General features: G+C 68.0%; 41 protein-coding genes and 1 tRNA gene (1 of these 42 running past the window's edge). 26 read left to right on the top strand and 16 right to left on the bottom strand.

Features of this window, described 5'->3' with window-relative positions:
• From A5697_RS23945 to A5697_RS23905, 9 genes are all read left to right on the top strand, one after another.
• Positions 1-77 carry the final stretch of a TlyA family RNA methyltransferase gene (locus A5697_RS23945; RefSeq protein ID WP_068012247.1) on the top strand. It extends 727 nt beyond the left edge of the window, so the window shows 77 of its 804 coding nt (coding positions 728-804); its start codon lies off the left edge, out of view; the stop codon is at positions 75-77.
• A complete protein-coding gene (locus A5697_RS23940; RefSeq protein WP_067944359.1) occupies positions 74-997 on the top strand; it encodes an NAD kinase in 924 nt (307 codons plus the stop codon). The genes A5697_RS23945 and A5697_RS23940 overlap by 4 nt, the downstream gene beginning before the upstream one ends.
• A complete protein-coding gene (gene recN, locus A5697_RS23935; RefSeq protein WP_068012246.1) occupies positions 998-2,755 on the top strand; it encodes a DNA repair protein RecN in 1,758 nt (585 codons plus the stop codon). It begins immediately after the preceding gene.
• Between the two features lie 113 nt (positions 2,756-2,868).
• Complete coding sequence (steA, locus tag A5697_RS23930) at positions 2,869-4,050, top strand: putative cytokinetic ring protein SteA (RefSeq protein ID WP_068012245.1); 1,182 nt, start codon at positions 2,869-2,871, stop codon at positions 4,048-4,050.
• 9 nt (positions 4,051-4,059) lie between these two features.
• Complete coding sequence (locus A5697_RS23925; RefSeq protein ID WP_068012244.1) at positions 4,060-5,004, top strand: copper transporter; 945 nt, start codon at positions 4,060-4,062, stop codon at positions 5,002-5,004.
• 121 nt (positions 5,005-5,125) lie between these two features.
• Complete coding sequence (locus A5697_RS23920; RefSeq protein WP_067944351.1) at positions 5,126-6,877, top strand: CTP synthase; 1,752 nt, start codon at positions 5,126-5,128, stop codon at positions 6,875-6,877.
• Positions 6,870-7,493, top strand: coding sequence for an NUDIX hydrolase (locus tag A5697_RS23915; RefSeq protein ID WP_067944349.1), 624 nt, complete (start codon positions 6,870-6,872; stop codon positions 7,491-7,493). The genes A5697_RS23920 and A5697_RS23915 overlap by 8 nt, the downstream gene beginning before the upstream one ends.
• Positions 7,490-8,431 carry a site-specific tyrosine recombinase XerD gene (xerD, locus tag A5697_RS23910; RefSeq protein WP_067944347.1) on the top strand — a complete coding sequence of 314 codons (942 nt, stop codon included), beginning with the start codon at positions 7,490-7,492 and terminating at the stop codon, positions 8,429-8,431. Before A5697_RS23915 ends, xerD begins: the two co-directional genes overlap by 4 nt.
• Before the next feature lie 37 nt (positions 8,432-8,468).
• Positions 8,469-9,263: a HugZ family protein gene (locus A5697_RS23905; RefSeq protein WP_068012243.1), complete on the top strand. Its 795-nt coding sequence runs from the start codon at positions 8,469-8,471 to the stop codon at positions 9,261-9,263.
• A gap of 8 nt (positions 9,264-9,271) precedes the next feature.
• Here the strand turns inward: A5697_RS23905 and A5697_RS23900 are convergent, their stop codons facing one another.
• Positions 9,272-10,024, bottom strand: a complete 753-nt coding sequence (locus tag A5697_RS23900; protein ID WP_068012242.1) for an O-methyltransferase — start codon at positions 10,022-10,024, stop codon at positions 9,272-9,274.
• 323 nt (positions 10,025-10,347) lie between these two features.
• On the opposite strand from A5697_RS23900, the gene A5697_RS23895 reads away from it, so the two are divergent.
• The 10 genes from A5697_RS23895 to A5697_RS23850 all read left to right on the top strand — a co-directional run bounded on the left by A5697_RS23895 (position 10,348) and on the right by A5697_RS23850 (position 18,233).
• Complete coding sequence (locus A5697_RS23895) at positions 10,348-11,211, top strand: ParA family protein (RefSeq protein ID WP_067944342.1); 864 nt, start codon at positions 10,348-10,350, stop codon at positions 11,209-11,211.
• Positions 11,208-12,023, top strand: coding sequence for a segregation/condensation protein A (locus A5697_RS23890; RefSeq protein ID WP_068012241.1), 816 nt, complete (start codon positions 11,208-11,210; stop codon positions 12,021-12,023). The genes A5697_RS23895 and A5697_RS23890 overlap by 4 nt, the downstream gene beginning before the upstream one ends.
• Positions 12,024-12,719 carry an SMC-Scp complex subunit ScpB gene (gene scpB, locus A5697_RS23885; RefSeq protein ID WP_068012240.1) on the top strand — a complete coding sequence of 232 codons (696 nt, stop codon included), beginning with the start codon at positions 12,024-12,026 and terminating at the stop codon, positions 12,717-12,719. It abuts the gene before it with no gap.
• Positions 12,719-13,462, top strand: a complete 744-nt coding sequence (locus tag A5697_RS23880; RefSeq protein WP_068012239.1) for a pseudouridine synthase — start codon at positions 12,719-12,721, stop codon at positions 13,460-13,462. Before scpB ends, A5697_RS23880 begins: the two co-directional genes overlap by 1 nt.
• Positions 13,459-14,130, top strand: a complete 672-nt coding sequence (gene cmk, locus A5697_RS23875) for a (d)CMP kinase (RefSeq protein WP_197501100.1) — start codon at positions 13,459-13,461, stop codon at positions 14,128-14,130. The genes A5697_RS23880 and cmk overlap by 4 nt, the downstream gene beginning before the upstream one ends.
• Positions 14,127-15,527 (top strand): ribosome biogenesis GTPase Der, encoded by a 1,401-nt coding sequence (der, locus tag A5697_RS23870; protein ID WP_068012238.1) that lies wholly within the window; start codon positions 14,127-14,129, stop codon positions 15,525-15,527. The genes cmk and der overlap by 4 nt, the downstream gene beginning before the upstream one ends.
• Before the next feature lie 201 nt (positions 15,528-15,728).
• Positions 15,729-16,517, top strand: a complete 789-nt coding sequence (locus A5697_RS23865) for an SDR family NAD(P)-dependent oxidoreductase (RefSeq protein WP_156673425.1) — start codon at positions 15,729-15,731, stop codon at positions 16,515-16,517.
• Between the two features lie 11 nt (positions 16,518-16,528).
• Positions 16,529-17,359, top strand: a complete 831-nt coding sequence (locus A5697_RS23860) for a cyclase family protein (protein ID WP_067948531.1) — start codon at positions 16,529-16,531, stop codon at positions 17,357-17,359.
• Positions 17,356-18,099: an IclR family transcriptional regulator gene (locus A5697_RS23855; RefSeq protein WP_068012236.1), complete on the top strand. Its 744-nt coding sequence runs from the start codon at positions 17,356-17,358 to the stop codon at positions 18,097-18,099. Before A5697_RS23860 ends, A5697_RS23855 begins: the two co-directional genes overlap by 4 nt.
• Positions 18,100-18,159: 60 nt before the next feature.
• Positions 18,160-18,233: transfer RNA gene (locus A5697_RS23850), tRNA-Pro, on the top strand.
• A 124-nt stretch (positions 18,234-18,357) separates the two neighbouring features.
• On the opposite strand, the gene A5697_RS27450 is transcribed toward A5697_RS23850, so the two are convergent.
• The 3 genes from A5697_RS27450 to A5697_RS23840 all read right to left on the bottom strand — a co-directional run bounded on the left by A5697_RS27450 (position 18,358) and on the right by A5697_RS23840 (position 21,976).
• The gene (locus A5697_RS27450) at positions 18,358-18,960 is read right to left on the bottom strand and encodes a hypothetical protein (RefSeq protein ID WP_231972165.1); all 603 of its coding nucleotides are present in this window, start codon (positions 18,958-18,960) and stop codon (positions 18,358-18,360) included.
• Positions 18,926-20,908, bottom strand: coding sequence for an alpha/beta hydrolase (locus A5697_RS23845; protein ID WP_068012235.1), 1,983 nt, complete (start codon positions 20,906-20,908; stop codon positions 18,926-18,928). Before A5697_RS23845 ends, A5697_RS27450 begins: the two co-directional genes overlap by 35 nt.
• Positions 20,909-21,157: 249 nt before the next feature.
• Positions 21,158-21,976 (bottom strand): hypothetical protein, encoded by an 819-nt coding sequence (locus A5697_RS23840; RefSeq protein ID WP_068012234.1) that lies wholly within the window; start codon positions 21,974-21,976, stop codon positions 21,158-21,160.
• 219 nt (positions 21,977-22,195) lie between these two features.
• Between A5697_RS23840 and A5697_RS23835 the strand changes: the two genes are divergently transcribed.
• Positions 22,196-23,098 carry an alpha/beta fold hydrolase gene (locus A5697_RS23835; RefSeq protein ID WP_068012261.1) on the top strand — a complete coding sequence of 301 codons (903 nt, stop codon included), beginning with the start codon at positions 22,196-22,198 and terminating at the stop codon, positions 23,096-23,098.
• Positions 23,099-23,113: 15 nt separating this feature from the next.
• Here A5697_RS23835 and A5697_RS28195 read toward each other — a convergent pair whose 3' ends face one another.
• The 3 genes from A5697_RS28195 to A5697_RS28635 form a co-directional block, all read right to left on the bottom strand.
• A complete protein-coding gene (locus tag A5697_RS28195; RefSeq protein WP_197501099.1) occupies positions 23,114-23,272 on the bottom strand; it encodes a hypothetical protein in 159 nt (52 codons plus the stop codon).
• Between the two features lie 23 nt (positions 23,273-23,295).
• Positions 23,296-23,973 carry a DUF2510 domain-containing protein gene (locus A5697_RS23830; RefSeq protein WP_068012233.1) on the bottom strand — a complete coding sequence of 226 codons (678 nt, stop codon included), beginning with the start codon at positions 23,971-23,973 and terminating at the stop codon, positions 23,296-23,298.
• 85 nt (positions 23,974-24,058) lie between these two features.
• Positions 24,059-24,190, bottom strand: coding sequence for a hypothetical protein (locus tag A5697_RS28635; RefSeq protein ID WP_255396012.1), 132 nt, complete (start codon positions 24,188-24,190; stop codon positions 24,059-24,061).
• A 134-nt stretch (positions 24,191-24,324) separates the two neighbouring features.
• On the opposite strand from A5697_RS28635, the gene A5697_RS23825 reads away from it, so the two are divergent.
• From A5697_RS23825 to A5697_RS23810, 4 genes are all read left to right on the top strand, one after another.
• Positions 24,325-24,612 carry a hypothetical protein gene (locus A5697_RS23825; protein ID WP_068012260.1) on the top strand — a complete coding sequence of 96 codons (288 nt, stop codon included), beginning with the start codon at positions 24,325-24,327 and terminating at the stop codon, positions 24,610-24,612.
• Between the two features lie 31 nt (positions 24,613-24,643).
• On the top strand, positions 24,644-25,129 hold the full coding sequence (locus tag A5697_RS23820; RefSeq protein ID WP_068012232.1) for a pyridoxamine 5'-phosphate oxidase family protein: 486 nt from the start codon (positions 24,644-24,646) through the stop codon (positions 25,127-25,129).
• 82 nt (positions 25,130-25,211) lie between these two features.
• Positions 25,212-25,976, top strand: a complete 765-nt coding sequence (locus tag A5697_RS23815) for a cutinase family protein (protein WP_067948502.1) — start codon at positions 25,212-25,214, stop codon at positions 25,974-25,976.
• A 107-nt stretch (positions 25,977-26,083) separates the two neighbouring features.
• Entirely contained in the window at positions 26,084-26,911 is an 828-nt protein-coding gene (locus A5697_RS23810) for an isocitrate lyase/phosphoenolpyruvate mutase family protein (protein WP_068012231.1), read from the top strand.
• A gap of 15 nt (positions 26,912-26,926) precedes the next feature.
• On the opposite strand, the gene A5697_RS23805 is transcribed toward A5697_RS23810, so the two are convergent.
• From A5697_RS23805 to A5697_RS23765, 9 genes are all read right to left on the bottom strand, one after another.
• The gene (locus A5697_RS23805) at positions 26,927-27,361 is read right to left on the bottom strand and encodes a DUF4383 domain-containing protein (protein ID WP_067948498.1); all 435 of its coding nucleotides are present in this window, start codon (positions 27,359-27,361) and stop codon (positions 26,927-26,929) included.
• Positions 27,362-27,487: 126 nt separating this feature from the next.
• Positions 27,488-28,066: a cyclic nucleotide-binding domain-containing protein gene (locus A5697_RS23800; RefSeq protein ID WP_067948496.1), complete on the bottom strand. Its 579-nt coding sequence runs from the start codon at positions 28,064-28,066 to the stop codon at positions 27,488-27,490.
• A gap of 128 nt (positions 28,067-28,194) precedes the next feature.
• A complete protein-coding gene (locus A5697_RS23795; RefSeq protein WP_068012230.1) occupies positions 28,195-29,751 on the bottom strand; it encodes a succinic semialdehyde dehydrogenase in 1,557 nt (518 codons plus the stop codon).
• Between the two features lie 133 nt (positions 29,752-29,884).
• The gene (locus A5697_RS23790; RefSeq protein ID WP_197501098.1) at positions 29,885-30,598 is read right to left on the bottom strand and encodes an alpha/beta fold hydrolase; all 714 of its coding nucleotides are present in this window, start codon (positions 30,596-30,598) and stop codon (positions 29,885-29,887) included.
• Positions 30,599-30,935: 337 nt separating this feature from the next.
• Positions 30,936-31,451 carry a GreA/GreB family elongation factor gene (locus tag A5697_RS23785; protein ID WP_068012228.1) on the bottom strand — a complete coding sequence of 172 codons (516 nt, stop codon included), beginning with the start codon at positions 31,449-31,451 and terminating at the stop codon, positions 30,936-30,938.
• On the bottom strand, positions 31,444-32,007 hold the full coding sequence (locus A5697_RS23780) for a GreA/GreB family elongation factor (protein ID WP_082953563.1): 564 nt from the start codon (positions 32,005-32,007) through the stop codon (positions 31,444-31,446). Before A5697_RS23780 ends, A5697_RS23785 begins: the two co-directional genes overlap by 8 nt.
• A 271-nt stretch (positions 32,008-32,278) precedes the next feature.
• Positions 32,279-32,908, bottom strand: coding sequence for a hypothetical protein (locus A5697_RS23775; protein ID WP_068012227.1), 630 nt, complete (start codon positions 32,906-32,908; stop codon positions 32,279-32,281).
• Positions 32,909-33,040: 132 nt separating this feature from the next.
• Positions 33,041-34,558: a CdaR family transcriptional regulator gene (locus tag A5697_RS23770; RefSeq protein ID WP_068012226.1), complete on the bottom strand. Its 1,518-nt coding sequence runs from the start codon at positions 34,556-34,558 to the stop codon at positions 33,041-33,043.
• 155 nt (positions 34,559-34,713) lie between these two features.
• Positions 34,714-35,490, bottom strand: a complete 777-nt coding sequence (locus A5697_RS23765) for a GAP family protein (protein ID WP_068012225.1) — start codon at positions 35,488-35,490, stop codon at positions 34,714-34,716.
• Positions 35,491-36,251: 761 nt separating this feature from the next.
• Here A5697_RS23765 and A5697_RS23760 point away from each other — a divergent pair.
• On the top strand, positions 36,252-36,473 hold the full coding sequence (locus tag A5697_RS23760) for an MbtH family protein (RefSeq protein WP_067948094.1): 222 nt from the start codon (positions 36,252-36,254) through the stop codon (positions 36,471-36,473).
• A gap of 52 nt (positions 36,474-36,525) precedes the next feature.
• The coding region (locus A5697_RS23755) for a non-ribosomal peptide synthetase (RefSeq protein ID WP_082953562.1) at positions 36,526-57,671 on the top strand (21,146 nt) is incomplete at its 3' end.

The following is a 57,671-nucleotide window of genomic DNA, read 5'->3' as shown; positions in this document are numbered from 1 at the left end:
TGCGCGGCCAGACCGGATTGACGGACGACGAGCTGGTGGCAGCGGTGCGGCGCGCCGTAGACGAGGGGCCGCAATGAGCGAGCATCGCACCGTGCTGCTGGTGGTCCACACCGGTCGCGAAGAAGCCACCGACACAGCGGCGCGCGTACAGAAAGTGTTGGGGGACAACGATATCGGGCTCCGCGTCCTATCCGCCGAGGCGGTCGACCGCGGGTCGCTGCAGGTGGCCCCCGACGACATCCGGGCGATGGGCGTGGAAATCCAGGTGGTCGACGCGGACCCGCAGGCCGCCGAAGGCTGCGAACTGGTGCTGGTGCTCGGTGGTGACGGCACGTTCCTGCGCGCGGCCGAACTGGCCCGCAACGCCGGGATCCCCGTGCTGGGCGTCAACCTGGGGCGAATCGGTTTTTTGGCCGAGGCCGAGGCGGAGGCCATCGACAGGGTGCTGGATCACGTTGTCGCCAAGGACTATCGGGTGGAAGACCGTCTGACGCTGGACGTGGTCGTGCGCGCGGGCGGTCGCGAAATCGAGCACGGATGGGCGCTCAACGAGGTCAGCCTGGAGAAGGGTCCGCGACTGGGCGTACTGGGGGTGGTCGTCGAGATCGACGGGCGGCCGGTGTCGGCGTTCGGGTGCGACGGCGTGCTGGTGTCGACGCCCACCGGGTCGACCGCCTACGCGTTCTCCGCGGGCGGCCCGGTGTTATGGCCGGACCTCGAGGCAATCCTGGTGGTGCCCAACAACGCTCATGCGCTGTTCGGCCGGCCGATGGTCACCAGCCCCAACGCGACCATCGCGATCGAGATCGAGGCGGACGGTCACGACGCCCTGGTGTTCTGCGACGGCCGCCGCGAGATGCTGATCCCGGCCGGCAGCCGGATCGAGGTAAGGCGTTGCGACACACCGGTGAAATGGGCGCGGTTGGACAGCGCGCCGTTCACCGACCGTTTGGTGCGAAAGTTCCGCTTGCCGGTCACCGGTTGGCGTGGAAAGTAGATGCTGACCGAAATCCGCATCGAGTCGCTGGGGGCCATCAGCGCGGCGGTCGGGGAGTTCGATCGCGGCCTGACCGTGCTGACCGGCGAGACCGGCACCGGCAAGACCATGGTGGTGACCGGGCTGCACCTGCTCGGGGGCGCCCGCGCCGATGCGACCCGGGTGCGATCGGGCGCCGACCGCGCCGTCGTCGAGGGCCGTTTCGTCACAACGGATCTCGAGGACGCCGCGGTCGCGCTGCTGGACGAGATGCTGGACGCGTCGGGAGCGGAGCGCGACGAGGACGGCAGCGTGATCGCGCTGCGCTCGGTCAGCCGCGACGGGCCGTCGCGGGCCTATCTCGGGGGTCGCAGCGTGCCAGCCAAGTCCCTGGGCGACTTCACCGCGGAGCTGCTCACCCTGCACGGGCAGAACGACCAGCTGCGGCTGATGCGGCCCGAGGAGCAACGCGGCGCGCTGGACCGGTTCGCGAAGGCCGGCCCCGCGCTCGAGCGCTATCGCAAACTGCGCGACGCCTGGCTCGCCGCGCGGCATGACCTCGTCGACCGCCGGAACCGCATGCGCGAGCTCGCCCTCGAATCCGACCGACTCACCTTCGCGCTCAACGAAATTGACACGGTCGACCCGCAACCGGGCGAGGACGATGCGCTGGTCGCCGACATCGTGCGGCTCTCCGAACTGGACACGCTGCGCGAGGCCGCGATCACCGCGCACGCGGCGCTCTCCGGGGCGCCCGACGACGCGGACGCCTCCGGAAATAGCGCCGCCGACAGCCTGGGGCGGGCCCGTGCCGCCCTGGAATCGACCGACGACGCGAAGCTCCGGCCGCTGGCCGGGCAGGTCGGTGAGGCGCTCACGTTGGTCACCGATGTGGCCGGCGAACTCAGTGGCTTCCTGGACGAGCTGCCGGTCGACGCCAGCGCGCTGGAAGCCAAGCTGGCCCGGCAGGCCGAACTGCGCACGCTGACCCGCAAGTACGCCGCGGATGTCGACGGGGTGCTCCGCTGGGCCGAGGAGTCGCGGCAACGGCTGGCCCAGCTGGACGTCTCCGAGGAAGGCCTGACGGCGCTGGCCGCCCGCGTCGACGAGCTCGCGCGTGAGTTGGCCCAAGCCGCAGTCGATCTCAGCGGCATCCGGCGCAAGGCCGCCAAGCGGCTCGCCAAGGAGATCACCGCCGAGCTGTCCGGGCTGGCGATGGCCGACGCGCAGTTCACCATCGACGTCAGCAACGACGCGGCCGCCGACAAGGACGACCCGGCCGCGCTCGTGCTGCCGTCGGGCGAGCTGGCCCGCGCCGGTGCCGACGGTGTCGATGAGGTGGAGTTCGGATTCGCGGCGCACCGCGGGATGGACCAGCTGCCGCTGGCCAAGAGCGCGTCCGGCGGCGAACTGTCCCGGGTGATGCTGGCGCTGGAAGTGGTGCTGGCCGCCTCCGCCGCGGGCACCACCATGGTGTTCGACGAGGTCGACGCCGGCGTCGGCGGCCGGGCCGCGGTGCAGATCGGGCGGCGGTTGGCGCGGCTGGCGCGCACCCACCAGGTCATCGTGGTCACGCACCTGCCGCAGGTCGCGGCCTACGCCGACGTGCACCTGGTGGTGCACAGCGCCGGGCCCAAGGGGACCAGCGTGGTGCGGCGGGTCGCCGGCGACGAGCGCGTCGCCGAATTGGCGCGGATGATGGCCGGGCTGGGCGAATCCGACAGCGGCCGTGCGCACGCCCGCGAACTGCTCGACGCGGCGCAGAAGGATGAGATCTAACCGTCGGGAACCCTTAATACAGATGTGACTAATGGGACTCTAGATAACTTCTGAGGCTGGTGTTACGGCGCGCCTCCACGCGTCCTCCTTGCATCACCGACAGAATCGCCCCCATGAAGATGTCAGGCCTGCTAACCCGTAACACCGCCCGGCCGGGGCTTGTCGGCACCGCCCGGGTGGACCGGAACATCGACCGATTGCTGCGCAGGGTGTGCCCCGGCGACATCGTGGTGCTCGACGTCCTGGATTTGGACCGCATCACGGCGGACGCCCTGGTGGAGGCCGATATCGCCGCGGTCGTCAACGCCTCGCCGTCGGTCTCGGGCCGCTACCCCAACATGGGCCCGGAGGTGCTGGTCAACAACGGGGTCACCCTGATCGACGAGACCGGGCCGGACATCTTCAAGAAGGTGAAGGACGGCGCCAAGATCCGGCTGCACGAGGGCGGGGTGTACTCCGGCGACCGCAGGCTGGTCCGCGGCACCGAGCGCACCGATCACGACATTGCCGACCTGATGCGGGAGGCCAAGAGCGGCCTGTCCGCGCACCTGGAGGCCTTCGCCGGCAACACGATCGAGTTCATCAAGAGCGAAAGCCCGCTGTTGATCGACGGCATCGGCATTCCCGACATCGACGTCGACCTGCGCCGCCGGCACGTGGTGATCGTCGCCGACGAGCCCAGTGCCGAGGAGGACCTGAAGTCCCTCAAGCCGTTCATCAAGGAGTATCAGCCGGTGCTCTTCGGCGTGGGCAGCGGCGCGGATGTGTTGCGCAAGGCGGGCTATCGCCCCCAGGTCATCGTCGGCGACCCCGACCAGATCAGTGCCGACGCCCTCAAGTGCGGCGCCCAGGTCGTCCTGCCCGCCGACGCCGACGGCCACGCGCCCGGTCTGGAGCGCATCCAGGACCTCGGTGTCGGGGCGATGACATTCCCGGCCGCGGGCTCGGCGATCGACCTGGCCCTGCTGCTGGCCGATCACCACGGCGCCGCGCTGCTCGTGACCGCCGGCCACACCGCCAACATCGAGACGTTCTTCGACCGGACGCGTGCGCACAGCAACCCCTCGACGTTCCTGACCAGGCTTCGGGTGGGGGAGAAGGTGGTGGACGCCAAGGCCGTGGCCACGCTGTACCGCAACCACATCTCGGCGGGCGCCATCGCGCTGCTGGCGCTGACGATGCTGATCGCCGTCATCGTCGCCCTGTGGGTGTCCCGCACCGACGGCCTGGTGCTGCACTGGGTCACCGACTACTGGAACCACTTCTCGCTCTGGGTTCAGCACTTGGTGAGCTAGGGGCCGAAGATGATCTCGCTACGCCAACACGCTTTATCGCTGGCCGCCGTGTTTCTGGCGTTGGCCGTGGGAGTCGTGCTCGGATCCGGTTTCCTGTCCGACACCCTGCTGTCCAGCCTGCGTGACGAGAAGCGGGACCTGCACACGCAGATCAACGGGCTCAACGACCAGAAGAACGTGCTGAATGAGAAGCTCAGCGCGGCAAACAATTTCGACACCCAATTGGTCGGCCGGATCGTGCACGACGCGCTCGCCGGCAAGTCGGTCGTGGTGTTTCGTACCCCGGACGCCAAAGACGACGACGTGGCCGCGGTGTCGAAGTTCATCGGTCAGGCCGGCGGCGCGGTGACCGGAACCGTGTCGTTGACGAGCGAATTCGTCGAGGCCAATTCCGCGGAGAAGCTGCAGACCGTGGTGAACTCGTCGATTCTGCCCGCCGGTCAGCAATTGAGCACCAAGCTCGTCGACCAGGGCTCGCAGGCCGGCGACCTGATGGGCATCGCGCTGCTGATCAACGCCAACCCGGCGATCCCGCCGGTCGACGAGCCGCAGCGCGACACCGTGCTGGCGGCGCTGCGCGACACGGGTTTCATCACCTATCAGCCGAGCGATCACCTGGGCGCGGCAAATGCCGCGCTGGTCGTCACCGGTGGCGCGCTTCCCCAGGACGCCGGCAATCAGGGCGTCAGCGTCGCCCGGCTCGCCGCCGCGCTGGCGCCGCACGGCTCGGGCACCCTGCTGGCCGGGCGGGACGGTTCGGCGACCGGCGGCGCCGCGGTCGCCGTGACGCGCGCCGACGCCGGAATGAACTCGGCGGTCAGCACCGTCGACGACGTCGACACCGCGCCCGGCCGCATCACCGCGGTGCTGGGCCTGCACGACCTGATGAACGGCGGCCACGCCGGTCAGTACGGCACCGGTCACGGCGCGACATCGATCACGGTGCCTCAGTAGCGGGCGTGTTCGCCGCGACACTTCGGTCGTGGATGTTAGGGTGGGTTTCCGTGGGTCGGCAGGCCCAACTAGTTATTCGCTAGAACATTCGACGCCCTGCCCGTCTTCACGGAGGCCGCCTGTGCGAAAGCACCCGCAAACCGCCACCAAGCACCTCTTCGTCAGCGGGGGCGTCGCGTCCTCTCTGGGCAAGGGTCTTACCGCTAGCAGCCTCGGTCAGCTACTGACGGCCCGCGGGTTGTACGTGACGATGCAAAAGCTCGATCCCTACCTCAACGTCGACCCGGGCACCATGAACCCGTTCCAGCACGGCGAGGTGTTCGTCACCGAGGACGGCGCCGAGACCGACCTCGATGTCGGCCACTACGAGCGGTTCCTGGATCGCGACCTGTCCGGCTCGGCGAATGTCACGACGGGCCAAGTGTATTCGACGGTCATCGCCAAGGAGCGCCGCGGCGAATACCTCGGTGACACCGTGCAGGTGATCCCGCACATCACCGACGAGATCAAGAGCCGGATCCTGGCGATGGCCCAGCCGGACGCCCAGGGCAACCGCCCGGACGTGGTCATCACCGAGATCGGCGGCACCGTCGGCGATATCGAGTCGCAGCCGTTCCTGGAGGCGGCGCGCCAGGTCCGCCACGACCTGGGCCGGGAGAACGTCTTCTTCCTGCACGTCTCGCTGGTGCCGTACCTGGCTCCGTCGGGCGAACTCAAGACCAAGCCCACCCAGCACTCCGTGGCGGCGCTGCGCAGCATCGGTATCACGCCGGACGCGCTGATCCTGCGCTGCGACCGGGACGTGCCCGAAGCGCTGAAGAACAAGATCGCGCTGATGTGTGACGTCGACATCGACGGCGTCATCTCCACCCCGGACGCGCCGTCGATCTATGACATCCCGAAGCGGCTGCACCGCGAGGAACTCGACGCGTACGTGGTGCGCCGGCTCAACCTGCCGTTCCGCGACGTCGACTGGACCGAGTGGGACGACCTGCTGCGCCGGGTGCACGAGCCGCACGAAACCGTACGGATTGCCTTGGTGGGCAAGTACGTTGAACTCTCCGACGCCTACCTGTCGGTCACCGAGGCGTTGCGCGCCGGTGGTTTCAAGCACCACGCCAAGGTGGAGATGCAATGGGTGGCCTCCGACGACTGCGAGACCGCGGCGGGCGCGACGGCGGCCCTGGGTGACGTGCACGGCGTGCTGATCCCCGGCGGCTTCGGCATCCGCGGGATCGAGGGCAAGATCGGCGCCATCCGCTACGCGCGCTCGCGCGGGCTGCCGGTGCTGGGCCTGTGCCTCGGCCTGCAGTGCATCGTGATCGAAGCCGCGCGCTCGGCGGGGCTCGACCGGGCCAACTCGGCCGAGTTCGACCCCGAGACACCGGATCCGGTCATCTCCACGATGGCCGACCAGGTCGACATCGTGGCGGGCCAGGCGGACCTGGGTGGCACCATGCGGCTGGGTGCCTATCCCGCCGTGCTGCAGCCGGATTCGATCGTCGCGCGGGCGTACGACACCACGCAGGTGTCGGAGCGGCACCGGCACCGCTACGAGGTCAACAACTCCTACCGCGACAAGATCGCCGAGAGCGGCCTGCGGTTCTCCGGAACCTCACCCGACGGGCACCTGGTGGAGTTCGTCGAATACCCGCCGGAGGTGCATCCGTTCATCGTCGGCACCCAGGCCCACCCGGAGCTGAAGAGCCGGCCCACCCGGCCGCACCCGTTGTTCGTCGCGTTCGTCGGGGCGGCCCTCGACTACCAGTCGGGCGAGCTGCTGCCGGTGGAGATTCCCGAGCACGGCTCCAACGGCAACCAGCAGCGGGACGGCGTCAGCCAGTCGTTGCCTGAGCCCGCTGCCCGTGGCTGAACACGATTTCGAGACGGCGTCATCCGAAACGCTGTACACGGGAAAGATTTTCGCGCTGCGCAGTGACCAGGTCCGAATGCCGGGCGGTACCACCGCGATTCGCGAAGTCGTCGAGCATTACGGGGCCGTCGCCATTGTGGCGTTGAGCGAAGACGACGAGATCGCGATGGTCTACCAATACCGCCACGCGTTCGGCCGGCGATTGTGGGAGCTGCCGGCCGGGTTGCTGGATGTGGTGGGGGAGCCGCCGCAGCAGACGGCGGCCCGTGAACTCCAGGAGGAGGTCGGCCTGCGGGCCGGCACATGGCAGGTGCTGGTCGACCTGAATTCCGCGCCGGGCTTCAGCGACGAATCGGTGCGGGTGTATCTGGCCACCGAGCTGACCGAAGTACAGCGCCCGGAGGCACATCACGAGGAAGCCGACATGACGATGCGCTGGGTTCCCGTCGCCGAGGCGGTCCGCCAGGTGTTCAGCGGTGAGATCGTGAATTCCATTGCGATTGCCGGGATTCTGGCCGCTCACGTGGTAACCGAGGGCGTCGCCGAGCCGCGGCCGGTGGACAGCCCGTGGGCCGACAAGCCGACGGCGTTCGTCGCACGGAAGGCCACCCAATGACAACGGTGGCCCTGGACACCCAAGTGCAGGGCTACCTCGACCACCTCACGATCGAACGGGGCGTCGCGGCGAACACCCTCAGCTCCTATCGGCGCGACCTGCGCCGCTACGCCAAGCACCTGTCGGACCGCGGGATTCACGACATCGCCAAGGTGGGCGAGGACGACGTGAGCGAATTTCTGGTGGCGTTGCGTCGCGGCGACCCCGACTCGGGAAGCCCGGCGCTGTCCGCGGTGTCGGCGGCACGGGCCCTGATCGCGGTGCGCGGCTTACACCGATTCGCCGCGGCCGAAGGCCTCGCCGAGCTGGACGTGGCGCGCGCGGTCCGCCCGCCCACCCCGGGCCGCCGGCTCCCCAAGAGTCTGACCATCGACCAGGTGCTGGCGCTGCTGGACGGCGCGGGCGGCGACAGCGCGTCCGACGGCCCGCTCACGCTGCGCAACCGGACGCTGCTGGAGCTTCTCTATTCGACCGGGGCGCGCATCTCCGAGGCCGTCGGCCTCGACGTCGACGACGTCGATACCCGGGCCAGGTCGGTGCTGCTGCGCGGCAAGGGCGGCAAGCAGCGGCTGGTGCCGATCGGGCGGCCCGCGGTGCACGCGCTGGACGCCTATCTGGTGCGTGGCCGACCGGACCTGGCCCGCCGCGGCCGCGGCATACCGGCCATCTTCCTCAATGTGCGCGGCGGCCGGCTGTCGCGGCAAAGCGCGTGGCAGGTCCTGCAGGACGCCGCGGAGCGCGCCGGGATCACGTCGGGCGTGTCGCCGCACATGCTGCGGCACTCGTTCGCCACCCACCTGCTCGAGGGCGGCGCCGACGTGCGCGTCGTGCAGGAGTTGCTGGGCCACGCCTCGGTGACGACGACCCAGATCTACACGATGGTCACCGTGCACGCGCTGCGCGAGGTGTGGGCGGAAGCGCATCCGCGCGCGCAGTAATCGGGATCGCCAATGTTGCTGCGGTAACCTCGTATTCGTGGCGATTCGCGATCATGGCGACCCCGGCGGCGCGCCTTCGATGCCCCAGCCGTTGCGGCCCCCGACCAACTCCGCTCGTCCGTCCGCGGCGGAGGAGGCCCGCACGATCGCCGCCGCTACCAATGCCGCCACACTCGCCACGTTGACCGCCGAAGGCGACCCGTGGGCGTCATTGGTGGCCTATGGACTGCTCGGTGGGATGCCCGTGCTCTGCGTCTCGAATTTGGCCGAGCACGGCCGCAACTTGGCTGCCGAGCCGAGAGCCAGCCTGTCGATCGTGGGGGCGACCAGCAACCCCGATCCACTCGCGGGCCATCGAATCACGTTGGCAGGCGTGGTCGGCCAGCCGGACACCGAACGGGACGCCGCTCGGGCGGCTTACCTGAATGCGGTGCCGGCTGCGCGTTACTACCTCGACTTCAGCGACTTCACGTTGTGGGTGCTCAAAGTTCAGCGGGTGCGTTGGGTAGGCGGGTATGGCCGAATGGACTCGGCCAGCGGCGAACAGTATGCCGCCGCCTCGCCGGATCCGGTTGCGCCCGCTGCGGTCCGGGCCATCGCCCATCTCAACGCCGACCACGCCGGCGCCCTCGCGGCGATGGCCCGGGCGTTCGGCGGCTACCCCGACACCGACAGTGCGGTCTGCACCGGCGTCGACCGCTACGGCTTGGACCTGCGGGTGCACACGCCCCGTGGGGTGGCCTACACCAGGGTGGGCTTTCCGGTGCGGCTGGACTCCGCCGATCAATTGCGTTCGGCCACAGCGGATTTGGCGCACGCGGCCGAAAGCTGAGTGCCTACCTAACCCAGGTACTCGGACTCCAGCACCAGGTCGGACACCAACGACTGGTATTCCAGGTGCGTCTTGTGCTCGACGGTGTTCCATTGCTTGCCCTGCTGCCGGCGCATGTACTCGCGGTACTTCGGCGCGCCCGGCACCCGGACGTTGTCGGCGACCACGATCGCGCCCGGGCGCAGCCAGCCCCGCGCCATGATGCTGTGCAGGTCGTCGAGGTAGGCGTCCTTGTCGTGGTCGAGGAACGCGAAGTCGAGGGCGCTCGAGGCGAACCCGTGCTCGTTGGCCAGCGCGTCCAGGGTGCGCCCGCCGTCACCGATGGTGCCGACGACACACGTCACCCGGTCGGCGACGCCGGCGTGGGCCCAGATGCGCCGGGCGTTGGCGGCGTTGGCCTCGGCGAGTTCGACGGAGTACACCGTGGCGTTCGGGGCGGCGCGGGCGATGCGCAGCGCGCCGTATCCGACGTAGGTGCCCAACTCCAGCGCCACCGCCGGGTCGGCGCGGCGCACCGCGGCGTCGAGGAGCCGGCCCTTCTCGTCGCCCACGTTGATCAGCATCGACTTCTCGTAGGCGAACCTGTCGATGGTGGCCAGCACGTCGTCGATGTCGCCGGCCTTGGCGTTGCGCAGGACGTAGTCCACCGCGGCGGCCTCGCGTCCGTCGCCGATCTGACCCGTCGTGGTGATGTTGCGCGCGCCCGTCGCCATCCGCCAGACCGACCATCGCAGCAGGGGAATTCGTCGCTTCAGGTCCATGACGCCACAGTAGTGCGGGCGGGCGCCGGGCAGCGGGCGCCCAGATTGTCGCCAAGGTCGTCGCGGCACCGGAATCACAGCCCGCACGGCAATCTCGGCGCGACGCCCACCGCCGTGATATCGCCCGCGATATCAAGTTGGAAAACCGCCCACCACCGCCCCAGTGGTGCTGGTGTGACTGCTGTTAACAATTACCGCCGCCAGGCGCGCTACCAGCGCAAATTCGGTGAGATTCGCAGGTGAAACGCCCTGCGGGTCGCCCGGCTTCGGCGCTTGAACCCGTTAGACTTTCGGTCGATGTTCACCTCCCGAACACCCCCGCCATGACTGAGCAGCCGGACAGCGGCGTCGAGCTCGGTCTGACCGGGCGGCCGCCGCGGGCGATCCCGGAACCGCAGCCGCGCACCTCGCACGGCCCGGCCCAGGTCGTCGCGATGTGCAACCAGAAGGGCGGCGTCGGGAAAACCACGTCGACGATCAACCTGGGCGCCGCGCTCGCCGAATACGGCCGGCGGGTGCTGCTGGTGGACATGGACCCGCAGGGCGCGCTGTCCGCCGGGCTCGGTGTGCCGCACTACGAGCTGGAGAAGACCATCCACAACGTGCTGGTCGAGCCGCGCGTCTCGATCGACGACGTGCTGATGCAGACCCGGATCAAATACCTGGACCTGGTGCCCAGCAACATCGACCTGTCCGCCGCCGAGATCCAGCTGGTCAACGAGGTGGGCCGGGAGCAGACGCTGGGCCGGGCGTTGCATCCGGTGCTGGACCGCTACGACTACGTCCTGATCGACTGCCAGCCGTCGCTCGGGTTGCTCACCGTCAACGGTCTGGCCTGCTCGGACGGCGTGGTGATACCCACCGAGTGCGAGTTCTTCTCGCTGCGCGGCCTGGCGCTGCTGACCGACACCGTCGACAAGGTGCGCGACCGCCTCAACCCGAAGCTGGAAATCAGCGGCATCCTGCTGACCCGCTACGACCCGCGCACCGTGAACTCGCGCGAGGTGATGGCCCGCGTGGTGGAGCGGTTCGGCGACCTCGTGTTCGACACCGTCATCACCCGAACCGTCCGATTCCCGGAGACCAGCGTGGCCGGCGAACCCATCACCACCTGGGCCCCGCGCTCGACGGGCGCCGTGGCCTACCGCGCCCTGGCCCGCGAGTTCATCGACCGATTCGGCGCGTGACGGCCAGCGCAAATGGTGAGGCGCCACCCAAGAACGGCTTTCAAGTCCGCCTGACCAACTTCGAGGGGCCGTTCGATCTGCTGCTGCAGCTGATCTTCGCCCACCGCCTCGACGTCACCGAGGTGGCGCTGCACCAGGTCACCGACGACTTCATCGCCTACACCCGCGAGATCGGCTCCCAGCTCGACCTGGAGGAGACGACCGCGTTCCTGGTGGTCGCCGCGACCCTGCTCGACCTCAAGGCCGCCCGGCTGCTGCCGGCCGGGCAGATCGACGACGAAGAGGACCTGGCGCTGCTGGAGGTGCGCGATCTGCTGTTCGCCCGGCTGCTGCAGTACCGCGCGTTCAAGCACGTCGCGGAGATGTTCGCCGAGCTGGAGGCCACGGCGCTGCGCAGTTACCCGCGCGCCGTGGCGCTGGAGGACCGGTTCACCGAGCTGTTGCCGGAGGTGATGCTGGGGGTCGACGCCGAACGGTTCGCCCAGATCGCCGCGATCGCGTTCAGCCCGCGTCCCGTGCCCACGGTGGCCATCGGGCACCTGCACGAGGTGGCCGTCTCGGTGCCCGAGCAGGCCAAGAAGTTGCTGGCGATCCTGGAATCCCGCGGCAGCGGGCACTGGGCGACGTTTTCCGAGCTGGTCGCCGACTGCGAGGCGCCGATGGAGGTCGTCGGGCGCTTCCTGGCGCTGCTCGAGCTGTATCGGAGCCGGGCGGTAGCATTCGACCAGTCGGAGCCCCTTGGCGTGCTCCAGATTTCTTGGACCGGGGAACGTCCGGCCAGCGAAGCCTTGGTAGAAGTGCGGGACGAATAGATGACTGAGTACGAGCCCGACGTCGATCTCGACGCGGGTATCCCGGAGATCGCCGAGGCGACGCCCATGGACGCCGAGGAACTCGGCTCCGTGCTGGAGGCGCTGCTGCTGGTGGTCGACACGCCGGTCACCGCCGAGGCGCTGGGCTCGGCCACGCAGCAACCCGTCTACCGCGTCGCTGCCCGGCTGCAGCAGATGGCCGACGAACTCACCGAACGCGGCAGCGGCATCGACCTGCGTCAAACCAGCGAGGGCTGGCGGATGTACACCCGCTCTAAGTTTGCGCCGTACGTGGAGAAGCTGCTCCTGGATGGCGCGCGGTCCAAGCTGACCCGGGCCGCGCTGGAAACCCTGGCCGTGGTGGCCTACCGCCAGCCGGTGACCCGGGCGCGCGTTAGCGCGGTCCGCGGCGTCAACGTGGACGCCGTCATGCGCACGCTGTTGGCGCGCGGCCTGATCACCGAGGCCGGCGTCGACGACGACACCGGCGCGGTGACGTTCGCGACCACCGACCTGTTCCTGGAGCGGTTGGGATTGACCTCGCTCGCCGACCTTCCCGACATCGCCCCGCTGCTGCCCGACGTCGACACGATCGAGGACCTCAGCGAATCCCTGGACAGCGAGCCGCGTTTCATCAAGCTGTCGGGCGGTCAGGCGCCCGAGCAGGCACTGACGTTCGACGTGGACCAGGATTGATGGTCGAGACTGAGGGGATCCGCCTGCAGAAGGTGTTGTCCCAAGCCGGAATTGCGTCGCGCCGGGCCGCCGAGAAGTTGATCATCGACGGCCGCGTCGAGGTCGACGGGCAGGTGGTGACCGAGTTGGGCACCCGGGTGGACCCCGACGCCTCGGTGATCAAGGTCGACGGCGCCAGGGTGGTCCTCGACGAGTCGCTGGTGTATCTGGCGCTGAACAAGCCGCGGGGCATGCACTCGACCATGTCGGACGATCGCGGCCGGCCGTGCATCGGCGACCTGGTGGAACGCCGGGTGCGCGGCAACAAGAACCTCTTTCACGTCGGGCGGTTGGACGCCGACACCGAGGGCCTGATCCTGCTGACCAACGACGGCGAGCTGGCGCACCGGCTGATGCATCCCTCCCACGAGGTGCCCAAGACATACCTGGCGACGGTGACCGGGTCGGTGCCGCGCGGGCTGGGCAAAAGACTCAGGGCGGGAATCGAATTGGACGACGGCCCCGTGCGCGTCGACGAATTCGCGGTCGTGGACGCCATTCCGGGCAAGACGCTGGTGCGCGTGGTGTTGCACGAAGGGCGCAATCGCATCGTGCGCCGGCTGCTGGCCGCGGTCGGCTTCCCGGTGGAGGCGCTGGTGCGCACTGACATCGGACCGGTGTCGTTGGGCAAGCAGCGGCCGGGCAGCTTCCGGGCCTTGAACCAGGGCGAGGTCGGCCAACTGTATAAGGCGGTTGGCCTGTGAGCGCTGTGATCGTTGCCATTGATGGGCCCGCTGGGACCGGAAAGTCTTCGGTGTCAAGGGGATTGGCGCGGGCGCTGGGCGCCCGCTACCTGGACACCGGGGCGATGTACCGGATGGTGACACTGGCGGTGCTGCGCGCGGGCATCGATCCGGCGGACGCCGAAGCGGTCGGGCGGATCGGGTCGACGGCACAGCTGTCGGTGGATGGCGATCGCTACTTCCTTGCCGGAGAGGATGTTTCGGTCGAGATCCGCGGTGACGAGGTCACCCGCGCGGTGTCGGCGGTGTCGTCGGTTCCGGCCGTGCGCGCCCGCCTCGTCGGGCTGCAGCGCGAAATGGCCGGGGGGACTGGAAGCGTCGTCGTCGAGGGACGCGACATCGGAACCGTCGTCCTGCCCGACGCGCCCGTGAAGATCTTTCTGACCGCGTCCGCCGAAACCCGCGCGCGGCGCCGCAACGATCAGAACGTCGCGGCCGGGCTGGCCGGCGACTACGACGCGGTGCTGGCCGACGTCCGTCGGCGCGATCATCTGGATTCCACCCGGGCGGTGTCGCCGCTGCGCGCCGCGCCCGACGCGGTGGTCGTCGACACCAGCGAGATGACCGAGGCGCAGGTGATCGACCACCTGCTGGAGCTGGTCCAGCAGCGAAGCGGGGCCGTACGGTGACGTCCGACGGCACCTGGACCGACGAAAGCGATTGGGAATCGGTCGAATCCGGGCTCGAAGAGCTGGCCGAGGCCGGCCCCGCGCCCGTGGTGGCGGTGGTGGGGCGGCCCAACGTCGGCAAGTCGACGCTGGTCAACCGGATCCTGGGCCGGCGCGAGGCGGTGGTGCAGGACATTCCCGGGGTGACCCGCGACCGGGTGTCCTACGACGCGCTCTGGACGGGCCGCCGGTTCGTCGTGCAGGACACCGGCGGATGGGAGCCCGATGCCAAGGGTCTGCAGCAGTTGGTGGCCGAACAGGCGTCGGTGGCGATGCGGACCGCCGATGCGGTGATCCTGGTGGTCGACGCCACGGTCGGGGCCACCGCGGCCGACGAGGCCGCCGCCCGCATCCTGCTGCGTTCGGGCAAGCCAGTCTTCTTGGCGGCCAACAAGGTTGACAGCGAGAAGGGCGAGGCGGACGCGGCGGCGTTGTGGTCGCTGGGCCTCGGCGAGCCGCACGCCGTCAGCGCGATCCACGGCCGCGGCGTCGCCGACCTGCTCGACCAGGTGTTGGCCGCGCTGCCGGAGGTGTCGGAGGCGGTGCCCGCACCGGGTGGCCCTCGACGCGTCGCGCTGGTCGGCAAACCCAACGTGGGGAAGAGCTCGCTGCTGAACAAGCTGGCCGGGGACGAGCGCTCGGTGGTGCACGACGTCGCCGGGACGACCGTGGATCCGGTGGACTCGCTGATCGAACTGGGCGGCAAGGTGTGGCGATTCGTCGACACCGCGGGCCTGCGGCGCAAGGTCGGCCAGGCCAGCGGGCACGAGTTCTACGCCTCGGTGCGCACCCACTCGGCGATCGACTCGGCCGAGGTGGTGGTGGTGCTGATCGACGCTTCGCAGCCGCTGACCGAGCAGGATCAGCGGGTGCTTTCCATGGTGATCGAGGCCGGCCGCGCCCTGGTGTTGGCCTTCAACAAGTGGGATCTGGTGGACGAGGACCGGCGCGAGCTGCTGGAGCGCGAGATCGACCGCGAGCTGGTGCAGCTGCGCTGGGCGCAGCGGGTCAACATCTCCGCCAGGACGGGCCGCGCGGTGCAGAAGCTGGTGCCCGCGATGGAGACCGCGTTGGCATCGTGGGATATGCGCATCCCGACGGGCCCGTTGAACGCGTGGCTCAAGGAGGTGGTGGCGGCGACGCCGCCGCCCGTGCGCGGGGGCAAGCAGCCGCGCATCCTGTTCGCCACCCAGGCCACCGCCCGCCCCCCGACGTTCGTGCTGTTCACCACGGGGTTCTTGGAGGCCGGCTACCGGCGCTTCCTGGAGCGGCGGCTGCGCGAGGCATTCGGCTTCGAGGGTAGCCCGATCCGGATCAACGTGCGGGTGCGCGAAAAGCGGGGAGCCAAGCGGCGCTGAGCTTCGGCGCCTTGGGTGGCCTTCCCGGACCAATCGAGGATTCCCGAATTCGATAGCACCGGCGATATCAATTCCGTCGCTGTTCCACGATGCGGGATATGAAAGCTACATCACAGGAATACTGTGTTGACTTTGCCTCTGGCCCATCCGTATTTTTCTTGTATAGCGGGTTAGTAGAACCGCAATGCGGGATTCGGAGGCATCGTGAACGTCGAACAGGAAGCGCCCACCGCCGCGCGCTTCAGCGTCGAAGGCAAGTCGATCCTGGTCACCGGGGCCACCGGCGCGCTGGGCAGCGTCGCGGCCCGGGCACTGGCCGGCGTCGGGGCCCGGCTGACGCTGACCGGCGGCAACGCCGCAAAACTGGACGACCTCGATATCGACAATGCCGCGGTGGTTGCCCGCCGCCCCGACACCCCGGCCGACGCCCGCGCCATGGTGGAGGCGGCGCTCGCCCGGCACGGCCGGCTCGATGGCGTCCTGGTGGCCTCGGGCATGAACCACGTCGCACCCATCACCGACATGGCCGTCGAGGACTTCGACAAGGTGATGGACGCCAACGCGCGCGGCGCCTGGCTGGTCTGCCAGGCGGCCGGGCGCGCGCTGCTCGAACAGGGAACCGGCGGCAGCGTCGTGCTGGTCTCGTCGGTGCGGGGCGCGCTCGGTCACTCCGCCGGCTACAGCGCCTACTGCCCGTCCAAGGGCGCCACCGACCTGCTGGCCAAAAGCCTGGCGGCCGAGTGGGGCGCCGCGGGCATTCGGGTGAACGCGCTCGCCCCAACGGTTTTCCGTTCGGAGCTCACGGAGTGGATGTATGCCGACGACGAGAAGGGCCGCGCCACCCGCGAAGCGATGTTTGCCCGAATCCCGTTGCGCCGCTTCGCCGAACCCGAAGACTTCGTCGGCGCGCTGATCTACTTGCTCAGCGACGCGTCGAGCTTCTACACCGGCCAGGTGATGTACCTGGACGGCGGATACACGGCCTGCTGAAAGGAACCGCGATGAGCATGAACTGGCCGCTCGGCGAGGCCGAGTCGAAGCTGGAGTTCTACGACCTGTCGCACCCGTGGGGACACGGGGTGCCGGCCTGGCCGTACTTCGAGGACGTCAAGATCGAGCGCCTGCACAACATGGCCAGGAGCCGGGTGCTGACCCAAAAGGTCACCACCGTAATGCATTCCGGTACGCACATCGACGCGCCCGCACATGTGGTCGAGGGCACGCCATTCCTGCACGAGATCCCGTTGAGCGCCTTCTTCGGCACCGGCGTCGTGGTGTCGATCCCCAAGGGGAAGTGGGGAGTGGTCACCGCGGAGGACCTGGAGAATGCCACGCCGGAGATCCGGCCCGGCGACATCGTCATCGTCAACACCGGTTGGCATCACAAGTACGCCGACAGCGCCGAGTACTACGCCTACTCGCCCGGCTTCTACAAGGACGCCGGCGAATGGTTCGCGGCCAAGGGCGTCAAGGCCGTCGGCACCGACACCCAGGCGCTGGATCATCCGCTCGCCACCTCGATCGGGCCGCACGGCCCCGCCGAACACACCGGCGGTCTATTGCCTTGGGCGGTAAAGGAATACGAGGAGCAGACCGGTCGCCGAGTGCTCGACGACTTCCCGGAGTGGGAACCGTGCCACCGCGCGATCCTGTCTCAGGGGATCTACGGCTTTGAGAACGTCGGCGGCGACCTGGACAAGGTCACGGGCAAGCGCGTCACCTTCGCGGCGTTTCCGTGGCGCTGGGTGGGCGGCGACGGCTGCATTGTGCGGCTGGTGGCGATCGTCGACCCCACCGGCAGCTACCGGATCGAGACGGGGGAGGCGGCGTGAGTTCCGACGGCGCCGGCATTCAGGTCATCGCCCGCGCTGCCGAGATGCTGCGGCTGCTGCAGGCGCACCCGGGCGGGCTCAGCCAGGCCGAGATCGGCGACCGGCTGGGCATGGCGCGCTCCACGGTCAGCCGGATCCTCAACGCGCTGGAGGACGAAGGCCTGGTCGCCACACGCGGGGGCCGCGCCGGGTACCGGCTGGGGCCGGAGATCGCGCGCATGGCCACCACCGTGCGCCTCGGCGTCGTGATGGACGTGCACCCGTTCATGGAGGAGTTGTCACGGGAGCTGGGGGAGACCGTCGACCTATCGATCCTGGACGGGGACCGCGCGACGTTCGTCGACCAGGTGGTCTCGCCGCACCGGTTGCGCGCGATCAGCGCCGTGGGCGAGTCGTTTCCGTTGCACTGCTGCGCCAACGGGAAGGCCCTGCTGGCCGGCTTGCCGCCCGAGCAGTTGCCGAGCCGGCTGGCGCCGCTCACCCCGAACACCATCACCAGCCCGGCGGCGCTGCGCAAGGAGCTCGAGCGGGTTCGCGCCGAGGGCGTCGCCTACGACCGCGAGGAGCAGACCGAGGGCGTCTGCGCTGTCGGCGCGGCGCTCAAAGGCGTGACCGGGCACGCGGTCGCGGTCAGCGTGCCCGTGCCGGCCCAGCGGTTCTACGGCCGCGAGGCCGAACTGGCCCGCGCCTTGCTGAACTGGGTCGACGACGTGGCCGCCCGGTTGGGGAAGGTCGATTAGCGGAGTGGCGGGTCGTCTGCGGTAGGCTTTCGACCTGCTGCCGCCGATGCGGGCGGCATCCGGGCTGTGGCGCAGTTTGGTAGCGCACTTGACTGGGGGTCAAGTGGTCGCAGGTTCAAATCCTGTCAGCCCGACGCAGGTCAGAGCTTGTTTTAGCCTGGATGAATAGCTTGTCCTGGACGGTTTGACGCCAAAAGTCACGCCAACGAGCGAATAGAATGCGCGTATGGCGACAGGGGTGGCCAACCGTCAGCGGAGTTATCCGCTCCTAAGTTGATCATCGATTCTGAAGCCAGCATCCGGGCCGTCTAGTCGATGATTCGTCATGTTGCGGCATTCTCCGTATAGCTGGAGCTTCCCTCTGCCACTGGCGGGGTCCTGCGTCATGACCGCGACGACCCCATCCTTATTCAGAACACGACCGTATGAATGCCAATCGGGTGGGGGGCCGTCGTTCCATCCGTGGGCCACCATCGTCGCAGCGATTCGCTGAAAGAATGTATTCGGGTCGGCGGTGGATGGTGGGCCGTCAGTCTGGCCGTTTGGCAGGGTGAAACTCATTGATACGACGCCTCTGTAGGGCGGATCACCTTGGTCATTGCAGGACGAGTAGTCGAAACGACCTGCGGGATCTTGTAGTTGAGCGTATTGGGCAATTTGCTTGGCGGGCTCGATGACTTGGTCACGTGTCTGTTGATCGGACAGCGGGTTGGCTGGATGGTCAATGTCCTGGCGATGTGGATTCACGAAAGAACACCCTCCCAATGCGAGTAGCGCCAATGCCTGCAACAAGACCCGTAGTCCCCACCAGGGCGCGTCGCGGTCGTCATCGCGGTCGGTAGCCGAGGTATTGGTGGTCATTTTGGATCGTGGTGCGCGGACGGTCGTGTTCTGGATCGATGTAGGCCGGTATACCCGGTATCCGGAATGGCCCGATGTGGGGCTGGCGTCGGCCATCGGCAATTAACCCATCCTGTTGTAGCTGGCCGGAGTGGCCGCTTGCGATATCGGTGAGGCTGCGCAGCGACTCGCTGCCCATGTCGTAGTAGTGGGAATGGTCGTGGCGGTTGATGTCTTGAGAGCCCATGACTTCGGCATGAAAGCGGATCGAGCCGTAGCCCTCGCCCGCCGGGTCTCGGCCCAGACCGGCATCTAACGGTATGGGTATGCCGTGATCGTTGAGCTTTTGTTTGAGCCACTGTTCTGGCATGCCGCTGCCTTCACCGATCCAACTGACCGGGTCGGTGGACGCTGCTCCGACGTAGACATGTCCTCCGTCGAGATGGAAGTCGGCGGCGCTGTGGGCCAGATCGGTTCCGGGGCAACCGAGTAGTACCGCGTCGTTGGCGTGCATGCTGCTGTGAGCGAAGGCGTCTGCGACTGTGGTTGAGCCGTAGGAATGTCCGATTACGGTGATGTGCTCGGGCGTCAGGCTGTTGTGGGTGACCCAGAGGCCGTTGACATCGGCGGCGAGCAGGTCCCCGCCTGACCGTGCAAGGCCAGGAGTGCTGACGCCTTGGATATCGCCGAAGCCGTGCGGTGCTTCGTACCCCATCCAGGCGATCACGGAGGTGTAGTGATGGCTGGGATCGGCTGCCAGGGACTGGTCGTAGAGGTTGATGGCGTCATCGTGGCCAGACATCCATCCCTGATACACACTGCTGCCGGTACCGGGCACGATGACGGCGGTGTTGCGGGCGTAGTCGGGATTGCCGATGGCAATTGCTGCCTTGCCCCAGCCGTTGAAGGCTTCGGGGTCGTAGGCCCACAGCATCACCGGTCTTGAGCCGTCGGTGTTGTGTGCCCGGTCGTATTCGAGACCGTCGCGGGTTTTCACGGCGTTGCGGTACCGCGTTACGTCGGTGGCTGTGAGCCCATATTTCCCGGGATTGGTGAAGAGGTCGTTGTCGAGGTTGCCGCGTGCGTCCCGGGTAAGGTTGTCCGGTGACAGACCGTGCTGCCGGGCGGCGGCCTCGACCCGGTTGATGTCATCGTTCATGACCGCCTGGTTGACCGCATCGCGGGGGATAGCGTCGATTCCGTTGAGGTTGCCGAGTTCTTTCGGGTGTTGCGCGATCAGCTGGTCTCTTTGCTCTTGGCTAAGCGAGTTCCACCACTTCTTCACGTCTTCGGGGTTGGTGGTCGGCGGGGGGATTTGGATTTGTTCGGGTTCGCCCTGCGCGTCCACCGGTGCGAGAGGCTTGGGGTCAAAGCCTTCGGCATGCAAATTGCCCAGTGACTTCTGCAACGTCGTCGAGTAGCCGTTACGTATGGAGTTGAGCTGATGGAGAGCATCCCGGGTGTCATCGACGGCGTCGGCTTTGGCGTCATTGATCAACGATTGGAGTTCACTCCTGGACTTCGCGTCGAGCGCGGGATCTTGGAGGTCCTGGGTCGCCGCGCCGATGATCTTGTCGAGCAGCTGTAACTGACGTTCCAACGCGGCGATTTCGGCGGCACCGCCCTTTTGCGCCTCGGCCAACGCGGCGGCGATATTTTCCAAGTCAGCGCCGATCTTCGGCAACTGCTCAGACTGCGCGCCGAGCGATTTGATCGTGCGCTGCACTTCATCGGAGCTGTTGATTGGGCTTGGGCTGCCGTCTTGGTGGTTCCAGGCAGCGTTGAAGCGTTGCTGGGCCTGAGCAAATGCATGCTCGGCCTCGGCGGTAGAGCGTCCAGCGCCGTGGAAGCCTTCGGCCAGACGCTCAATCTGGGCCGGGCTACCAGCCTGCAGAGTCCGGTTGACCTCCCACGGATCACCGCCGGCCCCCGCAACCAGCTCGGCGATGGTGAGATACTTCAGCTGCATCGAGTCGTCCGATACTTGGCGTCTCGGTCACCCACATCGCTGGACATTACTAGGGCTCTTGCTTAAAAGGGCTCGGTCGAGCGAGGTCGCACCCGTCGAGTTGCCACCATGACCGCTCGTCTAGTAATTGATCGATCAGCTGGGTACTCGGGGTATGGCAACTCAATTCCCGGGCTACGAACCCCGCGCGTGCTACTAGCCGAAGCTCACCATCGATACCCCAAGGTCGCGCATACGCGAAGCCTATGTCTAGGACCCGATGGCAGTAGGATCGTCGGGCCGCCGCGGTTGCTGTCCTGCCTCGCCGGAGCTGGGCGCCATCACATGCGCCATACGTTTCGCTTCTACCCGGTCCGTCAGTTCCTTGAGAAAGGAATAGACCCCCTGCAAGGGAAAGCGGAAAGGTTCATCCGTGGTCTTGCGCAGGACGGCGCAGGCGAGGCTGTCCCGGATGCCCGGATTGGCGCCGACGAACTCGGCGGTGATTTGGCCGGGGATTATCGGCATCATCATGGTGTCGCTCGACAGGACGGCTAGCAGGATCTCGTAGCCGTTCGCGGTGGCCAGGTCGTGGAAGAACCCTGGCTGGATGTTGTAGAAGCCGTGGTCGATCCATCCCAGGCATGGTGTCCAGTGGATCATCACGCCGCCTGGGGCGGTGTGATCATGAATCGCCTTGTAGCAATTGGCCTGATTGAAGACGTGCTCGCTCGTGCCGTTGTTGATGCAGACGTCGAACCGTGTCCCAAGGTCGAAGGGCAGGTTGAGATCCTGCTGCAGACGATAGTCGTTGGGCGGGAGCAGATCGATGGCGTTGTAGCTGCGGAAGTCGAACAGGGCTCGGTAGATGCGTTTGGCGTCGGCATAGATCTGCGGCATACCGTCCGGCGCCGGCTCGGCGAGCAACGCGTCGCGCCGCGGCCCTTCTTCGAGGAGGATCGGGATCGCCTGCGCCACATCGATCATGGTCTCGGCTTCGCCGAATTCAAGGATGCGGCCTTGCTGAGGAAGCAGGCCGCGGCGCGACGCCTCTAGCAGGAAGCTGAGCTCGGTATTGGTAATTGCCATCACAAAGTCGGGCTCGGCACACGGCGACGCATGCTGGCTATCCTATGGCGCCTCGCCCGGCGGAGAATAGCCTCGGCTCCGGCCGGCAATACGCCGGGAAGAACGCCACGCTGAGGCGCCCTGTCCCGCAAGCTGTTCGGACGCATCGCGGGCCACCCCGTGGCGACAACCGAAAAGGTTGTCGTGCGACGCGCTCACCGGCGAAGGATGATGACTGTCATGGACGCTGAACTGCAACGCTGGCTGGCGGCCGGAGACCACTTCGACTACCTCGGCTTCGACATCTTCTACCGCATCGAGGGCAGCGGACCGCCGCTGCTGCTGATCCACGGTTATCCGTTCAATTCCTTTGACTGGGCGCGGATCTGGCCCACGCTGACGCAACGGTTCACCGTCATCGCCCCCGACATGATCGGCATGGGGTTCTCCGACAAACCGGTGGCCTACGAGTACTCGGTGGGCGACCACGCCGACATGCACGAAGCCCTGCTGTCCCACCTGAACATCAGCAACGCGCACATCCTGGCCCACGACATAGGTGATTCCGTGTGCCAGGAGATGCTGGCCCGTCACGAATTCGGTCAGCAAGCCTATGGCGCGCTGCGCATCGACTCCATCACCTGGCTCAACGGCGGAATGTTTGTCGAGGCATACAAGCCCAGAATGGCGCAGAAGCTGATGTCGGGCACGCCGTTGGGCGACGTCTTCAGTCAAGTGCAGAGCAGTCCGGTGTCCCGTCGGCTGCTGGAGCCCACGCTGCGCGAAATGTTCGGCCCGAACACCAAGCCGACCCGGCACATGATGGACGTGTTCAACCAGATCTTGGACTACAACGATGGCCGGCGGGTGCTGCACAAAGTCGGCCGGTTCATCAACGATCGCTACGCACACCGAAACCGGTGGGTGCGCGCCATGCGGCAGACCGCGGTTCCCATGCGATTGATCGACGGGCCCATCGACCCCAACTCCGGCGCGCACATGGCGCGCCGCTATGCCGAGGTGATTCCCGAACCCAATGTCGTGATGCTCGCCGACGACATCGGGCACTGGCCGCAACTCGAGGCACCCGAGGCGGTGTTGACGCACTTCCTCGCCCACATCGACCGCGTCGCGGCAGGCTGAACGCCTCGCCGGCGGCTAATCGTGATGCGGCGGTCGCTCGTCGCGGAGCCGGGCTTCGTCCGACGCCGAGCGCATCTGCTCCTCGTCGCCGAACCTCTCCAGATCCTCGGGCGTGGTACGCACCCGCGGCGGCTTCGGCGCGGCCCGGGATGGGCGAGGGGGTTCGGTGGGCACGACGCGATTATCCGCCCACCGGTCTACGGCTGAAAAGCCGGAAGAATAGTGCCGGAATCGCGGATCTCCCAGATGCTGGTTTTGGTGATGCCATCGAAGTTGATCTTGTTCAAGGTCTCTCGTGAATACGTGAGGTCGATGGCGACGTGAGTCGCGGTGTTGCCGTACGGGTCGGTCATCGGGAAGGTGCCTTGCACGTTCACCGCGGAAGCGTCGGGATACGTCGCTCTCGCATATCTGAGGATGTCGATGGTGTCCGTCCGCGCACCGTCTTTGATCATCTGTTCGGTGTAATTGTCACGAATGGCGAATCGGGCGTTGACCACGTCGCCGTTCGGGCCGGGTGCGGTGGTGAAGGTGACTCCGTCCGGCTTCTTGGGGCCGGGCGGTGTAGTCGGCGCAGCCTCGGTCGGCGGTCCCGCTGTGGCCGAACTGGTCGGGGTCGATGGGGCGTCCTTCTTCTGGTCGAAAACCCAGGTCTTCCCGACGATGATGAGCAGGACGAGGAAGCCCAAAGCCGCGAGGGCCAGGGCCGCCTTCCCGGGAGTCTCTTTCTTCGGCGGTTCTGCGGCGAACGCCCACTCGCTGGTCCAGCTGGTGCCGTCGAAATACCGTTGCAGCCCGTGACCAACCCCCGCCGGGTCGGGGTACCAGCCCGGCGCCGATTGGGGCGGCGGCGGCGGCGCCTGTTCGAATGGCATCTATCCATTTTCGTCGTGAATGAGACCTCTCGGCTACCCGCCGCGGGGGCCGCTCGAAACGGGCCCCGTTTGGTGCGCTCGCCCCTCAGTCCTCGCGGTCCGGTTCGGTGAGTTCCGGCGCGTTCTCACGCGTCGCCATTCCACCTTCGCCGCCCTGATCCGCGGGACCGGGTCGGCCCCCCTTTGGCTCGTCCTCGTCCTTCGAATGCCTGCCCATCGCAACCTCCTTCGTCGCTAAGGACTACCCACGCCTCCGGCGATGTGAACTCGAGATGGCCCCGGCGTGACGACTCGGCGTGGTGGCGGACATTCGACGCGCCGGTACGCCCGGAGCGGGTTATGAATCTAGGGGTGAGCAGCCACCAGGTGAACCTGACCCAGCAGGAAAGCTCGTTGATCGGCGAGAGCCATCCCGAGGCCCTCATGCGCATGGACGAGAAGTCGCTCAAGGATTTGCAGAGCCGGCTCAGGCAGGCGCGCGACAAGAACTTCAGCTTGTTGCGGCGCCGGGGTGCGGCTCGGGTGGAGGCCGAAGGGGCCCGCGGCTCCGCCCAGCCCGCGAACGAGAAGCGCGGCGAGAAGGTGCAGATCTTCGACGAGGCACTGGCCCGGGTGAGCGAGCGCCTCGGCCAGCTGTGAGCCCGCGGTCCGGTGTAGGACTACGAGTGTGATGAACACCCAGGAGTTGGCCCGGGAGCTCGTCCTCCCCGGGGCCCAGAAGCTGCTCTCCGGCTCCATGGCCAGGCTCGCCTACAACGGGCACGACGGCTTCCCGCGAGTCATCCCGGTCGGATTTCACTGGACCGGCGAACGCATCGTCGTCTCCACCGCACCGAGCTCCCCGAAAGCGCGGGCGCTTTCGGCACGTCCGCAGGTGGCACTGACGATCGATTCGGGCTCCACCCCGGAAGAGGCGAAAGCCCTCCTGGTACGCGGGCTCGCCACACTGCAAACCGTCGACGGCGTCACCGAGGAGTATCTCGAGGCGGCGAGGAGCTCTATGGACGGCCCGCAACTCGCCGAGTTCGAACGCAACGTGCGGTCGACGTATAAGCAGATGGTGCGCATATCGGTCGAACCGCTATGGGCGCGGTTCTATGACTTTGGCGCCGGGCGGTTACCCGCGTTCCTCGCGGACCTCGTCAACGAGGGCTAGCCAGCAATACACCTTGACCACGCGGGGCACCGCATGAAAGATCGTGGTTTAGATACCGCATCTGTTGGGGGGTGCACCGCACATGACCGCACGTCACCTACCCCATTTGCTTGTTTCCGCCGTCCTCGCGGCGGCGGGCGTCAGCGCTCCGGTCCTCGGTTCTGCCATTCCGTTCGCTGCTGCCGATCCATGCCCGGACGTGCAGGTGCTGTTCGCGCGCGGCACCGATGACCCGCCGGGACTCGGCGCGACCGGACAGGCATTCGTCGACTCGCTGCGGCCGCGCGTTGGCGCAAAGTCGCTCGACGTCTATCCGGTCAACTATCCCGCCACCCACGACTGGACGAACGCGGGCGAGGCGGGCATCAGGGACGCGGGCGCGCATGTCGTTTCGACGGCGCACGACTGCCCCAACACCAAAATGGTGCTCGCCGGCTATTCCCAGGGCGCTGCCGTGATGGGGTTCGTCACCTCGGCCGCCGTGCCGGCTGGCATCGATCCGGCCTCCGTGCCCAAACCGTTGGACCCCGAGGTGGCCAACCATGTCTCGTCGGTCGTGCTCTTCGCACTGCCAAGCGAGAAGGCGATGAACTTTTTGGGCGAGCCGCCGGTCGTCATCGGTCCGCTCTATCAGGCCAAGACCGTCCAGGTATGCGCCGAGGGTGACCCGATCTGCTCCGACGGAATGAATTTCGCCGCACACGACACGTACTCGACCAACACGGCGATGATCGACCAGGGCGCGGCGTTTGCGGCCAGTCGTCTTGGCGGCGGTCCCGGCGGTCCGGCGGCTGGCGCTCCTGGCGCACCGACGACCGCCGTCGGGTTCCCCGCCGCTCCGGGTTGATCCCAGCCCGGCCTTGTGTGAATGCCAACGCGCACAAGTGATTTCGATTCTGGAGTCGATCGGGCGGCGGTGTGGCGACTTCACATGGGCGCGAGCATAATCGGGTTGTGGAATCCCGCGGCGACATTGGAGCCCGTTTTCGCCGACTCCATCAACAGGGGTGTTTTCTCATCCCGAATCCGTGGGACGCCGGTTCGGCAATCGCGCTTGCAAAGCTGGGCTTCCCTGCACTGGCCACCACGAGCGCCGGACTCTGCTTCGCGCGCGGTCTGCCCGACACGGTGACTGCGCTCTCCGTCGGCGAGGCACTGAACAACATCGCCGAAATAGTGGCCGCGGTCAGCGTGCCCGTCAATGCCGATTTCCAGGCCGGCTATGCCCGAAGTCCGGACGAGCTGGCGCACAATGTGGCGCGCTGCGTGGCCACCGGCGTGGCCGGCCTCTCCGTCGAAGACGGCACCGGCAACGCCGGCGCGCCGCTCTTCGAGCTGGCCGAGGCCACCGACCGCGTCCGCGCTGCGCGTTCCGCGATCGACGATTCGGGAGCCGACGTCATGCTGACCGGCCGCGCGGAATGCTTCCTTTACGGCCACCCCGATCCGCTCGCCGAGGCCATCCGGCGGCTGCAGGCTTACGGTGAGGCGGGAGCCGAGGTGCTCTTCGCGCCGGGGATCCGCACCCGAGAGGACATCGCCACTCTCGTCGACGCCGTGGCGCCATATCCGGTCAACGTTCTGATGTCTTCCGACACGGGGCTGACGGTGACGGACCTCGCGCAGTTGGGGGTGCGACGGATCAGCGTCGGCTCGGCTTTCAGTCGGGTCGCGTGGGGTGCGTTCCTGGCCGCCGCGCGGAAGCTGATCGAGGACGGCTCCTTCGAGGGACTCACCGGAGCCGCGAGCTTCGACGAGCTGAATACGCTGTTCAGCGAATAGGGTCGCGGCGGCGAGCTACCGGGCTTTCCGGAGATCGACGAGCGAGTTCTTCAGTCCACCATCCAGTCGGACCTGGACGGCCGCCACGGCGACCATCACCCCAGCGGTCAGCAGGTGCACCACCGCGTCGGTGACGTTGTTTGGGAAGGTGAAGACGTAGGCCACCTGATGTGAGAAGAACGCCCAAATGCCGGGCAGCGCACCGGCTATCGCGGCGAGCAACAGATATAGCACGGCCCAGGACTTGCGCAGCGCGAACACCAGACCGGGAGTAAACAGCGCGAGACCGGCGACGGCGTGCCAGCCGTTGTAGTCCATCCCGAGCAGCTGAACGGTCGGCGCGGTAGGACCGGTCGCGAAGCTGGGATTGACGACGAGGCCGATCACGGCCTGAATGACGTGAAAAGCGCAGATGATCAGCAGCCCGATCTGGGCGAAACTCCACCTCACGTTGCACCCCCTTGTGCGCGGCCCTATACCTGGATACTACGCCCCGTAGTAGAAGGTGGTCAATGGAAGCGGGGCAGCGACCTGCCACCGAGTCTTGCGGAACGCAAAGGCGTGGAACGAGATTGGCTACGCCGTGCTGTTGCGCTCGATCCACTGAGTAAGTGCGTCCTCAACCGCGGCCGCGACGTCCACACCAGCGCTGTTGGCGGTTTGCTCAAATCGCTCGACCAATTCGGTGCGGACTGAGGCGCCCAACTTCATGCGCGGTGGTTTTGGCTTCGGCGGCAGCTCGACCGGCACGTGCCGCGCGATGGATGCGTCGATGATTTCGCGAAGTGCCGGCATCTCGTCGAGCATTCTGGCGAGATCAGCGCGTTCGATGCGCAAGACCTCGGCCGGCCCGATCGTCGTAACGGTCGCGGAACGCAGCTTCCCACGGTGGAGCGCCGATTCGCCGATCACCTCGCCCGGACCCAGGACGGCGACGCGGTCCCGGCCGACGTAGACCCCGACCTCCCCGCTGAGCAGGATGTAGCAGGAGTCCGACGGCGTCTGCTCATGAATCAGCGGCAATGGGGCCGACGTCGAAGTGCGATGAGCCGCTCGGGCGAGCCGCTGCAGGTCAGCATCGGAGAACTTATCGAAGGTGCCGTACTGGCGTAATCGGCGAGCGTCTTCCTCATATTGCTTCTCGTCGGCCTTCATGGCGGCTCCTGACGTGCGATGTGACGCTATATCGAGGAGCGTAACGCGATTTGCCATACCGATGGCAGAAGATTGCGACGTAATCTACAGCCGGCCCGACCATACGTGGATGCGGCGAGCGGCTGTAGTCAGTTGCGCCCGGGGAGCCGCATCACCGCGCGCACAACGGGAACTAGCGACTTCTGCCACAGCGTCCCCGGAATGCCAAGCGGCGGATCGAGATTGAACACGCGCGCGGTCGCGATCGTCTGCGATTCGGTGTACTTCAACAGACCCTCGGGTCCGTGCCGGCGACCGACGCCGGACTGGCCCATCCCGCCCATCGGGGCGCTGAGGCTGCCCCATGCGAACGCGTAACCCTCGTTCACGTTCACCGTCCCCGACCGCAACCGGGCGGCGATCTGTTCGCCTTCCGCCGACGAGCCGGCCCACACGCTAGCGTTGAGCCCGTACTCGGTGGCGTTGGCCTTCTCGACGGCTTCATCCACGTCGGCGACGGGGTAGATCGACACGACCGGCCCGAACGTCTCGTTGGCCGCACACTCCATCTCCGGCGTGACTTCGGCCAGCACCGTGGGCTCGTAGAACAGCGGCCCGATGTCGGGCCGCGCCTTGCCGCCCGCAATCACCTTGGCGCCCTTGGCTTTCGCGTCGTCTACGTGGTCGGTCACCGTGTCCAGCTGACCCGCGGAGATCAAGCTGCCCATGTCGACCGAGAAGTCGTACGCGGTCCCCAGCTTCATGTTCCGCACCGCCGCGCCGAACTTGCCGACGAAGTCGTCGGCGATGTCCTTCTCGGCGTAAATCCGCTCGATGGAGATGCACAACTGGCCGGCGTTCGAGAAGCACGCGCGGGTGGCCGCCTTGGCGGCCTTGTCGAGGTTGGCGCCACGGGTGACGATCATCGCGTTCTTGCCCCCGAGTTCGGCCGAGAAGCCGATCAGCCGACGGCCCGCGTGTTCGGCGAGCTGCCTGCCGGTGGCGGTCGAGCCGGTGAACATCAAGTAGTCACAGTTGTCGATGATTGCGGTGCCCACCACCGAGCCCGGCCCGGGCACGATCGCGTAGAGGGCTCGCGGCAGGCCGGCCTCGTACAAGAGCTCGGCACACGCCAGCGCGCAATACGGGGTCTGGCTGTCCGGCTTGAGCACCACCGCGTTACCCGCCAGCAACGCCGGCACCGAGTCGGACGCCGTGAGCGTCATGGGGTAGTTCCACGGCGAGATCACCCCGACGACACCCTTGGGCTGGTAGACCACGGTGGTCTTGCCGATAGCCGGCAGCAGCGCCTGCACCTTGCGCGGCTTGAGGAGGTCGGCGGCGACGCGCACGTAGTAGTTCGCGTTCGCCATGAGATCGACGATCTCCTCCTGCGCCGCCCAGCGGGCCTTTCCGGCCTCGGCTTGCAAGAGATCCATCAGGAACTCGCGGTTGTCGACGACCAGGTCGCGATAGCGGCTGATGACGTCGATGCGCTCGGAGACCGGGCGGCTCGCCCAGTCGGCCTGAGCCGCCCGTGCCTCGGCGAATGCCGCTTCGACGTCTTCGGCCGTGCCGATGGGAATCGTGGTCAGCGGTTTGCCGGTGAAGACCTCGTCGATCGTCTTGGTCTGGCGTGCGGCGGCGTCTTTGATCGCGGCGAGCTGACGCAGGCGGTCGAAGACCTCGGCTGACGGTGCGGGCATGTCGTTACCTCCCCTATGAGCACAGCGTCCAGGCCACCAGCCTATCCGTCTGGATTGCTTGCGGTTGCCTCGGTCGGCGTGGCGTCATTTCGGTTCGACGTCCTCCGGCTCGGAATCAGTTGCGCCACAACACTTACCTGAGCGCGTGCTCGAGCTCGTCCGCGTAGCGGTCGGGATCGACCAGGGCCGCGACGTGCCCAAGTTCGCCGAGGCTCATGACCTCGGGGCGGCGCCCGAACAACCGCTCATACCGCGTTATATCCCGCGGGCTTTGGGTCGGATCGTTCTTGGCGCTCAATACCACGACGTCGCCTCGCCACCCCTCGAACGCGGCGGGGCTAACGATGCGTCTGCGGATGACGTCCGCGGCGACGCTGAAGTGCGAGACCACGTCGGACCGGCGCAACTCGTCATGCACGACGGTGCGAATGACCTCCGTCATTTCGGTCCGTGTGGGTTGCGGGAGTTGGTGAGCCAATCGAGCCAGCCCGACGGACACCAGGTTCTTGAGCATCGCTTCCGGCAGCACGCGCGCGAGCAGGATGAACAGTTCCTCCGCAACAACCCACGGCCGAGCGAAGTCCGCGGGTCCGGAGCTCGACAGAACGAGGCGCTGAACGGCGTGTGGGCGGTGCGCGAGATACGCCTGTGCCAGCATCCCGCCGTACGACTGACCCACCAGCATGACGCTGTCGGTGGATTCCGTACGCAACACTTCGTCGAACGCGGCCATGAACTCCGCGATAGTCAGGACAGGTGGGTAATCGGGGGCGATGACGGCATGCCGAGTGGCAAGCCTTTCGAGAAACGTCGACGCGACGGCGGCCCGACGCAATCCACCCGTCAACCACAGGACAGTCGGTCCCGTGCCGAGTCTGTAGTAGCGCCACGGGACGCTTCCGACGACGACCTGTTTTCCGTGCTCGCACGCAAAGCGCTGCATCTGACCTGAAACGCTCATCGCCGAGGTGCCTCCATCGCACGCGCTGTTGTCCAGCCCGGTAGCCGCACTCTTCGATCGAGCATCCCACGGGCACACCGAAAATCCTCACGGACCTTTCGCGAACAGGGGGCGGGGCGCTCACGAGCGCCCATAAGCGACCGCCATCGTCAGAAAGAGCACTGCCACGAGAAGGAATATCGTCGCCACCGGGTCGATCAGCTCGAATAGCATGGCAGCACAATCATCTCGGGCCCAAAGCGCTAGACACTGCAGGCTTCCCGGCCGGCCGACAGTTCATACCGGCGAGGTGGGTACCGTATGGCACCGCGTCCACGAGCGTGACGGTGAGCCCGACACCATGGGGTAGCACATACTTGCGCCGCTCACCGGGACGTGCCCCCATGATGGCCGCACCCAGCGGGGAATTGACCGAGTACACCTCCACATCGCCGTACTCGGCACCACGCGCGCCCAGCAGGAACGTCTCGATGTCACCGGTGTCGTCGTAGCGGACGGTCAAGACCATGCCCGGTTCGGCGATTCCGTCGTCGGGTGGATCCTCTCCGACGACGGCGTTGACCAGCAGGTCATGGATCCGTTGGATCCTCAGCCGCCGCGCGCGCTGGACGGCCGCGGCGCTCTCATCGGCGGCATCGCCAAACGCGTTGCCGTCAAACGACTCCCGCAGGGTGGCCAGCTCTTGCTGGAGCCGCGCATAGGCCTCCGGCGTTAGCCACGCGGGTTGCACGCTAGTCATGTTCGTTTCCCCTTCTCTCGATGGCGGTCAATGGCTGCCGATCAAGCGGCCGCTTAGCCGCGTTGGGCGGCTGCATCCGTTGCGCGCGTGCGGCTTCCGATGCATCCCGGTACGGAGTGGCCTTGAGCAGAGTCACGAGCTGGCCCTTGTCATGCGGAATCGCGTAGATGCGTTGCTCACCGGGACGAGCACCGGCGATGCACCGGCCCAGCGGCGATGCCATGGAGTACACCGTGACGTCGGCGTCTTCGGCGCCGCGCCGGCCGAGCAGCAACGTTTCCGTTTCACCGCTGGCGTCGTAGCGGATCGTCACCACCATGCCCGGGCCCGCGATCCGTCCGACTGCGGGGTTGCCACGCACCGCGGCCGTCGCCAGCAGGTCCTCGATCTCGCGGATGCGTTGTCGTCGTGCCGCGGGGCGCGCCCCGCGGATCCCGCCGTAATCCATTGTGTCGTCGGGGACTTCGACGCTGCGCTGGGAGCGCAGCGCGGCGAGTTCGTCCTGCAGTCGGCGGTAGTGCTGCGGCGTCAGAACGGCGGGCGTGCAACTGCTCATCGCGTAATTCCTTTACTGCGTAGGGATGTCGTCAGAGGCGGGCCGGCGTGTGGCAGCCGCCCCTGACGACCCGGAGCCCGTGAGGGGCAACGTGCGTCGGAGCCATCGCGCGGGTCGCGGTGGGTAATTCCATGGTGGTCCGGGTGGGCGCTGAGGCGTTTGCCCGAATTGGACAACGCCGGTGTTCGTCATTGTTCCGAGCCGACAGCGCAGGTTCCTTGCGGGCGCTCGCTGCGGGACCGGGTGCCCGATCGGTGGTGCCGCCATCAGCTCACCGTTGCCCGATGACACGGTCGAAGTCGCGCTGCCATCCGGCGTAGCGCGCTCGGTCGAGGGCGTGCTGGGCGCCGGCGAACGAAGCGGCCGCCGTGAGGCTTACGGCACACCAGATCGCGACGGCGATCGTGACCGCCTGGTCCCGGGGCGACAAATCCGGTCGGGTCACCGGCGAGCCCTGACCGTCGACCCAGATCTCCACGTCGTCACCGACTTTGGCCGCGGGGGGTGCGGCGATGTCTCCAGTGCGCTCGGCCCCGGCAAAATCCCAGCGGGCAGGCATCTGGACTGTCCGGCTGTCGAATTTTCGCGGGGAGCGGCTGTCCCCGACGACAGTCGCGGTCACCGTGCGGCGCGTCTGGACCTGCTCCGCGTAGAGGCGGCTGCGAGAGTCATGGACCGCGGTGCCGATGGCAGCGGCGATCGGCACGGTGAACAGAGACACCGCGACGGCCAGCACCAGAAGCAGCGCCTCCACCCGGTCGCTTGCCCGCAGCAGCGGGTTGCAGCCGAACAGCCGAGAGAACAGCCTTCGCGGAAAGGGCACGGTGAAGGTCTCCAGCGCGGCGTGGTCGCCGGGCCCGGGCTGGCACGGCGGTCGATCATCGTGACGCGGGCTAGTCATCGGATGTCCTATCGACGGATCGGGAAAGGCCGTGGGTTTCTCACCTCGATGGTGGCGCGGGTGGATGCCGCACGGCTTGCCGAAGTCCGACAATGGCGTCGCCGCTCGTTGTCGGATTACGACAGCGTTCGCTCAATCGATATCGGTGGCCGCGAGTTCGATCATCATGGCCAGCCGCTTCTTGGCGTCATCCAACGGGAGATTGGTGATTTCGGCCATCTTGCGCAGCCGGTAACGCACCGTGTTTTCGTGTACTCCCAGACGCTCGCCGGCTTCGGCCGGGTCGCCCAGCGCCTCGAGCCACGCCCGCAGGGTGGCGAGGTAGTCGGTTCCGTGAGCGCGGTCGTGTCGGCCCAGCTCGGCCACGGGTCCACGGGTCGGAGACCGGCCGGCTCGCGCCGCGGTCCGTAACCGCTGCAGCAGGATGTCATCCCACGATTCGTCGTAGGCGGGGGCCGCGGATCCGGGTGACGACTCGTGCAGCGCCAGGCATTCGTCGGCCTCCTGACGCGCGGCGGCCAGATCGGTCACCGTGGCCGGCCCGCTGACGCCGGCCAACAAGGCCACCCCTTCGGGCAGGGCCGCTTCGAGACCGGTGACCCAGCGGCGCGCCACCGCGGCCTGCTCTCCGGGCAGCACGGTGTAGATGGTGTTGCCTGCCAAGGCGCTGCGACCGGGCCGTGACCAGCCGAACCCGGCGGTGGCGCGCTCGAACGCCAGCAGTAGGGCGGTGTCGCGCTCGGCGCCGACGGATGCCTGCAGCGCGATCACCCGCAGGCCGCTCTGCGGCAGGCCGAGCTTGCTTGCCGCCGTGGCGGAGTCAACGCTGCCTTCCAGTAACCGGATCACCAGTTCGGATTCGACCTGCCGCTCAAGGTCGGCGCTGGCCTGTGACCGCAGCAGGTGCAGGGCTACCGTCTGCGCGCCCTCTGCCAAGGCCGCCCTCCGAGAATCGTCCAGTGGCTCGGAGCAGGCGACCCACACCGACCCCATCAGTTCTCGGCCCGAGCGCACCGCCACGACCATGCGCCCGGTGACGCCGGATTCCGCATCGCCCTCGACGAACGATGGCTCGTCCGAATTCGCGAGATGCGTGAACACGCCACGGGCGTGGAATAGTGCGCGCAGCCGGTCCGGGGTCTGTCGGCCCAGAATGGTCTCGACCTGCGCCGGGTCGACGTGTTGCTGCCGCCGTGAATAGGCCAGCACGCGCAGCAGCGCGTCGTGAATGACGACGGGACTGCCGACCGTGTCCGCCACGCTGTCGGCCAGCGCGAAAAGATCAGTGGGGCCTCGGCCGGCCGCGGTTTCGCGGCCCTCCAGCACCAGCCCGTAGATGATCGCGGCGACCTCGCTCCAGGACAGCCTGTCGTCGACCAGCATCACCGCGCCGACGCCGGCGCCCTCGTCGAACGTCATCGGCTCGGCGTCGCCGCGCGTCAACACCAGGATTGCGTGTGCCGACTTCGCCCAGCGCACCGCCTCGCTGGGCGTTGCGGCACCGATCGCCAGGAAAACATCACCGGCCACCGCGCGCTCACCCTCGCGTATCGCCACGCTGCGCAGCTCAGTGGACCTGGGCACCGATGACCAACCCAGCCGGACCCCGTAACCACCCAGCACATTCACCAAGCGGTCCAAAGTGATCACGAGCGCTCCCAAGCCGGCCGAGAAATGAGACCCGATGCCCCTTTATCTTCCCGCTGACCTGACGCTTCTCGTACGCCGATCGGTTAACGCGCGTGCACTTCGTGCGTCAAGTGTGTTCGAGGGGGCCCTTCACACACCGCTATAGCCCGAAAGGCTCAGAGGATGTGCATGCCCTGGGCCAATTGCGTGACCCCCACGACCGTGAAGACGGTGACCAGGATTTGCCGGTGGTAGGCGCGCACCCAGTCGTGCAGCTGCCGCAGCACGGCCTGGGTTCGAGCCGGCGCGGCCACGTAACCGACCAGGATCATTTCGACGACGGAATACATCAGGAGGACGAACGCGATCGAGGCGCTGACCTGGGTGGCGACCGCTGCCCGCGAGGCCACGATGATCGCGAGGATGAACAGCACGCCGTCGACCGGCACTGAGGCCAGCCCGACCACCCAGGCGATCCACAGTGATCCTTCCTCCCACGCGCGGTGGGCGCGGTGGAGCAGGCGGTGCATGCCGGAACGCTCTTCGGCGGAGACATCCCGTGCGCGGCTCAGAAATCGCGGGACCGCGATCGGCGCATCCGGGCCCGCGGCGCCCCCCGATGCCCCGGCCTTCACCCGCTGCCGCGTCGAGAAGCGCACGGCCATGACCGCGGCGATCGACAACGCGAGGATTCCGAGCGCGATTTGGATGTGCGGGAGGGTGGAGTTCGCGGCCGGGGCGGCCGAACCGTGCCGGTGGGAGCCGAACGCGGATGTGAAGTTGAGCAGCATCAGCGGGGCAAGCAGCTCGGGCACACATACGGTGAGGCCGCCGACCCAGTAGGCAAGCAGATTCGGCCCGGGGCGCGGCCGGGAGATCATCAACAGGGCGAGGCCCAGACGCACTGGATTGAGTGCCGCCAGAATTCCCAGCCCCAGCACTGACCCCCACATTGGCGCAGCTCTACCCGCGGCCGTGGGCGTCTAAACGCCGGCACTAGCGGATTGTGGCCCTGTGCGTCAATTCACATCCCGCCACCGGTCGAGTCCGCCTTGGCGGCGAATTATCACCCCCTGCAACAACTTCGAACAACGCCCCCGCACCCGTGAACACCCACCCAACGCGGCGTGAACACGCGGGGGAGATGCGATGGTCAGACCGGCGGCTCGGTGCCGCTGCGGCAACGGCAGAGCCAGCACCCCGCTCCGCTGCCACGTCAACCCCAAGATGAATTCATTGTAGGCGGCGTCGGGACAAAGCTTTGTTTTGCTGAGTGGCGGGAACGCGCGTACAACAAATCCACGGGTTACGAATCTCTTATGTAGGAACGAAATTCACAGGTTTGACCGCACCTGCGGCCGGGTACTTGCGGACCCGTGGAGTGCGACATCCAATGTCGTAGTGCCAGCCTGTTAATGGTTCGCTGGTGCGCCGACGGAAGCCCCCGCGGAGCGGCATATGCGGTTCCCGGGTTACCGTTGGCGTTGCGGACGGTATTGCGATTCGGGTCGGGGACACAAACTGGGGCCAGGACCGCAGCCATCACGGTCACATCACGACGGGGATCTCCGCGAAGCTCATCGGCGCTCGCATCGTGCCGGTGGGAAGGTCGCCATACTGGTCGAAACTAACGGCCAATCCTGAAGCGCTGCACCGTTTCTAGTGCTGCGCGCGCAGCGCTTCTGCTCTCATCTCTGTTGTAGGAGGTCGTCAGTTGCAGCTCAATCCGTTCGACGATGACAGCGGCAAATTTTTCGTCTTGGTCAATAATGAGGAACAACACAGCCTTTGGCCCGTCTTCTCCGACGTCCCGGCCGGCTGGCGAGTGGCGTACGGCGAAGCCGACCGCGCCGCCTGTCTCGACTACATCGAACAGAACTGGCCCGACATTCGTCCGAAGAGCATGCGTGACAGGGTGTCCGCTGCTGGTTTGTGATGTGTAGACGGTCTAGGTATGAAAGAGTCGGGAAGGCTTTCGGGGGGATTTAGTGGGATTCGGTGACCGGGCACTACCGCTGACGCGGGCGCAGCTGGATATCTGGCTCGCGCAGCAAACGGGTCACTTCGATGTGGCGTGGCAGCTCGGCGTGCTCGTGCGGATCGAGGGTGCCGTCGACCGCGCTCTGTTCGAGCAGGCCATGCGTCACGTGGTGGGCGAGGCCGAAAGCATTCGGGCGTGCTTCTTCGAGGTAGACGGCCAGGTCTTTCAGAAGGCGATCGACGCCCCAGACGTCGAGCTGGCGTTCTACGACCTGAGCGACTCGTCCGATCCCGAGCGGGAAGTCCGGGAGAGGGCGTCGGCGATCCAACGGACTCCGATGCCGCTCACCGGTCCGATGATCAACTTCTACCTGTTCCAAACGGCGCCCGATGAGTATTACTGGTTCAGCTGCTGTCACCACATAGCCATCGACGGGCTTGGCATCGCCCTGCTGGGCCGCCGAATCGCGGCTGTTTATTCCGCACTTGCCTCCGGTGCGGCCATATCTCCCGCCTTCTTCGGCACGTTGCGGGATCTCGTCAACAACGAGCTGGAGTACGCGGCATCCACCGATTACGTTTCGGATCAGGCCTATTGGGCTGAGCACCTCCCGTCGGGAAACGAATCCGATTATCGGTTGACCCAGGCCGCCAGCGAGCGCGATCCCTATGCGCCCTCGGCGCCAGTCCAATTGGACTCGTCGGTGGTCGGCTCGATCAAACAGTTGTCCAAGGCGCTGGGCATTCGCCGGTCGTCGGTCCTCACCGCAGCTTGCGCGCTCCTGGTCCGCGGACTTCGCACTGACAATTCCGACGAAGTGGTGCTCGACTTCCCGGTCAGCCGCCGACTCGATCCGGAGTCGAAGACGCATCCCGGAATGCTGGCCGGGGTTGTGCCGCTGGTGCTGAATGCGCCGCCGACGGCGACATTCGCCGACTTTCTGCAGCAGGTCGACACACGCTCACGAGAAGCGCTGCGGCATCAGCGGTTCCCGGTGCACATGCTTGGCGGCGACGGCGGCTTCCGCGGCGCTCCGCAGGCATCCAATCGGGTAGTCGTCAACTTCGTCCCCGCCAGGTTGACCCTCAGCCTCGCGGGTGTGCCCGCGACCGCGACGTACACCACGTTCGGCCCGGTCGGCCACTTCGGACTGTTCTTCCTGGGGTTCGGGGACCAGCAATACCTGAGCACGGTCGGTGTCGGACAACCCTTCTCGAACTTCGACGTCTCGGACTTGGCCGGACGGTTGCAGGAGCTGTTGGTGGCGATCGCGGCCGATCCTTCGCGGTCGTTGTCGTCGGTGGATCTGCTCGATGAGGTTGAGTGTGTCCGGTTGGGGGAGTTTGGCAATCGAGCGGTTTTAGCCGGGCCGGCCTCACCGTCGGTGTCGGTGCCGGCGCTGTTCGCCGGGCAGGTGGCCCGGGTGCCGGAAGCGGTGGCGGTCTCGAGTGCTGGTTTGTCGGTGTCGTATCGGGAGCTGGACGCGGCGTCGAATCGGTTGGCGCACCATCTGGTGAGCCAGGGCGTGGGGCCGGGATGCACGGTCGCGTTGTTGTTGCCGCGGTCGGCGGAGGCGGTCGCGGCGATGTTGGCGGTGCTCAAGGCTGGGGCGGCGTATTTGCCGATTGATCCGGTGTCGCCGGATTCGCGAATCGGGTTTTTGCTTGGCGATGCGGCACCCGTGGTGGTGGTCACCACTTCGCAGTTGGCCGGTCGGCACGATGGGCGCGGTATTGCGGTGATCGATGTCGATGATCGGCGCATCGACACTTTGCCGGACACCGCGCTGCCGGAGCCGGATGCCGATGGTCTGGCGTATCTGATCTACACCTCGGGGACCACGGGTGTGCCCAAAGGTGTTGGGGTGACGCATCGCAACGTGACCCAGTTGATCGGGTCGCTGGATGCGGGACTGCCGGCGCCGGGGGTGTGGTCGCATGCTCATTCGCTGGCTTTTGACGTGTCGGTGTGGGAGATCTTTGCTCCGTTGCTGCGCGGTGGGCGGGTGGTGGTGGTCGATGACGACACCGCGCGCTCACCGGAGGATTTGCATGCGGTGCTGGTCGCTGAACGGGTGAGTGTTTTGACCCAGACGCCGTCGGCGGTGGCGATGCTGGACCCGGCCGGTTTGGACGGTGTGGCGGTGGTGCTGGCCGGAGAGGCCTGCCCGCCCGAGGTGGTGGACCGGTGGGCGCCGGGTCGGGTGCTGGTCAACGCCTACGGGCCGACCGAGACCACGATGTGCGTGGCGATCAGCGCGCCCCTGACGCCGGGTTCCGGGACGCCCCCGATTGGTTCGCCGGTGCCCGAGGCGGGGTTGTTCGTGCTCGACGGCTGGTTGCGGCCGGTGCCGCCCGGGGTGGTCGGGGAGTTGTATGTGGCCGGGGCCGGGGTGGCCGTCGGCTATATGAGCCGGGCCGGGTTGACCGGGTCGCGGTTTGTGGCGTGCCCGTTCGGGGCGCCCGGTGACCGGATGTATCGGACCGGCGATTTGGTGTGTTGGGGCGCTGATGGGCAGCTGCGCTATTTGGGCCGTGCCGATGAGCAGGTCAAGATCCGCGGCTATCGGATCGAACTCGGTGAGATCCAGGCCGCGTTAAGCACGCTGGACGGGGTGGGGCAGGCGGTCGTGATCGCCCGGGAGGACCGTCCCGGGGATAAGCGGCTGGTCGGTTACATCACCGGTGCCGCCGACCCGGCCCAGGTGCGCGCCCAGCTGAGCGAGCGGTTGCCGGCGTTCATGGTGCCCGCGGCGATCGTGGGTCTGGCGGCGTTGCCGTTGACCGCTAACGGCAAGCTGGACACCCGCGCGCTACCGGCACCCGAATACGCCACCGGCGAGTACCGCGCCCCGCAAAACCCAACCGAAGAAATCCTGGCCACGATCTACGCCGAAGTCCTCGGCGTCGACCGCGTCGGCACCGACGACTCCTTCTTCGAACTCGGCGGCGACAGCATCCTGGCGCTGCAGGTGGTTTCGCGAGCGCGGGCGGCCGGCTTGACGTGCCGGCCCAGGGACGTCTTCGTCGAACAGACGGTTGCCCGCCTGGCCGGCGTTGTCGGCGCAATCGACGGTGAGGCCGGCGCGGTCGACGAGGGCCTCGGCCCGGTCCTCGCCACCCCGATCATGCGGTGGCTGCAGGACGTGAACGGCCCCATCGATCAGTTCAACCAGACGATGGTGCTGCAGGCGCCCGCCGGAGTGACCGAGGCCGACGTGCTGCCCGTCTTGCAGGCGCTGCTGGACCGGCACGCCATGCTGCGGCTGCGCGTCGAGGGCGACGGACGGTCGTTGTGGGTGCCCGAGCCGGGCTCGGTGAACGCGGCAGGCTGCCTCCGAGCCGTGGATGCGTTGTCCGATGAGGCACTGGTGCAGGCGCGGTCGCGGCTCGACCCCGCCACCGGGGCCATGCTGAGCGCGCTCTGGGTCGGTCCCACCCGTCAGCTGGCGTTGATCATCCACCATCTGGCCATCGACGGGGTGTCCTGGCGAATCCTGTTGGAAGACTTGAACATTGCCTGGGCGCAACACCGAGGCGGTCAGCCGGTGGCGCTGCCGGCGGGTGGCACGTCGTTCGCCCGATGGGCAACGCTAATCGGCGAGCATGCGCACCGCCCGGAAGTCATCGAACAGGCCGATGCCTGGGCGCGAATCGCAGCGATACCGTCTTCGCTGCCGGCGGTACGGCCCGACGCCGACACCTATGCCACCGCCGGGCACCTGTCGGCGTCCCTGGATGTCGAGACCACCCGCACGCTGCTCGGTGCGGCACCCGCGGCGTTTCACGCTGGCGTGCAAGACATTTTGTTGATCGCGTTCTCGTTGGCATGGGCGGAGTTCTTGAGCGATGCCGCGGGCCCGATCGGCATCGACGTCGAAGGCCACGGCCGCCACGAGGAACTCGCGCCCGAGGTGGACCTGTCGCGTACGGTCGGCTGGTTCACCACCAAATACCCGGTGTCACTAGCGGCCGGTGGGCTGGACTGGTCCCAGGTGCTGGCCGGCGACCCGGCGCTCGGGGCGGTGATCAAAGAAGTCAAGGAACAGCTCCGCGCGGTGCCGCACCCGCTGACGCACGGCGTCCTGCGCTACCTGAACGGTGACGTGGAGCTGGACGGTCGTGACCCGACGATCGGGTTCAACTACCTCGGGCGCCTGGTCGGCGGGCCTGAGCTGTCCGACGAGTTATGGCGGCTGCACCCGGAGAGCCTGTCCCTGACCGCCGCCGCTGCGGCGGTCCCAATGCCGTTGGCGCACACCGTAGAACTCAACGCCGGCACCGTCGACACCGATGCCGGACCACAGCTGCACGCCAACTGGGCCTGGGCGCCGTCGGCCCTCGACGAAGCGCAGATCTCCCGGCTGAGCCAACTGTGGTTCGACGCCTTGTCCGGCGTCTGCGCGCACGTGCGCGCCGGTGGCGGCGGGCTGACGCCGTCGGACATCGCGCCCGCGCGGCTGAGCCAGCCACAGATCGACGAGCTGCACCGGCGGTACGAACCCGCCGACATTCTGCCGCTGACCCCGCTGCAGCAGGGTCTGCTGTTCCATTCCAGCACCGCGCAGGGCAGCAGCGACGACATGTACGCGGTGCAGCTGGATTTCACGCTCACCGGCCCCCTCGACCCCGAACGCCTGCACGATGCGGTGCGCACGGTGATCAACCGGCATCCACACCTGGCGGCGCGGTTCTACGAGCGCTTCGACGAGCCGGTGCAGATCATTCCGGCCAACCCGGTGGTGGCCTGGCGCTACGTCGACCTCGATACCGGGGAGCAGATCGAGCGGCTGTGCGCCGACGAGCGCGCCGCGGTCTGCGACCTGGCCGACCAGCCGCCCTTCCGGGTGGCGTTGGTGCGCACCGGGATCGACCGGCACCGGCTGGTGCTGACCAACCACCACATCGTGCTCGACGGCTGGTCGCTGCCGATCCTGCTGCGCGAAGTCTTCACCAGCTACTACGGGGAGCCGCTCGCCGCGGCCGCGCCCTACCGCAGCTTCGTCACCTGGCTGGCCGATCGGGACCTCGAGGCCGCCCGCGCCGCCTGGGCCCAGGTACTCGCCGACTTCGAAACGCCCACATTGGTCGGCCCGAAGGACCGATTGGGACAAGGGCGCCGCGGATCGGAATCCTTCCGCGTTGCCGAGGAAACCACCCAGGCCCTCACCGAACTCGCGCGCTCGTGCCAGACCACCGTCAGCACCGTCCTGCAGGGCGCGTGGGCGTTGCTGCTGACGTCGCTGACCGGCCAGCACGACGTCGTCTTCGGCACCCCCCGGTCTCGCGTGGGCCAGCTCGAGGTGGCCGGCGCCGAATCGATGGTGGGGCTGCTGATCAACACGGTGCCCGTGCGCGCCAACATCACCCCGACGACCACCACCGCGGACCTGCTGCGGCAGTTGCAGGACACCAACAACGACACGCTCGAGCATCAACACTTGGCGCTCAGCGACATTCATCGCCTCACCGGCCACGAGCAGCTCTTCGACACCCTGTTCGTCTACGAGAACTATCCGATCGGCGACGGCATGGAACTGGGCCCCGACGGGCTGGCCATCGCCGAGTTCACCAACCGCGAGTACAACCACTACCCGTTGACGATGGAGGCCCTCCCGGGCCGCGAGCTCGGCCTCCACGTCGAATTCGACACCGACGTGTTCGACGCCGCGAGCGTCAAGGCGCTGGTCGAACGGTTCCAGCGGGTGTTGGTGGCGATGACCTCCGATCCCGTCCGCCGCCTTTCGTCCGTGGAGCTGCTCGACGGCGGGGAGCGCGACCTGGTCCTGTCGCAGTTGTCCGGCGCGGGTGTCGCCGCGCCGGTGGGGGTGGCGCCGGAGTTGTTGGCGGCGGCGGTGGCGGCCGACCCCAACGTGGTCGCGGTCGTCGACGGTGACCGGCGGCTGTCGTACGGCGAGCTCGACGAGTGGTCAAACCGCTTGGCGCGCAAGTTGATCGACGCGGGCGTGGGGCCGGAGCGCGCGGTCGGTGTGGCGATGGATCGCCGGGTCGAATTGGTGGTCGCCTTCTGGGCGGCGGTCAAGGCCGGCGGCGTGCACGCACCAGTGGATCTGGACCATCCGGTCGAGCGGGTCGCCGCCGTGCTGGACGCCGCGGACGCGGCCTGCGTGTTGATCTGCGACACGGACGAAGTTGCCGGGGCGGGCGCGCGGCCCGTGCTGCGCATCGACGGCCTTGATCTGTCCGGGCAGTCCGCCGTGCCGATCACCGACGCCGAGCGATTGGCGCCGCTGACCGCGCACGACACCGCGTACGTGATCTTCACGTCCGGGTCGACCGGCGTCCCGAAAGGGGTGGTGCTGAGCCACGCTGGGCTGCTGGGATGGGCTGCCGCGCAACGTGAGTCGTCCGGACTGGATGCCGGCACGCGGGTGCTGATGGTCGCCTCGCCGACCTTCGACGCGTCGGTCGGCGAGATGTTGCTGGCGGCGGCGTCTGGGGCGGCACTGGTGGTGGCCCCGCCACAGGTGTACGCCGGCGAGCCACTGACCGCTTTGCTGCAGAGTCAGCGCGTCAACGCGGCGTTCCTGACCCCGACGGTGTTGTCGTCGCTGGATCCCGCCCGCCTGAACGAATTTGACAAGCTGATGATCGGCGGCGAGGCGTTCCCCGCGGAGCTGGCGGCCGCCTGGGCGCCGGGCCGGCGCATGTTCAACGTCTACGGCCCGACCGAAACTACCATCTGGATCACCACTGCGCCGCTGTCGGCCGAGGGCCCGATCCGCATCGGCACCCCCGTCCCGGGTGTGTGCGCCATGGTGCTCGACGCCTGGCTGAACCCGACGCCGATCGGCGTCGTGGGCGAGCTGTACGTGAGCGGGCCGGCGCTGGCGCACGGCTACATGGGCCGGGTCGACCTGACCGCGGAACGATTCGTAGCCAACCCATTTGGCGGCGCCGGCGAGCGCATGTATCGCACCGGTGACCTGGTGCGCTGGACCCGCGACGGCGTCTTGGACTTCGTCGGTCGCGCCGACGCCCAGATCAAACTGCGGGGCCAGCGCATCGAACTGGGCGAAATCGAAAACACCTTGCTGGCCTGCCCGCACGTCACTCAGGCCGCCGTCACGGTGCACGACTCCGGCACCGGATCCCATCTCGTCGCCTACGTCACCCTCGATCACAACACCAGCGCCGACCACGACGCGGAAAACGTCGAGGAGTGGCAACACCTGTACGACGAGTTGTACGGCCCCGACGCCGGTTCGGACTTCGGCATGGACTTCCGCGGCTGGAACAGCAGCTACACCGGCGACCCCATCCCGCTCGAGGAGATGATCGAGTGGCGTGGCGCCACGGTGGATCGAATCATGGCTCTGCGGCCGCGGCGCGTGCTCGAGATCGGCGTTGGCTCGGGATTGCTGCTGTCACAGATCGCCCCACAGTGCGATCAGTATGTCGCCACCGACTTCTCGCCGGTGGCGATCCAAAACCTGGCCCGCTCACTGGAGCAGTCGCAGTTCGGATGGCGCGACCGCGTCGAGCTGCTGACCCAGCCCGCCCACGTCACGGACCGACTGCCGCGGGCGCACTTCGACACCATCATTCTCAACTCGGTCGTCCAATATTTCCCCAACGCGGGATATCTGGCCGAGGTGATCGACAACGCGATGGAGCTGCTGGCCCCCGGCGGGGCGATGTTCATCGGTGACGTGCGTAACCACACCCTGCAGCCCGCGTTCCAGACCGGAATCGCGCTGGCGCGCAGCGGCGCCGATGCCACCGACGCCTCCGACATCCGGCAGCGCGTTCGCCACGCCATGCTCGGTGAGACCGAATTGCTCTTGGCTCCGGAGTTTTTCACCACTTGGGCGGTCAACAGCCCATCGGCGGGCGGGCTCGACATCCAAGTCAAACGCGGATTCTCCGACAACGAGCTGAACCGGTACCGCTACGACGTCGCCATTCACAAAGCGCCCGCACGCGTGCGCTCGGTGGCCACCGCGCCCACGTGGTCGTGGGAAGAGTGCGCGGGCCTGGACGGGCTGCGCGGCGAATTGGCGGCGCTACGTCCCGCCGTCGTCCGTATCACTGAGATCCCCCAGGCCGGGGTGATCGCCGACGTCCGCGTCGAAACCGCCCTCGCCGCCGGGCTACCCGTGGCCGACGCGCTCACAGAAGCCGGCTCCGACCCCGGCACCGGCGCCGCCGTCGCCGAAGAACTGCATCGCCTCGGTGACTCCACCGGTTATCGCGTCGCGGTGACCTGGGGAACCCAACTGGGCACGCTCAGCGCGGTTTTCGTCGACGCCACCGACCAGCCCGCCGAACCCCTGATCGACACCTACCTACCCGCGGCCGGGACCCGGCAGCGCACGAGCCTCGCCAACGACCCCCGCACCAACACCAAGATCGGCGAGGTCCGCGAGCGGCTGAACGCGTGGCTGCCCGAGTACATGGTGCCGACGCACATCGTGGCGCTCGAGGAGTTCCCGCTGACCGCCTCGGGCAAGCTCGACCGAAAAGCCCTGCCCGCACCGGATTACCAGGATGTGGATCGCTACCGCGCGCCGGCCACCGCCGTCGAAGAGATCCTCGTCGGAATCTACGGCCAGGTACTCGGGCTGGAGCGCGTCGGCGTCGACGACTCGTTCTTCGACCTGGGTGGGGATTCGCTGTCGGCGATGCGCCTGATCGCCGCGGTCAACACCAGCCTGAACGCGGACCTCGGGGTGCGGGCCGTCTTCGACGCGCCCACCGTCGCCGAGCTGGTGCTCCTGATCGGTGATGAAGCCGACCGGCCGGAGCCGCTGGTGGCGGGGGAGCGCCCGAAGGTGATCCCGCTGTCGTTCGCCCAGAGCCGACTGTGGTTCATCGACCAGTTCCAAGGCCCCTCACCGATTTACAACGTCACCGTCGCATTGAAGCTGCGCGGTCACCTGGACGCCGACGCGCTTGGTGCCGCCCTGGCCGACGTCGTGGCCCGCCACGAAAGCCTGCGCACGGTGTTCGCCGCCACCGACGGCGTCCCGCAGCAGGTAGTGGTTCCCGCCGAGCGGATCGGCTTTGCCTGCGACGTCGTCGATGCCCGCGGGTGGCCGGAAGACCGGCTGCGTGAGCGCATGGCGGCGGCGGCCCGGTACACCTTCGACCTGGCGAACGAAAGCCCCTTGCACACCGAGCTTTTCAACGTCAGCGACGACACCCACATGCTGGTGGTCGCGGTACACCACATCGCCGCCGACGGCTGGTCGATCACCCCATTCGCGCGGGACCTCGGGGTGGCATACGCCAGTCGGTGCGCGGGGCATGCTCCCGACTGGGCGCCGCTGGCCGTGCAGTATGTCGACTACACGCTATGGCAGCGCGCGCATCTCGGAGACGTGGACGATAGCGACAGCCGCATCGCGGCCCAGCTGAACTTCTGGGCGGAGGCCCTGGCCGGGCTGCCCGAACGCCTGCAACTGCCCACCGATCGGCCCTACCCGCAGGTCGCCGACCACCGCGGCGCCCGCCTGGCGGTGGACTGGCCGGCGGAACTGCAGCACCAGGTTCGCCGGGTAGCCCGCGAACACAACGCGACCAGCTTCATGGTGATTCAGGCCGCGTTCGCCGCGCTGCTCGCCAAGATCGGCGGAGGCGACGATGTGGCAGTGGGCTTCCCGATCGCCGGGCGATCGGAGCCCGCGCTCGACGAGCTGATCGGGTTCTTCGTCAATACTTTGGTGCTGCGGGTCGACGTGGCCGGAAACCCGACGTTCGCGGAGCTGCTCGCTCAGGTGCGACGGCGCAGCCTGGCCGCTTTCGAGCACCAGGACGTGCCGTTCGAACTGCTGGTGGAGCGGCTCAATCCCACCAGGAGCCTGACCCATCATCCGCTGATTCAGGTGCTGCTGGGCTGGGAGAACTTCCCCGGAGAGGTCGCCGCCCCCGCGAGCGGGCTGGCCCTGGGTGATCTGCAGGTCACGCCAATGCCGGTGCACACCAATACCGCTCGCATGGATCTGACGTTCTCCCTGGCCGAACGCTGGACCGAGTCCGGGGAGCGGGCCGGCATCGCCGTGACGGCGGAGTACCGCACCGACATCTTCGAGGGCAAGACCGTCGAGGGTTTGATCGAGCGGTTGCAGCGGCTGCTGACCGCGGTCACCGCCGAGCCGGAGCGCCGGTTGTCGTCGGTGGACCTGCTCGATGCGGGCGAGCACGCCCGGCTTCAGGAGTGGGGCAACACGGGAGTGCTGGCCCGGCCGGTGAAGCCCACGTCGGTTCCGGCGTTGTTCGCCGCGCAGGCGGCCCGCACGCCCGATGCGGTGGCGCTGGTCTGCGAGGGCCGGTCCATCACGTACCGGGAGCTGGACGAGGCGGCAAACCGGTTGGCGCACCTGCTGAGGCGCCACGGCGCCCGCCCGGGTGAGCGTGTCGCGCTGCTGTTTTCGCGTTCGGCCGAGGCGATCGTGGCGATACTGGCAGCGCTCAAATCCGGGGCGGCCTACCTGCCGATCGACCCGGCGCTGCCGGCGGCCCGGATGGAGTTCATGCTCACCGACGCCGCGCCGATCGCCGCGCTCACCACCGCGGCGCTGGCCGACCGGCTGGACGGGTTCGACCTCACGGTCATCGATGTTCATGACCCCACCGTCGCCGACCAACCGACCACGGCCCCGCCTGCGCCCGCCCCCGATGACCTCGCCCACATCATCTACACGTCCGGCACCACCGGCGTGCCCAAAGGCGTTGCGGTAAGCCAAAACAACGTCGCCCAGCTGTTCGACTCGCTGCAGATCGGCATCGAGTTCTCGCCGGAGCAGGTGTGGACGCAATTCCACTCCTACGCCTTCGACTTCTCGGTGTGGGAGATCTGGGGCGCGCTGCTGCACGGCGGGCGGCTGGTCGTGGTGCCCGAGTCGGTGGCGCGCTCACCGGAAGAATTCCACGCGCTACTGGTCAGCGAGCGCGTCACCGTGCTCACCCAGACCCCGTCCGCGGTCGGAATGCTTTCGACCGAAGGTTTGGATGCGACCGCGCTCGTGATCGGCGCCGAGCCTTGCCCGCCCGAGCTGGTGGATCGCTGGGCGCCGGGCCGGGTGATGGTAAACGTCTACGGCCCAACCGAAACCACCATGTGGGCGTGCAAGAGCACGCCGCTGCACGCGGGATCGGGATTCCCGCCGATCGGCTCCCCGGTCACGCGGGCCGCCTTCTTCGTGCTGGACGAGTGGCTGCGGCCGGTGCCGGCCGGCGTGGTCGGCGAGCTGTACCTGGCCGGCGACGGCGTCGGCGTCGGATACTGGCGCCGGGCCGCCTTGACCGCATCGCGCTTCATGGCCTGCCCGTTCGGCGCGCCCGGGACCCGCATGTACCGCACCGGCGACCTGGTGTGTTGGGGCCCCGACGGGCAACTGCGTTACCTCGGCCGCGCCGACGAGCAGGTCAAGGTCCGCGGCTACCGTATCGAACTCGGCGAAATCCAGGCGGCGCTAAGCGCTTTGCCCGGCGTGGAGCAGGCGGTGGTGGTCGCCCGCGAGGACCGCCCCGGCGATAAGCGCCTGGTGGGTTACGTCACCGGAACAGTGGACGTGGCCAAGGCCCGCTCCGCGCTCGCCGAGCGCCTGCCCGCATACATGGTCCCGGCAGCGGTCGTCGTGCTGCCGGCGCTGCCCATGACGGTCAACGGCAAGCTCGACACCCGCGCCCTACCTGCGCCGGATTACCGCGACGTCGACAGCTATCGCGCGCCGACCACCGCGGTCGAAGAGATCCTGGCCGGCATCTACGCCGACGTGCTCGGCGTCGAGCGCGTCGGAGTCGACGATTCGTTCTTCGATCTCGGCGGCGATTCACTGTCCACGATGCGCCTCATCTCGGCGATCAACTCCTCCCTGGAGACCGATCTACCGGTGCGCGTCGTGTTCGAGGCGCCGACGGTCGCGCAGTTGGCGCCCCGCATCGACGAGGGCGCGGGACGGCTGCAACCGCTGGTGGCCGTCGAGCGCCCGGCGGTGATCCCGTTGTCGTTCGCCCAGAGCCGGTTGTGGTTCATCCAGCAGCTGCAGGGGCCGTCGCCCATCTACAACATGGCCGCCGCGTTGCGGCTGGGCGGCCGACTCGACACCGACGCGCTGTCTGCGGCCCTGGGCGACGTGGTGCGCCGCCACGAGAGCCTGCGCACGCTCTTCCCCGCCCACAAGGGAACACCCCAGCAACTGGTAGTCCCCGCCGAGCAGGTCGATTTCGGCTGGGACGTCGTCGATGCCACCGGCTTCTCGGCCGGTGAACTGGACGCGGCCATCGAAGCGACGACGCGCTACACCTTCGACCTGGCCGCCGAAACCCCGCTGCGCGCCAAGCTTTTCGCACTCGACGAGCACGAACACCTGCTGGTGATCGTGGTGCACCACATCGCCGCGGACGGCTTGTCGCTCACGCCGCTCGCCACGGATCTCAGCGTGGCGTACACCAGCCGCGCCGCAGGACGCGCGCCCGCCTGGGCCGACCTGCCGGTGCAGTACGTCGACTACACGTTGTGGCAACGCGCGCAATTCGGTGAGCTCGACGACAGCGACAGCGCCATCGCGGCCCAGCTGTCCTACTGGCAGGACGCCTTGGCGGGCATGCCGGAGCGGTTGGAGCTGCCGACCGACCGGCCCTACCCGCCCGTCGCCGATCAGCGCGGCTCGAGCGTCGCCGTGGACTGGCCGGCGGAGCTGCAACACCAGGTCCGCCGGGTGGCCCGCGAACACAACGCGACCACCTTCATGGTGGTGCAGGCAGCGCTGGCGGTGTTGCTCTCGAAAATCACTGCCAGTTCAGATGTTTCGGTCGGCTTCCCGATCGCCGGGCGTCGCGACCGCGCGCTCGACCAGCTCGTCGGCTTCTTCGTCAACACGTTGGTGCTGCGCGTCGACCTGGCCGGCGACCCCAGCTTCACCGACCTGTTGGCACGGGTTCAGGCGCGCAGCCTGGAAGCCTTCGAGCACCAGGACGTGCCGTTCGAGCTACTGGTGGAGCGGCTCAACCCGACCCGGAGCCTGACCCATCACCCGCTGGTGCAGGTGATGTTGGCCTGGCAGAACTTCGCCGGCCACGACGAGCCGGCCGCCGGGCTGGCGCTGGGTGACCTCGAGGTCACCTCCGTGCCCGTCGACACCGATTCGGCCCGAATGGATTTGGTGTTCTCCCTGGCCGAACGCTGGAACGAGAGCGGCGAGGGCGCCGGAATCGGTGGACGCGTCGAATTCCGCACCGACGTGTTCGACGCCGAGACCATCGAGGCGCTGATCGCGCGGCTTCAGCGGGTGTTGGCCGCCATGACCGCCGCGCCCACCCGACGGTTGTCGTCGGTGGATGTGCTTGATGAGGCCGAGTGTGCCCGGTTGAAAGCGTTTGGAAATACGGCGGTTTTGACGGGCCCGGTGGATGCGCCGGCATCGGTGCCGGAGTTGTTCGCCGCGCAGGTGTCCGGCGCGCCGGACGCGGTGGCGCTGGTGTGCGAGGGCGTATCGGTGACCTACCGCGAGCTGGACGAGGCGTCGAACCGGTTGGCGCACCTGTTGGTGGCACAGGGTGCGGGTCCGGGCAGGATTGTTGCGCTGCTGTTTTCGCGTTCGGCCGAGGCGGTCGCGGCGATGCTGGCTGTGCTCAAGACCGGGGCGGCCTACCTGCCGATCGACCCTTCTTCGCCGGACACCCGGATCGAATTCATGCTCGGTGACGCCACGCCGGTCGTCGCGGTGAGCACCGCTGATCTGGCCGGGCGGTTCGAGGGCCACGGCGTTCCCGTCATCGACGTCAACGATCCGCTCCTGGACAGGATGCCCGCGACGGGCCTGCCGCTGCCGGGACGGGACTGCGTGGCCTACGTGATCTACACCTCGGGGACCACGGGTGCGCCCAAAGGTGTTGCGGTGACGCATCGTAACGTCACCCAGTTGCTCGGCTCGCTGGATGCCGGTCTGCCGGCGCCGGGGGTGTGGTCACATGCGCATTCGCTGGCGTTCGACGTGTCGGTGTGGGAGATCTTCGCCCCACTGCTGCGCGGCGGGCGACTGGTCGTGGTGCCCGAGTCGGTAGCGCGTTCACCGCAGGATTTGCACGCGGTGTTGGTCGCCGAGGGTGTGACCGTCTTGACGCAGACCCCATCGGCGGTGGCGATGCTGGATCCGGCCGGTTTGGACGAGGTGGCGTTGGTGATGGCCGGTGAGGCCTGCCCGCCCGAGGTGGTGGATCGCTGGGCGCCGGGGCGGGTGATGGTCAACGCCTACGGGCCGACCGAGACCACGATGTGCGTGGCGATCAGCGCCCCGCTTGAGGCCGGGTCGGGAGTGCCGCCGATCGGGTCCCCGGTGCCCGGGGCGGCGCTGTTCGTGCTTGACCAGTCGTTGCGGCCGGTGCCAGCGGGTGTGGTCGGGGAGCTGTATGTGGCCGGATCCGGGGTGGCCGCGGGATATCTCGGTCGGCCCGGGCTGACCGCGTCCCGGTTTGTGGCCTGCCCGTTCGGCGCGGCCGGAATGCGGATGTATCGCACCGGCGATTTGGTGCGCTGGAACAGCGACGGGCAACTGCGGTACTTGGGCCGAGCCGATGAGCAGGTCAAGATCCGCGGTTACCGCATCGAGCTGGGTGAAATCCAAGCCGCTTTAAGCGCTTTGGATGGGGTGGGGCAGGCGGTGGTAATCGCCCGTGAGGACCGCCCCGGGGATAAGCGGCTGGTCGGTTACGTCACCGGGACCGCCGATCCGGCGCAGCTCAAGGCCGCGCTCGGGCAGCGGTTGCCGGCGTTCATGGTGCCCGCGGCCATTCTGGGCCTGGACGCATTGCCGTTGACCGCCAACGGCAAGCTGGACACCCGCGCGCTACCGGCACCGGAATACCACGCCGGTGCCTACCGCGCCCCGACTGACCCGACCGAGGAAATCCTGGCCACCATCTACGCCGAGACCCTCGGCGTCGACCGCGTCGGCATCGACGACTCGTTCTTCGAACTCGGCGGCGACAGCATCTCGGCGATGGGCCTGATTTCCGCGATCAACAGCCAGCTGAACGTCGGCCTCCCGGTGCGAGTCGTGTTCGAGGCGCCCACAGTCGCCCAGCTGGCACGGCGAATCGGTGAGGGCACGAGCGGGCTCGAGCCGTTGGTGGCCGCCGAGCGGCCCGCCGTGGTGCCGTTGTCCTTCGCGCAGAACCGCTTGTGGTTCCTCGACCAATTGCAAGGCCCTTCACCGGTTTACAACATGGCGGCGGCGCTGCGGCTGAGCGGGCCGCTGGACGCCGGGGCACTGGGGGCGGCGCTGGGCGACGTGGTGGCCCGCCACGAGAGCCTGCGCACCCTGATCGCCGCGCCCGAGGGAATGCCCCAGCAGCTCGTGACCCCCGTCGAACGGGCCGACTTCGGATGGGAGATCGTCGACGCCAGCGGCTGGTCCGCCGGCCAGCTCGACGAGGCCATCGGCGACACCGCTCGCTACACCTTCGACCTGGCAGCCGAAATCCCCTTGCGCGCGGAGCTTTTCCGCGTCTCCGAGGATGAGCACATTTTGGTGGCCGTGGTCCACCACATCGCCGCCGACGGGATGTCGATCACCCCGCTGGTGCGCGACCTGGGCATGGCCTATGCCAGCCGGTGTGCCGGGGATGCCCCGGGCTGGGCGCCGCTGGCGGTGCAATACATCGATTACACGCTCTGGCAGCGCGCCCAGTTGGGTGACCTCGACGACGACGAAAGTCCCATCGCAGCGCAGCTGGCCTACTGGGAAGAGGCCCTGGCCGGGATGCCGGACCGGGTGCCGCTGCCCACCGATCGGCCTTACCCGCTGGTGGCCGATCAGCGCGGCGCCACCGTCGAAATCGATTGGCCCACCGAGCTTCAGCAACGTGTCGGCGAGGTGGCCCGCAAGCACAACGCGACGAGCTTCATGGTGGTGCAGGCCGCCCTGGCGGTGCTGCTGGCCAAGCTGAGCGCGAGTAGCGATGTGGCGGTGGGCTTTCCGATCGCCGGGCGGCGCGACCCCGCGCTCGACGACCTGGTCGGGTTCTTCGTCAACACCCTGGTGCTGCGCGTCGAGGTGGCCGGCGACCCCACCTTCACCGACCTGCTGTCCCAGGTGCGGCAACGCAGCCTGGCCGCCTACGAACACCAAGACGTGCCCTTCGAGGTGCTGGTGGAAAGGCTCAACCCGACCCGAAGCCTGACCCACCACCCCCTGGTCCAGGTCATGCTGGCCTGGCAGAACTTCGCCGGGCAAGGCGGTGGCCCGGTCGGCGGGCTGGCCCTGGGCGACGTCGAGATCACGCCGATGCCGGTGGACACCCAGACCGCCCGCATGGACCTGACCTTCTCGCTGGCCGAGCGCTGGAGCGAGGCCGGCGAGCCCGCCGGGATCGGCGGAACGGTGGAATTCCGCACCGACGTGTACGACGCGGACAGCATCCAGGCGCTCGTCGGGCGGTTGCAGCGGGTGTTGACCGCCATGACCGTCGACCCCACCCAGGCGTTGTCGTCGGTGGATCTGCTCGACGAGGCCGAACATGCCCGCCTCGACGAGATCGGAAACCGGGCGGTGCTGGCTGGGCCGCCGGCCGCGCCGGTCTCCATTCCGGCGCTGTTCGCCGCCCAGGTGGCCCGCACACCGGAGGCCGTGGCTCTGGTGTGCACCGGCCGATCGATGACCTATCGCGAGCTGGACGAGGCCGCGAACCGGTTGGCGCACGTATTGGCCGGCCGCGGGGCCGCGCCGGGACAGTCTGTCGCCCTGCTGTTTTCGCGTTCGGCGGAGGCGATCGTCGCGATCCTGGCGGTGCTCAAGTCCGGGGCGGCCTATCTGCCGATCGACCCGGCGCTGCCCGAGTCCCGCATCGGATTCGTGCTCTCCGATGCCGCGCCGATGGCCGTCATCACCACCGCCGACCTGGCCGACCGGCTCATCGGTCACGACGTGCCGGTCATCGACATCGACGACCCGGACCTCGCCGCCCAACCCGGCGCGACACCGGCGGCGCCGGGCCCCGAGGACCTCGCCTACCTCATCTACACGTCCGGCACCACCGGCGTCCCCAAGGGCGTGGCGGTCACCCACCGGAACGCGACCCAACTGCTGGCGCGCATGGACGCCGGCCTGCCGCGCGCCGGGGTGTGGTCGCAGTGGCATTCACTGGCCTTCGACGTCTCGGTCCACGAGATCTTCGGCGCGCTCCTGCACGGCGGCCGGCTGGTGGTGGTGCCCGAGTCGGTGGCGCGCTCGCCGGAAGACCTGCACGCACTGTTGGTGGCCGAGCAAGTCAGCGTGCTGAGCCAAACCCCCTCGGCCGCCGCGATGTTGGCGCCCGACGGCCTGGAGTCGGCCACCCTGGTGGTGGCCGGCGAGGCATGCCCGGCCGAGCTGGTCGACCGGTGGGGGCCGGGCCGCGCGATGATCAACGCCTACGGCCCGACCGAGGCCACGGTGTACGCGGCCGTCAGCGAGCCCCTGACGGTGGCGTCCGCCGAGTCAGGTGTGGTGCCGATCGGGTCGCCGGTGCCCGGCGGCGCGTTGTTCGTCCTCGACGGGCGGCTGCGCCCGGTGCCCGTCGGCGTGATCGGCGAGTTGTACGTGGCCGGTTCCGGTGTGGCGTGCGGATATTGGCGGCGGTCGGGTCTGACCGCGGCGCGGTTCGTGGCGTGCCCGTTCGGCGGGGCCGGCACCCGCATGTACCGCACCGGGGACCTGGTGCGCTGGCGCGCCGATGGGCAGCTCGACTACCTCGGCCGCGTCGACGAGCAGGTCAAGATCCGCGGTTATCGCATCGAGCTCGGCGAGGTGCGGGCGGCACTGGCGTGGCTGGACGGGGTGGAGCAGGCGGTCGTCATCGCCCGGGAGGACCGCCCCGGTGACAAGCGCCTGGTCGCTTACGTCACCGGGACGGCCGATCCGGCCGGGGTGCGCGCCGCGCTGGCCGAACGGCTGCCGGCGTACATGATCCCCGCCGCAGTGGTGGTGCTCGAAGCGCTGCCGCTCACGCCCAACGGCAAGCTCGACACCCGCGCGCTGCCCGCACCGGAGTACTCCGACGTCGACCAATACCGCGCCCCGGACAACGCCGTCGAGGAGATACTCGCCGGCATCTACGCCCAGGTGCTGGGGCTCGACCGCGTCGGCGTCGACGACTCCTTCTTCGACCTCGGCGGCGACAGCATCTCGTCGATGCAGGTGGTGACGCGGGCGCGCGCCGCCGGGTTGATCTGCCGGACGCGCGACATCTTCGTCGAGCAGACCGTGGCCCGGCTGGCCCGGGTGGTCGAGGTCGCCGACGCCGGTGCCGACGTGGCCGACGAGGGTGTGGGCCCGGTGACCGTCACGCCGATCATGCATTGGCTGCAGGGCCTGGAACGGGCGGGCGGGCAGGTCGACCAGTTCAACCAGACGATGCTGGTGCAGGCCCCCGCCGGGGTCGGCGAGGCGGACGTGCTGGTGGTGCTGCAGGCACTGCTCGACCGGCACGGCATGCTGCGCCTGCGCCTGGACACTGGCTCCGACGGTTGGTCGCTGACGGTGCCGGAGCCCGGTTCGGTGGACGCCCGCGACTGCGTGCACACCGTGGCCGAGTTGTCCGACGCGGCGCTGGTCGAGGCGCGGTCGCGGTTGAACCCGGCGGCCGGGACGATGCTGAGCGCGCTGTGGGCCAGCTCCACCGGCCAGCTGGTGGTGATCATCCACCACTTGGCCGTCGACGGGGTGTCCTGGCGAATCCTGTTAAAGGACTTGAACATTGCCTGGGCGCAGCACCGCCTGGGCCAGCCGGTGGCGTTACCGACGGCGGGCACGTCGTTCGCCCGGTGGGCGTCGCAGCTGGCCGAGCGCGCGCACCACCCGGACGTGGTGGATCAGCTGGACACCTGGAAGCAGGTGGCGGCCACCCCCGCGGCGCTGCCCGCGGTGCGGCCCGAGGTGGACACCTTCGCCACCGCCGGGCACCTCTCGGTGGAACTGGACGCCGAGACCACCGGCATGTTGCTCGGCGAGGTGCCGGCGGCGTTCCGCGCCGGCATCCAAGACATCCTGCTGATCTCGTTCGCCGTAGCGGTGGCGGAATTCCTGGGCACCGGCGTGGCGCCGATCGGCATCGACGTGGAGGGCCACGGTCGGAACGAGGACCTGGGCCGCGACGTCGACCTGTCCCACACCGTGGGGTGGTTCACCGCGAAGTATCCGGTGTCTCTGGCCATGGGTGAATTGCGTTGGGCGCAGGTGGTTTCCGGAGACCAGACGTTGGGTGCGGTGCTCAAGGACGCCAAGGAGCAACTGCGCGCCCTCCCGGATTCGCTGACCTACGGGCTGCTGCGCTACCTGAACGCCGACGCCGACCTTGCCAGTCCCGACCCGACGATCGGATTCAATTATCTTGGGCGCCAAGGCGGATCGGCTGAACTCTCCGAGGAGATGTGGCGACCAGTGCAGGGCTCGGTCACCGCGGCCGCCGCGGCGATACCCATGCCGCTGATGCACACGCTGGAGTTGAACGCGGCCACCGTCGACTCCGAGACGGGCCCGCGGCTGCACGCCAATTGGACGTGGGCGCCGTCGACGCTCGACGAGGACCGAGTCGCGCGGCTGAGTCGGCTGTGGTTCGAGGCCCTCGCCGGGATCTGCGCCCACGTGCATTCCGGCGGCGGCGGTTTGACGCCGTCGGACATCGCGCCCGCTCGCCTCAGCCAGAAGCAGATCGACCAGCTGCAGCGGCAATGCCACATCGCCGACGTGCTACCGCTGACCCCCGTGCAGCAGGGGCTGCTCTTCCACGCCAACACCGTGCGGGGGGCCGGCCAGGATTCCGGTGACCTCTATGCGGGGCAGCTCGACATCACGGTCAGCGGCCCGCTCGACCCCGACCGCCTGCGCGAGGCCGTGCACGCGATGGTCGAGCGGCATCCGAACCTGGTGGCCCGATTCTTCGACCAGTTCGATGAGCCGGTGCAGGTCATCTCCGCCGATCCGGCGGCGGCCTGGCAGTACCTGGAGCTCGATGGCGCCCCCGACGTCGAGGAGCGCGTTGCGCGGCTCTGCGCCGACGAGCGCGCCGCCGTGTGCGACCTGGCCGGCCAGCCGCCCTTCCGGGTGGCCTTGGTCCGCACCGCGGTCGACCGGCACCGGCTGGTGCTGACCAACCACCACATCGTCCTCGACGGCTGGTCGATGCCGATCCTGCTCGGCGACATCTTCGCCGGCTACTACGGCCAGCGGCTGCCCGCGGCGGCGCCCTACCGCGGCTTCGTCAGCTGGCTGGCCGGCCGCGACCGCGACGCCGCCCGCGCCGCCTGGGGCGAGGTGTTCGCCGGCTTCGACACCCCGGCCTTGGTCGGACGCCAGGACCAGCTGCAGCCGGGGGAGCAAGGCGTTCAGACGTTCGGGCTGCCGGCCGAGCTCACCCGGGCCGTCGGCGAGCTGGCCCGCTCGTGCCACACCACCGTCAACACGGTGCTGCAGGCGGCCTACGCCCAACTGCTGTGCTGGCTGACCGGTCAGCACGACGTCGCGTTCGGCACCACCGTCTCGGGCAGGCCGGCCGAGGTCCCCGGTGCGGACTCGATGGTCGGCCTGTTGATCAACACGGTGCCGGTGCGGGCGAACATCACCCCGACGACCACCGCCGCCGACCTGCTCGACCAGCTGCAGGCCGCCTACAACCACACGCTCGACCACCAGCACTTGGCGCTCAACGAGATTCACCGCATCACCGGTCAGGACAAGCTGTTCGACACCCTGTTCGCCTTCGAGAACTATCCGATCGACGCCGCGGCGCTGTCGGGCGAACAAGAGCTGTCCATCACCGACATCACCAGCCGAGAATCCACCCACTACCCGCTGACGATCCAGGCCCAGCCGGGACACGAACTGCGGCTGCGCGTCGAATACGACACCGACGTTTTCGACACCGACGCCATCGGGACGCTGATCGAGCGGCTGCGCCGGGTGCTGGTGGCCATGACCACGGACCCCGGGCGGCGGCTGTCGGCGACGGACGCGCTGGACGCCGGCGAACACCGCAGACTCGACGAATTCGGCAACCGCGCGGTGCTGTCCCAGCCGTGGGCGCCAGCGTCGATTCCGGGGTTGTTCGCGGCGCAGGTGGTGCGTGCGCCGGGGGCGGTGGCGGTGCGGTGTGCGGGTCGTTCGTTGTCGTATCGGGAGTTGGATGAGGCGTCGAATCGGTTGGCGCATGC

Origin of the sequence: Mycobacterium sp. E3251 (assembly GCF_001666835.1) — a bacterium.
Taxonomy (GTDB): Bacteria; Actinomycetota; Actinomycetes; order Mycobacteriales; family Mycobacteriaceae; genus Mycobacterium.
This window is presented reverse-complemented; position numbering and strand designations above follow the sequence as displayed.

Coding starts and splice junctions, on each gene's coding strand:
- A5697_RS23840 (WP_068012234.1), bottom strand. CDS start 21,976: ATGGCAATTACCAATACCGAGCTCAGCTTCCTGCTAGAGGCGTCGCGC.
- A5697_RS23815 (WP_067948502.1), top strand. CDS start 25,212: ATGACCGCACGTCACCTACCCCATTTGCTTGTTTCCGCCGTCCTCGCG.
- A5697_RS23940 (WP_067944359.1), top strand. CDS start 74: ATGAGCGAGCATCGCACCGTGCTGCTGGTGGTCCACACCGGTCGCGAA.
- scpB (WP_068012240.1), top strand. CDS start 12,024: ATGACTGAGTACGAGCCCGACGTCGATCTCGACGCGGGTATCCCGGAG.
- xerD (WP_067944347.1), top strand. CDS start 7,490: ATGACAACGGTGGCCCTGGACACCCAAGTGCAGGGCTACCTCGACCAC.
- A5697_RS23785 (WP_068012228.1), bottom strand. CDS start 31,451: ATGACTAGCGTGCAACCCGCGTGGCTAACGCCGGAGGCCTATGCGCGG.
- A5697_RS23900 (WP_068012242.1), bottom strand. CDS start 10,024: ATGGACCTGAAGCGACGAATTCCCCTGCTGCGATGGTCGGTCTGGCGG.
- A5697_RS23820 (WP_068012232.1), top strand. CDS start 24,644: ATGAACACCCAGGAGTTGGCCCGGGAGCTCGTCCTCCCCGGGGCCCAG.
- A5697_RS23845 (WP_068012235.1), bottom strand. CDS start 20,908: ATGCAGCTGAAGTATCTCACCATCGCCGAGCTGGTTGCGGGGGCCGGC.
- A5697_RS23880 (WP_068012239.1), top strand. CDS start 12,719: ATGGTCGAGACTGAGGGGATCCGCCTGCAGAAGGTGTTGTCCCAAGCC.
- recN (WP_068012246.1), top strand. CDS start 998: ATGCTGACCGAAATCCGCATCGAGTCGCTGGGGGCCATCAGCGCGGCG.
- A5697_RS23895 (WP_067944342.1), top strand. CDS start 10,348: ATGACTGAGCAGCCGGACAGCGGCGTCGAGCTCGGTCTGACCGGGCGG.
- A5697_RS23830 (WP_068012233.1), bottom strand. CDS start 23,973: ATGCCATTCGAACAGGCGCCGCCGCCGCCGCCCCAATCGGCGCCGGGC.
- A5697_RS23925 (WP_068012244.1), top strand. CDS start 4,060: ATGATCTCGCTACGCCAACACGCTTTATCGCTGGCCGCCGTGTTTCTG.
- A5697_RS23800 (WP_067948496.1), bottom strand. CDS start 28,066: ATGAAGGCCGACGAGAAGCAATATGAGGAAGACGCTCGCCGATTACGC.
- A5697_RS23765 (WP_068012225.1), bottom strand. CDS start 35,490: ATGTGGGGGTCAGTGCTGGGGCTGGGAATTCTGGCGGCACTCAATCCA.
- A5697_RS27450 (WP_231972165.1), bottom strand. CDS start 18,960: ATGACCACCAATACCTCGGCTACCGACCGCGATGACGACCGCGACGCG.
- A5697_RS23780 (WP_082953563.1), bottom strand. CDS start 32,007: ATGAGCAGTTGCACGCCCGCCGTTCTGACGCCGCAGCACTACCGCCGA.
- A5697_RS23795 (WP_068012230.1), bottom strand. CDS start 29,751: ATGCCCGCACCGTCAGCCGAGGTCTTCGACCGCCTGCGTCAGCTCGCC.
- A5697_RS23775 (WP_068012227.1), bottom strand. CDS start 32,908: ATGACTAGCCCGCGTCACGATGATCGACCGCCGTGCCAGCCCGGGCCC.
- A5697_RS23860 (WP_067948531.1), top strand. CDS start 16,529: ATGAGCATGAACTGGCCGCTCGGCGAGGCCGAGTCGAAGCTGGAGTTC.
- steA (WP_068012245.1), top strand. CDS start 2,869: ATGAAGATGTCAGGCCTGCTAACCCGTAACACCGCCCGGCCGGGGCTT.
- A5697_RS23835 (WP_068012261.1), top strand. CDS start 22,196: ATGGACGCTGAACTGCAACGCTGGCTGGCGGCCGGAGACCACTTCGAC.
- A5697_RS28635 (WP_255396012.1), bottom strand. CDS start 24,190: ATGGGCAGGCATTCGAAGGACGAGGACGAGCCAAAGGGGGGCCGACCC.